This window comes from Streptomyces sp. NPDC094034 (assembly GCF_040303865.1).
Classification (GTDB): Bacteria; Actinomycetota; Actinomycetes; order Streptomycetales; family Streptomycetaceae; genus Streptomyces.
This window is the reverse complement of sequence record NZ_JBEOUD010000004.1, coordinates 1-55,996: the sequence shown is the minus strand read 5'-3', so window position 1 is coordinate 55,996 and position 55,996 is coordinate 1. Positions and strand designations below refer to the sequence as shown.

The following is a 55,996-nucleotide window of genomic DNA, read 5'->3' as shown; positions in this document are numbered from 1 at the left end:
GTACCGCGCACGCGCTGGGCGCGCGCCGAGGCGTAGAGACATACGGCCGCCGCCGTCGCGAGGTTCAAGCTCTCCGCCTTTCCGTGGATCGGCACCCGTACCACCGCGTCCGCGAGGGCGCGGGTCTCGGCGGGCAGCCCCCATGCCTCGTTGCCGAAGATCCAGGCGGTGGGCCCGCCCATGGTGCCCGCGTCCAGCTCGTCGTCCAGGTCGTGCGCGCCCGCGCCGTCGGCGGCGAGGATCCGTACGCCCACGTCCCGGAGCCCCTGGACGGCCTGCTCGACGGGGACGCCGACGGCGACCGGCAGATGGAAGAGCGAGCCGACGGACGCCCGGACCGATTTGGGGTTGTAGAGATCGACGGAGGCGTCGGTGAGGACGACGGCGTCCGCGCCCGCCGCGTCGGCGCAGCGCAGCACCGTACCCGCGTTCCCCGGGTCGCGGACATGTGCCAGTACCGCGACGAGCCGGGGCCTGGCGCGCAGGATCTCCTCGAAGGGCGAGTCGAGGAACCGGCACACCCCGAGCAGCCCCTGCGGGGTGACGGTCTGGGACACCTCGGCGAGCACGGCGTCGGGCGCGTAGTGCACCCGGGCCCCGGTGGCGCGGGCGGCGTCGACGATGTCGGCATACCGCTCGGCGGCCTCGACGGTGGTGAACAGCTCGATGAGCGTGGGCTCCCCGCCGTCACCGCGATGGGCCACGGCTTCCCGTACGGCCTGCGGCCCCTCGGCGATGAACCGGCGTTCCTTGCCGCGGAAGGCGCGCTTGGCGAGTCTCCTGGCGGCCGTGACGCGCGGGGAACGCGGGGAGATCAGCTCGGGGGTGCCCATGGACGGCGGTTCTCACTTCTCGTATGAGGACGTACGGATGCGGGTCACGCGGGGTGGGGGGAACACCCGCGGAACGCGCCGGACCCGCAGGCGCGATGCCTGCGGGTCCGGCGGGAAGTACGGCGGCCTGACGGGATCAGGCGGCGGCCTTCGGGGCGTTGACGTCGCTCGGCAGGGCCTTCTGCGCGACCTCGACGAGCGCGGCGAACGCGCTGGAGTCATTGACGGCCAGCTCGGCGAGGATCTTGCGGTCCACCTCGACGTTGGCGGCCTTCAGACCCTGGATGAAGCGGTTGTAGGTGATGCCGTTGGCGCGGGCAGCGGCGTTGATCCGCTGGATCCACAGCTGACGGAAGTCGCCCTTGCGCTTCTTGCGGTCGTTGTAGTTGTAAACGAGGGAGTGGGTGACCTGCTCCTTCGCCTTCCGGTACAGACGCGAGCGCTGGCCGCGGTAACCGCTGGCCGCCTCGAGGATTGCCCGGCGCTTCTTGTGGGCGTTGACTGCCCGCTTGACGCGTGCCACTTGTTAACTCCTTGTAGCTGGATCACGGGTGGTGACGTGACCCAAGAACGGCATGGTCCCTGTAGCTGTCCTGGTCCCGCGCCATGGCGGCGGGACGCGCGGACTACAGGCCGAGAAGCTTCTTCGCCTTGGCGGCGTCGCCCGGCGCGAGCTCGACGGTGCCGGCGAGGCGGCGCGTCAGCGTCGAGGGCTTGTGCTCCAGGTAGTGGCGACGGCCGGCGCGCTGCCGGAGCACCTTGCCCGAGCCGGTCACGCGGAAGCGCTTCTTTGCACCGCTGTGCGTCTTGTTCTTCGGCATGGCGCCGCTCTCTCCTCGTCAGTGGCGCTCCCAGCCGGCCGGTCGGCCGGCGCTCGGGAGCGTCATATCTCTGTATGTGGTTCGGGTCCGGACGGATCCGAGGCGCCGCCTCTCGGCGCCCCCCGGATCACGCTTCGGAAGATGCCTCGGCCGGAGCCTCGGCCGCGGTGCCCGCGGATTCCTCGGTCGCGTACCCCTGGCGCTCCGCCTTGCGGGCGGCCTGCGCCTCACGGGCCTCGGCCATGGCCTCGGTCTTCTTCTTGTGCGGGCCAAGAACCATGATCATGTTCCGGCCGTCCTGCTTCGGGTTCGACTCGATGAAGCCGAGTTCCTCGACATCGGAGGCGAGACGCTGGAGCAGTCGGAAGCCCAGCTCGGGGCGGGACTGCTCACGACCACGGAACATGATCGTGATCTTGACCTTGTCACCCTGCTTGAGGAACCGGACGACATGACCCTTCTTGGTGTCATAGTCGTGCGGGTCGATCTTCGGCCGGAGCTTCATCTCCTTGATGACCGTGTGCGCCTGGTTCTTGCGCGCCTCACGGGCCTTCATGGCCGACTCGTACTTGAACTTCCCGTAGTCCATGAGCTTGCACACGGGCGGACGGGCGTTCGCCGCGACCTCGACCAGGTCCAGGTCGTACTCCTGCGCAAGCTCTAGGGCCTTGGCGAGCGGGACAATGCCCACCTGCTCGCCACTGGGACCGACAAGTCGCACTTCGGGAACGCGAATCCGGTCGTTGATGCGGGGCTCGGCGCTGATGGATCCTCCTCGGTAGCACCACACGACTGCCTGGCAGACAGCCGCGTAACGTCTGTGTCATCAGACCAACCGCGGCGGAACATCAAAAATGCCCCGGACGGCACACAGGCAGGAGCTCCTCGAATACCGGAGCACCGCCGCGCGTATGCCACGGGGCGCATCGGGTGGTTCCATCGTCCGTACGGAACGATGGGCACCACCTGACCGGTGACCCGCCGCCCCTGAGGAGCGGCCAGGTGGGAGATCGGAGCCTCCACTTGTGGGCCGGGCACGCACGTGTCCGACCGGTCGTTACACAAGGTTAGCAGCTCCCCCGGGGTGGTGCGAACCCCGCGTACCGCACCGCTCCCGCGGCCGGGGCCACTCGGGCGTACGCCTATCGTGTGGGGCATGAGCGACGCGACCTCCCCCCAGGAAACCCCCGGCTATGACGCCATGGCCCGCGACATCGCGGAAGTCCCCGCCGTCGAGGTGATCGTCACGGTCGCCGTGAATCTGATGAGCGCGGCCGCCGTCAAGCTCGGTCTGACCGAGGAGGGCGACGAGCACAAGGACCTGGACGAGGCCCGCAAGCTGGTCCACGCGCTGGCCGGACTGATGGACGCGAGTGCGACGGAGATCAGCTCCTTCCACGCGGCTCCGCTGCGTGACGGGCTGAAGTCGCTCCAGCTGGCGTTCCGCGAGGCGTCGCTCGTACCGGACGAGCCGGGGAACGGTCCCGGCGAGAAGTACACGGGGCCGGTCTACGGCTGATCCGGCTCCGTCTGTCGCTCCAGGCACATACGAAACGCCAGGCGTACGAAACGTCAGGCATGTGCGAAACGTCAGGTGCGTACGAAAAGGGGCTCGCCCGGTGGTGTGGCCTCGACCGGCAGCAGAGCCAGGTCGAGTCCGCGTACCAGGCGGGCCCTCAGCACGTCATCGGCCGCGAGGGCCTCGGCGATCCTGCGTGCGGCCTCGGCCGGACGTGCCGCCGGGTCCAGCACGAGCGCGAGGGTGCCGTCCGCGCTGCCCGGGCCGAGATGCGCGCGGAGCACCGCCGGCTCCGCGGCGACGGCGGACCGTACCGCCGCGCCGACGGCGGGATCGTCGAGCGGATCGGTGCTGGTGCGGCCCTCGGCGAGAGCGAGCAGCGCGGGGCCGGTGAGCTGGTACGGGACAGGGCCCGCGAGATCGATCACGACCGTGTCCGCCCGCTCGTGCGCGGCTGCCTGGAGCGCCTGGTGCAGCGGTACGGCGACGGGCCGGGCCGCCGGATTCCAGCGGGCCAGCGCGGCGACGGAGGTGAAGGCGGGCAGCGCGCGGCGGTCGCCCGCCTGGAGGGTCGGTACGGCCATGTCGCTGGTCTTCTCGCGGCGCAGGCCGCTCTTCTCGTCCTCCTCCGTCTCACCGAGCACGGCGACCACGGGAACCAGCAGCCGGGCGTCCTTGAGCGCCGCCAGGACATGAGGTTCGGCCGACCGGTCCTCGGCCCAGGCGGCGAGGGCCGCCGTCAGCTCGGGAGCGGCGGTGCCGTCGTCGTCGGAGAAACCGGAGTCGGGGATGTTCTTGAGGGCCACGGGACGAGCGTAGAGGGCGCGGCGGGACGTACGGTCGTCGGGTGAATCTCTCGGTCGCGGTGTACGACCTGGCCGGCGGGGGCGAGTGGGCATCCGGCGAGGACCGGACGTATGTCACCGCCAGCGTGGTCAAGGTCGCGGTACTGGCCGCGCTGCTGCTGCGGGCGCGGGATTCGGGGCGGTGGCTGACGGCCGGCGAGGAAGGTCTCGCGGCGGCCATGATCGAGCGCAGCGACAACGAGGCGGCGACCGCGCTGCGGACGGCGGCCGGGGGCGTGGCGGGACTGGACGCGGCTCATGCGCGGCTCGGGATGACCCGGACGTCGGCGGCCACCGCCTGGGGGCTCACTCTGACCACCGCGCGCGATCAACTGACGCTGCTGAAGGCGGTGTTCGCCGACGCGGATGCCACGACGCGCCCTGTGAAGGTCCCGGCGGCGCCCGCCGCTCTCGACGAGAGGTCGCGCCGCTATCTGGCGGGGCTGATGGGGCGGGTGGTGCCCGGTCAGGACTGGGGGATCTCCGCGGCGGCGACGGACCGCGACTGGGCACTGAAGAACGGCTGGCTGCCGCGGGGTGACAGCGGTTCCTGGGTCATCCACTCGGTGGGGCGGGTACGGAACTGTCTGGTCGCCGTGTTGTCCGACGGCCATCCGACGAAGGACGCGGGGATCGCGCGGGTCGAGGAGGCGGCCGTCAGCGCCGTACGCCGGTTCGTCTGAGACCGCCGCGCCACAGCAGGACCGCACAGGCCAGCAGCAGCGCGCCGGCGCCGCCCACCGCGGGGGCGAGCCAGGCGGCGGGTTCCGAGTCCGCGCGCGGGGCGTCGGGGCCGGGGCCGAAGTACTGCTTGTCGTATGCGTCGGCGCCCGCGGCGTCGCGCTTCAGATCCATACGGGACAGCTTCGCCCCGGCCTTGATCGCGGCGGCGGGATCGACGAGGCCGTGCCCGCGGGCGTCGTCATGGCCATCCTTCGGCGCGTTGCGCGCGGTGTCCGAGAGGAGCTTCTTGATCTGCGCCGGGGTGAGATCGGGGTAGGCGGAGCGTACGAGCGCGACGGCGCCGGAGACGAACGCGGCGGCGGCGCTGGTGCCCCAGCCCTCGTAGTAGCGGCGGTCGGGGTCGGCGATGACCACATTGACGCCCGGCGCGCTGATGGTGGCGTACCAGCGGCGGGTGGAGAACGCGGCACGTGTCCCGTACTCGTCGACGGCCGTCACCGCGATCACCCCCGGATAGGCCGCGGGGTACGAGACGTGGTCGCCCTTCTCGCCGCCGTTGCCGGCCGAGGCGACCACGACGGAGCCCTTGGCAAGGGCGTACTGGACGGCCGCGTCCTCGCCGGGTTCCGGGTGGGCGGACTCGCTGTCGTCGCCGAGTGAGAGGTTGATGACGTCGGCGCCGTGGTCGGCGGCCCAGCGGATGCCTTCGGCGAGGGCGCCGCCCTTGGAGGAACGGGCCTTGGCACGGGCGGGGTCGGTGCCTTCGAGGATGACGCGGACCGGGAGGATCTTCGCCTCGGGCGCGACCCCGAGAACCCCGTCCCCACGGTTGGGGCCATGGCCGTGTCCGGCGATGATGCCGGCCATGGCCGTGCCGTGACGGGCCCAGGCGCGATCGCCGTCGCTCGCCCCGAAGCCGATCAGATCCCGGCCGGGCAGCACCTGGCCCTCCAGGTCGGGATGGGTGCCGTCGACGCCGGTGTCCAGGACGGCGACGGTGACGCCCCTGCCCTGAGTGGTGCGCCACGCCTCCTCGGTGTGCAGGGCGTCGAGGGCCCACTGCTGCGCCCGGATCGCGTCGGCGTGCGCCGGAGGGGCGGGGACGAGCAGGAGGACGGACGCGGCGGCGAAGGCGGCAACGAAGCGGTGGCGGCGCGCCGTCCGGCCGGAAGGCACGGGGGGCGTGGGGGCGCCGGGAGACATGAGGGAGCCGGGAGGCGTGGAGTGCATGGGGTGCACAGGGGGCGTGGGGGGCATGGAGTGCACGGAGAGGTTGGGGAGCTTGGGGGGCGTGGGGGGCATCAGTGCGCCGGGAAGGTTCGGGGTCATTGAGGAGTCGCCGTTCGGGCGCTGACGGTCTTGCGCAGGCCTCGCTCTATCCGGTCCGCGATGCCCTTGGCCTCGTGGCCGAGACCGGACTGCGCGGGCGCGGTCGTGGCGCCCTTGGCCATGGCCTTGTCGACGGGCTGGGGAGCGGTGACCGTCCGTCCGTCGGCGAAGCCGGAGACGGCGAACACGACGACGGGCGTCTCGGTGAGCACATTCACCGTCCAGCTCGCGCGCTGGGCGTCACCGAACCCACCCGCGACCGTGCCCTTGACGGGGAAGGCGCGGGGCATCAGATCGGCGCGTTCACCCAGCTTCTCGTCACGGAACCGGGTGCGCAGGGTCTCCATCGCGAGGGCGTCGGCCTGGGTGAAGACCAGCCCGACGGTGGTGACGCTGGTCGACGTGGCGTCAACGTAGGTGGCGCGCAGCACGCGCGCGCAGCCGACCGGGCGCAGCGTGCCGAGCAGCAGCGGATCGAGGGTGCCGGCACAGCCGCTGTCAGGTGCGACGCCGATCCTCGTCCACTCGCGGTCCGCTCCGCCGGGCCCGGCGCCGTCCCCGGCGAGGGTGCGGGGGAAGAGGGTGTCGACGGGCACGTTGTGCCAGAGGCCGCGCGTGATGGCGAAGGTGTCACGGGCGGCGGGTTCCGCGGCAGAGTCCCCGGTCAGCCAACTCCCGGTGGCGGCGCCGCCGATCAGCCCGAGCCCGAGCACGACGCAGGCCAAGGCGGACGCGACCCGGAGGGGCTGGTGCCGTGAGGGCACGGGACGCAGCCTGGTGGTGGTCTCCTGGGGCGTCTCGGGACGCTGCCCGGACCAGGGATACGGCGAGGGATACGGCGGCGGCGCCGACGGGAACGCGGGCGGGCTCTGGGGCGGCCTGGCGGGCAGGGGCGGCGCGGGTGGCGCGGAAGGCGGTGGCGGCACGCGTGGCACCGCTCCGGCCGGGGCCGGGGGCACCGGACGAAGGCGGGTGGTGATCTCCACGGGCGCCGGGGCCGGGGGCACCGGACGGAGGCGGGTGGTGATCTCCACGGGCGCCGGGGCCGCGCCGACGGGCGGGACCGGTTTCGTCGGGGCCGGGGCTTTCATCGAGGCTGGGGCCGGGGCTGTCGTCGGTGAAGAGGCTTTCGCCGGGGCCGGGGCTGGCGTGGACACCGGAGGTGTCGCCGGGGCTGGGGCGGTCGTGAACACCGGAGCTGTCGCCGCGGTCGGAGCCGTCATCGGGGCCGGGGGGACGGCCGTGCGCGGGGCCGGATTCGCTGCCGGGGGAAGGGACTTGGCAGCGGTCGCCGCCGGAGGTCCGGACGGCGGTGGTGGTATCCGCACCGGCTCGGGCGGGGGCAGCAGCGCGTCCGAGATGCGTGATCTCGGCGGGCGCGGAGTGTCGGCCGACGTGTCCTCGCCTGCCTTGGACGCCTCGGACTCGGCGCCGGGTGGTGGCACCGCCGGGCGGGGCGGTACAGGAGCGCGTCGCGCTTCGGTACTCATCCGTCCCCCTGTGCCACCTGTGCAGACCGGTCCCACCGCATACCGATTCGCCGTACGGAACAGGCCCGTTCGACTCGGCGTGTGCGTCACTCTACGGGGTGGAACGGGCCCGGCGGGAACGACCGCGAAGGCACGTGGTGATCTGCCCAGATCATCCCCCTACCGTGCGGTAATCCCGTCTGGCAAGCTCACTCCATGACTCCGCGCGCCACCGACCGGGCACGGTACGACCGCGCCACCGCTCATCTCGACGCCCCGCTCGCCCTCGTCGATCTCGAAGCGTTCGACGCGAACGCGGACGATCTCGTCCGGCGGGCGGAAGGCAAGCCGATCCGGGTGGCGAGCAAGTCGGTCCGCTGCCGCGCGCTGCTGGAACGTGTGCTGGGGCGCGACGGTTTCGCGGGGATCATGTCCTTCACGCTGGCCGAGTCCCTGTGGCTGGCGCGGGCCGGGTTCGAGGACGTACTGCTCGCCTATCCGTCGGCGGACCGCGCCGCGTACGGGGAGCTGGCCGCCGATCCCAAGCTCGCCGCGGCCGTCACCGTGATGATCGACGACCCGGCCCAGCTGGACCTCATCGACGCGGCGCGGAAGGGTGGACGTGAGGAATTCCGGATCTGTCTTGAACTGGACACGGCCTTGCGGCTGTTCGGCGGGCGGGTCAGGATTGGTGCACTGCGCTCCCCGCTGCGTGAGCCGGCCCAACTGGCCGAGCTCGCCAGATCGATAGCCCGACGCCCCGGATTCCGGCTGGTCGGGCTCATGGCATACGAAGGACATGTCGCCGGGGTAGGGGACGCCCTGGCAGGACGACCGCTGCGATCGCGTGCGATCCGGCTGATGCAGTCCGCCGCCCGCAAGGAGTTGGCGGAGCGGCGCGCGGCAGTGGTGCGCGCGGTGCGGGCCGTCGCTCCGGAGCTGGAATTCGTCAATGGCGGCGGCACGGGCAGCGTCCAGCACACGGCTGCCGAGGAAGCGGTGACGGAGATCGCCGCGGGCTCGGGGCTCTATGTTCCACGGCTCTTTGACAACTACACATCGTTCACGGGCCGTCCGGCGGCGCTCTTCGCCCAGCCCGTGGTGCGCAGGCCGGGTGTCGGAGTGGTGACCGTGCTCGGCGGCGGCTATCCGGCCTCGGGGGCGCCGGGGGCGGACCGGCTGCCCGTGCCGTATCTGCCCGAAGGACTGCGCTACGACGGGCAGGAGGGGGCCGGTGAGGTGCAGACCCCACTGCTCGGACCGGCCGCCGACGATCTGCTGATCGGCGACAAGGTGTGGTTCCGGCATGCCAAGGCGGGTGAACTGTGCGAGCGCTTCGACACCTTGTGTCTGATCGAGGGCGACCGGGTGGTGGCGGCCGTGCCGACGTACCGGGGTGAGGGCCGCACGTTCCTCTGAGGGTGTCGCGGTCCCGGTCCACGCGGTCCCGTCCCACCGGCGTCCGGTGGTAGGGGCACGCCTGGACCGGGATACCGGCCCGGCGGGGTCGTCACGCTCAGGCGCCCGCCCGCCCGCCCGCCTGCCTGCCCGTCCTGCCCGTCCTGCCCGTCCTGACAGACCCTAGACGGGCGTCACATACGCCCCCGAGATGCCACCGTCGACCAGGAAGTCCGTGGCGTTCACGAACGAGGAGTCGTCACTGGCGAGGAAGGCGACCGCCGCCGCGATCTCGTCGGCCTCGGCGAACCGGCCGACCGGAATGTGCACGAGTCGGCGCGCGGCGCGCTCGGGGTCCTTGGCGAACAGCTCCTGCAACAGAGGCGTGTTGACGGGCCCCGGGCACAGCGCGTTCACCCGGATCCCCTCGCGGGCGAACTGCACGCCCAGCTCACGGGACATCGCGAGCACGCCTCCCTTGGACGCGGTGTAGGAGATCTGGGAGGTCGCCGCGCCCATACGCGCCACGAAGGAGGCGGTGTTGATGATCGAGCCCCGGCCCTGCCGCCGCATATAGGGGATGGCCGCCTTGCAGCACAGATACACGGAGGTGAGGTTGACCTCCTGGACCTTGCGCCAGGCGTCCAGGCCGGTGGTGAGGATCGAGTCGTCCTCGGGGGGCGAGATGCCCGCGTTGTTGAAGGCGATGTCGACGCTGCCGTAGGTCTCGTGGGCGATCCTGAAGAGGGCGTCGACCTCGTCGGCGTTGGTGACATCGACACGTACGAAGGTGCCGTCGACCTGTTCGGCCGCGGCCTTGCCCGCGGTCTCGTCGATATCGCCGCAGACGACATGCGCGCCCTCGGCGGCGAGTCGGCGTGCGGTGGCCAGGCCGATGCCGCTGCCGGCTCCGGTGATCACGGCGGTACGGCCGACCAGTCGGCGGCAGATGACGTCGTTGGTGGGGGCGGTCATGATGGGTCAGGCCTCCGTGCTGATGAAGACGTTCTTGGTTTCGGTGAAGGCGGCCAGGGCGTCGGGGCCCAGTTCTCGGCCGAGTCCGGACTGTTTGTAGCCGCCGAACGGTGTGCCGTACCGGACGGCGCTGTGCGAATTGACGGAGAGATTGCCCGCGGCGACGGCGCGCGAGACGCGCAGGGCGCGGCCCACGTCGCGGGTCCAGATCGACCCGGCGAGCCCGTAGTCGGTGGCGTTGGCGAGCCGGACGGCGTCTTCCTCGTCCTCGAAGGGCACGACCACCGCGACCGGGCCGAAGACCTCCTCGGTGGCGACCGGTGAGTCGGCGGCGGCATCGGTGAGGACGGTCGGCGGGAACCAGAACCCGGGTCCCTCGGGCGCGGTGCCACGGATGCCCTTCGCGCCATCGGGGACGTACGACCGTACGCGCTCCAGCTGGATCGCCGAGATCAGCGGGCCCATCTGGGTCTTCTCGTCGGACGGGTCGCCGACGACGACCGACTCGATCGCGGGGGCGAGCAGTTCCAGGAACCGGTCGTGGACCTCGTGCTGGACGAGGATGCGGGTGCGGGCGCAGCAGTCCTGTCCTGAGTTGTCGAGGAAGGCCATCGGGGCGGTCGCGGCGGCCCGCTCCAGATCGGAGTCGGCGAAGACGATATTGGGGCTCTTGCCGCCGAGTTCGAGGGTCACGCGCTTCAGCAGCGCGCTGCCCTTCGCCATGATCTGTTTACCGACGCGGGTGGATCCGGTGAAGACGATCTTGGCGACGCCCGGGTGCTCGACCAGCGCGTCGCCCGCGACGTCACCCGCTCCGGGCAGGACCTGGAAGAGATGCTCGGGAAGCCCTGCCTCCAGGGCGAGTTCGGCCAGTCGCAGTGCGGTGAGGGGGGTGGTCTCGGCGGGTTTGAGGAGCACGGCGTTGCCCGCCGCGAGCGCGGGGGCGCTGCCCCAGGCGGCGATCGGCATGGGGAAGTTCCACGGGGCGATCACGCCGACGACGCCGAGCGGTTCCAGGAGGGTGATGTCGAGTCCGCCGGCGACCGGGATCTGCCGGCCGGTCAGTCGCTCCACTCCCCCGGCGCTGTAGTCCAGGAGATCGCGGACATTGGCCGCCTCCCAGCGCGCGTTGCCGAGGGTGTGCCCCGCCTCGCGGACCTCCAGCCGGGCCAGTTCCTCGTTGTGTTCGTCGACGACGACGGCGAAGCGGCGCAGCAGCCGTGCGCGGTCGGCGGGGGCGGTCGCCGCCCAGCCGCGTTGGGCCGCCGCGGCCCGGCGAACCGCCGTGTCGACCTCCGCCGCGGTGGTCGCGGCGACGGTGGCGATGGTCTCGCCGGTGGCGGGGTTGAGGATCTGATGTCCGGCGGCGTGGTGTTCGTGCACGTCGTTCCTCACAGACGTTCGAAGGAGCGGCGAAGCTCCCAGTCGGTCACCGCGGCGTCGAAGGCCTCGACCTCGACGCGCGCCATGTTGCGGTAGTGCGCCACGACCTCGTCACCGAAGGCCGCGCGCGCGATGGGGCTGTTCTCCCAGAGCTCGGCGGCTTCGCGCAGGGTGGTCGGGACCTGTTCATAGGTGGATGTGTAGGCGTTGCCCGCGCAGGGTTCGGGGAGTTCGAGCTCGTTCTCGATGCCGTACAGACCGGCGGCGACGAGGCCCGCGACGGCGAGGTGCGGATTGACGTCGCCGCCGGGGAGCCGGTTCTCGAAGCGCAAGGACCGGCCGTGGCCGACCACCCGCAGCGAACAAGTGCGGTTGTCATAGCCCCAGGCGACGGCGGTGGGGGCGAAGGATCCCGGCTGGAAGCGCTTGTAGGCGTTGATGGTGGGCGCGTACAGCAGGGAGAAGTCACGGAGCGCGGCGAGCTGGCCCGCCAGGAAGTGGCGCATCACGGGCGACATCCCGCCGGGTCCGTCCCCGGCCATGACATGGGTGCCGTGCTGGTCCTGGAGCGAGAGATGGATATGACAGGAGTTGCCCTCGCGCTCGTTGTACTTGGCCATGAAGGTGAGCGAGACGCCCTCCTGGGAGGCGATCTCCTTGGCGCCGTTCTTGTAGATGGCGTGCTGGTCGCAGGTGATGAGGGCTTCGTCGTAGGTGAAGGTGATCTCGTGCTGGCCGGGGTTGCACTCCCCCTTGGCGGATTCGACGGCGAGCCCGGCCTCGGCCATTTCCCTGCGGATCCGGCGCAGCAGCGGTTCGACGCGGCCGGTGCCGAGGACGGAGTAGTCGACGTTGTACTGATTGACAGGCGTCAGTCCGCGGTAGTGGCTGTCCCAGGCCTGCTCGTAGGTGTCCTTGAAGACGATGAACTCCAGCTCCGTACCGACGTGCGCGGTGTAGCCGTGTCCGGCCAGGCGCTCCAGCTGGCGGCGGAGGATCTGGCGGGGCGAGGCGACGACGGGTGTGCCGTCGTTCCAGGTGAGGTCGGCGATGACCATGGCCGTGCCCTCGTTCCAGGGGACGCGGCGCAGGGTGGAGAGGTCGGGGCGCATCGCGAAGTCGCCGTAGCCGCGGTCCCAGGAGGACATCGCGTATCCGTCGACGGTGTTCATCTCCGTGTCGACGGCGAGGAGATAGTTGCAGCCCTCGGTGCCGTGTTCCAGGACGTCGTCGAGGAAGAACCGTGCGGCGAACCGCTTTCCCTGAAGTCTGCCCTGCATATCGGGGAAGGCCAGGACGACCGTGTCGATCTCGCCGCCCTCCACGAGGACGCGCAGCTCCTCGACGCGGAGCGGGGGTGTGCGGTCTGCCACGGGATTACTCCTCCTTCGGTCAGCCGGAAGCCATAAGGTATTCCTGAAGACCTTTGGTTGGGAAGGGGAAACGGCCACGTGGCGAAGACGAACGAGCCGGTGGACCCGCCGGACGCGGACCCGCTGACGCCGGTGCTGCGGCCCGTGCGGGCGGGAAACGGTTTCGAGGAGGCGTTGGAGCAGATCCTCCAGGTGGTACGGCTCGGGCTGGTGGCGGGCGGTGAACGGCTGCCGGCCGAGCGGGAGCTGGCGGAGCGGCTGCGGATCAGCCGGGTCACGCTGCGCGATGTCCTCAAGGTCCTCCAGGACCAGGGGCTGCTGGAGAGCCGGCGCGGCAGATACGGCGGCACATTCGTACGGCCACGGCCCGACACGCCCGCCCGGGGGGCGGAGGAGGAGTTGCGGCGCCGGGTGGCGGGCGTGGACATCGAGGACGTCCTGCGCTTCCGCGAGGTACTTGAGGTCGGCGCGGCGGAGCTGTGCGCGGGGCACCCGCTCACCGGCGAGCAGCGGGAGCGGCTGGGCTCGGCGCTGGCGGCCACACAGGACGCGCCGCTGACGGAGTACCGAAGGCTGGACACGATGCTGCATCTCACGCTCGCCGAGCTGGCCGGCTCGGCGACGCTGACCGCGCAGTACGCCGCCGTGCGGGCGACGGTGAACGATCTGCTGGACTGCATCCCGCTGCTGGTGCGGAATCTGGAGCACTCGCAGCGCCAGCACACGGCATTGGCCGAGGCGGTGCTCGACGGCGACGTGGACGGGGCACGTGAGATCGCGCGCGAGCACTGCGGCGGCACGGCGGCACTCCTGCGCGGCTTCCTGGCCTGAGCCGGGGGCCGGTGAGCCCGAACCGGCGGCCGGCCGGGCGCAGCCGGGAGCTTTCCCGATCCGTAACAGCCGATTAACGCATGGGGCTTGCGCCGGGCCGCTCATGCGGCAATGGTATGGCCCCACACCATTACTCCGAGGCAGGAGCGGATCATGTCCGAAGGCACGGACTCGCGCGTCCCACCGGCCGCCACGGCCGACGGCGCCGAGCGGGACACGCCCCAGGGGGACGCCGAGTATCTGCGTCGGCGCACACTGCGCCGGGGCAGCGCGGGCTGGCTGCTGCTCACCGGCCTCGGGGTCGCCTATGTCGTCTCCGGGGACTTCTCGGGATGGAACATCGGTCTCTCCGAGGGGGGCTTCGGCGGTCTCGCGATCGCCACGCTGCTGATGGGGGTGATGTACGCCTGTCTGGTCTTCTCCCTCGCCGAGCTGTCCGCCATCCTGCCCACCGCGGGCGGCGGTTATGGCTTCGCCCGGCGCGCGCTCGGCACCTGGGGCGGCTTTCTGACCGGTACGGCCATCCTCATCGAGTACATCCTCGCGCCGGCCGCCATCTCCATCTTCATCGGCGAATATGTCGAGTCCCTCAATCTCTTCGGCCTGACGGCGGGCTGGCCCGTCTATCTCGCATGCTTTGTGATCTTCATCGGGATCCATCTCTGGGGTGTGGGCGAGGCCCTGCGCTTCAGCCTGGTGGTGACCGCGATCGCGGTGGCCGCGCTGCTGATCTTCGCGGTCGGGGCCTTCACCCAGTTCGACGCCAGTGGTCTCAATGACATCCCCGTCGACCAGGACGCGTTCGGCTCCGGCTCCTGGCTGCCCTACGGAGTCCTGGGCATCTGGGCGGCCTTCCCCTTCGGTATGTGGTTCTTCCTCGGTGTGGAAGGCGTACCCCTGGCCGCCGAGGAGGCCAAGGACCCCGTCCGGTCGATGCCGAAGGCGCTGTCGATCGCCATGGGCGTGCTCGTACTGCTCGCGCTGATCACCTTCCTCGCGGCGACGGGGGCGCGCGGTTCGGCCGCCGTCCAGGACGCGGGCAATCCGCTGGTGGTCGCGCTCCAGGGGGACGGGGAGCCGACCGCGCTGAGCCGGTTCGTGAACTACGCGGGTCTCGCGGGTCTCGTCGCCTCCTTCTTCTCCCTCATCTACGCCGGGTCCCGGCAGTTGTTCGCGCTCTCCCGCGCGGGCTATCTGCCCCGGTTCCTGTCCCTCACGAGCGGCCGCAAAGCCCCCTATCTGGGTCTGCTGATCCCGGGCGCGATCGGTTTCGCCCTCGCGGCGGGCACCGGCGACGGCGGCCGGATGCTCAATGTCGCGGTGTTCGGCGCGACGATCTCGTACGCGCTGATGGCGCTGTCGCATCTCGTGCTGCGCCGCCGCGAGCCGGAGCTGCCCCGCCCCTATCGCACGCCCGGCGGCATGCTCACCTCCGGCGTCGCGTTCGTACTCGCGCTGTCGGCGCTGGTCGCGACGTTCCTGGTGGACAAGGACGCGGCGTTCATCGCGCTGGGCGTCTATGTCGTCGCCCTCGCCTACTTCACCTTCTACAGTCGGCACCGGCTGGTCGCCGCGGCTCCGGAAGAGGAGTTCGCGGCGCTGGCCGCGGCCGAGGCCGAACTCGAACGAGGCTGACGCGGAACACGTACGCGCACACCACCGCGCAGGCGTACACCCACTCGCACACGCACACGCACTCGCACACGCGCGGGAACGACATACGACGAACGAACGACGGAGGCCCGGTCCATGAAGCCGCTCATCGGCGTCAGCACCTATCTGGAGGAGTCCGCCGCGTGGGGCGTCTGGAACCTGCCCGCGGCGCTGCTGCCGGCCGGTTATCCCCGGCTCGTCCAGCGCGCCGGCGGGCTGGCCGCGATGCTGCCGCCGGACGATGCGTCGGCCGCTTCCCGGATGGTGGCGCGGCTCGACGGGGTGGTGATCGCGGGCGGTCCTGATGTGGAGCCCGTACGGTACGGGGCCGAGCGGGACCCCAGGACCGGACCGCCCGCCCCGGAGCGGGACGTCTGGGAACTGGCCCTGATCGAGGCGGCGCTGGACTCCGGCACCCCCCTGCTGGGCATCTGCCGGGGGATGCAGCTGCTCAACGTGGCGCTCGGCGGGACGCTCCGTCAGCACGTGGACGGCCATACCTCACCGGTCGGTGGAACCTTCGGGGAGCATCCGGTGACACCGGTGACAGGCACCCGCTATGGGGCTCTGGTGCCGGAGGAGTTCGCCGTACCGACCCACCATCACCAGACGGTGGACCGGCTCGGGCAGGGGCTGACCGTCTCGGCTGTCGCGGCGGACGGCACGGTCGAGGCGGTCGAACTGCCCGGTCCCCGCTGGGCCCTGGGCGTCCAGTGGCATCCGGAGATGGCCGAGGACACCCGCGTCATGACCGCACTGGTCGCGGCGGCGGGTGCCTTCAGGGCGGCCTCCCGGGCGACGTCCAGGCCCTGACGGGGCATCCGGACCCGGCTGGTCGGCCCTGGAGGGACCGGCCGGTCAGTCCAGGGCTCCGCGCGTCAGCGACAGCAGGTCTCGGGCCGGGCCCGCGGGACGGTTGCCGACCGGCCAGACCGCGCGCAGATCGCGGCGGAGCCGGATGCCCTCGACCGGCACCCTGACGAGCCGCCGGGCCGCCAGTTCCTCGCCGACCGCGAGTTCGCTCAGCACACAGGGACCCGCGCCGCTCACGGCGGCGGCCTTCAGCGCGGTGGTGGAGGCGAGTTCGAGCAGCGGCTCGGCGAGGCCGCCGTACGCGCTGAGCCCGGCGTCCAGCACCTGACGGGTGCCGGAGCCGGGTTCGCGCAGGATCAGCGGGGTCGCGGCCAGCTCCGCCGGGTCGAGCGGGGTACGGCGCCGGGCCCAGGGATGGCCGGGGGCCGCGACCACCAGCAGCCGGTCATGGCCGATGACGGCGGAATCGAGACCCTCCGGCGCGGCCACGCCCTCGACGAAACCGAGGTCCGCCTCATGGCTGAGCAGCCGCTCGGCGACCGCGGCGGAGTTGCCCGCGTGCAGGGAGACGGCGGTGTCGGGCCGGGCCCGGCGCAGCGCTATCAGCCAGCCGGGCAGCAGATACTCGGCGATGGTCATGGAGGCGGCGACACGCAGGCGTGAGTCCCGGCGGTCGCGCAGCGCCTGCGCACCCGCGTCGAAAGCCTCGGCGGCCTCCACCACGCGCCGGGCCCAGTCGGTGACGAGAGTGCCGGCGTCGGTGAGCCGCGAGCCGCGCGGTGAGCGGTCGACCAGCGCGACCCCGAGCAGCCGCTCCATGGCCCGGATCCGACTGCTGGCGGCGGGCTGGGAGATCCCCGTCTCGCGGGCGGCCCGGCCCAGACTGCCGAGCCTGGCGACCGCGAGCAGCAGTTCCAGCGCACCGAGATCGGGCACCCGGTGCGCGAGCTGGACGGCAGGCTGGACGGCGGCAGGCTGGGCGGCGGCGGACTGGGCAGCGACGGACTGGGCGGCAGGCTGGGCGGCGGACGGATCCGCGGGGGACGGTCCGGTGGAGGAGGCGGCGGACGGTACATCGGCCATAAGCCCAGGTTATGGCCTCATAGAGAGAACGGGTCTGGTGGGGCCCGGGCGCTCGCGCGAGGGTGGCAGTCATGACCACCTTCGCGCACGTCGCCGCCCCCGCCCCGCGCTCCACCGCGCGGGTGCGGCTGCCGTCCCTCCGGTATCTCGGGCCGAATTGGTACGCGACGGTGATGGGCACCGCGATCGTGGCGAGCGCGGGTGCGGGCCTGCCGCTGGAGATACCGGGGCTGCGGGCCGCCTGGGTCGTGGTGTGGGCGCTGTCGGCGGTGCTGCTCGTCGTCGTCCTGGCCGCCCGCGCCGGGCACTGGCTGTACCACCGCGACCGGGCACGCGCCGATCTGCTCGATCCGGCCATGGCGCCGTTCTACGGCTGCGCGGCCATGGCGCTGCTGGCCGTCGGCGGAGCGACGCTGCTGGTGGGGCGGGATGTACTGGGCGAGCGGGCGGCGCTCGCGGTGGACGCGGTGCTGTTCGGCGCGGGGACGCTGCTCGGTCTCGTCGTCGCCGTGGCGATCCCGTATCTGATGGTCGTACGCCATCGCGTCGAGCCCGCCGACGCGTCGCCCGGCTGGCTGCTGCCGGTGGTGTCCCCCATGGTCTCGGCGGCGGTCGGCCCGCTGCTGGTGCCGCATCTGGCGGCGGGCCAGGCGCGGGCCGCGCTGCTGCTCGGCTGCTACGCGCTGTTCGGGGTGAGCCTGCTCGCCACGCTGATGATGCTGCCGCTGATCTTCGGCCGGCTGGTGGCGCACGGTCCGCTGCCGCTCGCGGGGACCCCGCTGCTCTTTCTGGTGCTCGGCCCGCTGGGGCAGTCGACCACCGCGGTCAACCAGCTGGCCGATGTGGCGCCCGGGGCGATCGGCGCTCCGTACGCGGCTGCGCTGGGCGCCTTCGCCGTGGTGTACGGCGTGCCGGTGATGGGGTTCGCCCTGCTGTGGCTGGCGCTGTCGGCGGCGCTGGTGGTACGGGCCGTCCGGCGCGGGATGCGGTTCACGATGACGTGGTGGGCCTTCACCTTCCCGCTCGGTACGTGTGTGACGGGCGCGGCCGGGCTGGGCCGGCACACCGGTCTGGTGGCCCTGGAGTGGCTGGCGGTGGGGCTGTTCGCGCTGCTGGTCGCGGCCTGGTCGGCGGCCGGGTGGTGCACGCTGCGCCGGGTGTTCAGCGGAGCGCTGCCCGCAGCGCCGCCGGTGCCCCAGCCAGCGACGGCCCGTACCAGGTGAGGAAGCGTCCGTCGACGAGTGCGGCGGGCAGCCCGGGAAAGGACTCGGGCCCGTCGGTCGCGGTGAAGCGGTACGGCTCGTCGGGCAGCACCACCAGATCGGCTCCGGCGGCCCGCAGTTCGTCGAGCGGGATGCGCGGATAGCGCTCGGGGTGGTTCGCGTACACATTGACCACACCCAGCCGGGCCAGCAGATCCCCGGCGAAGGTGTCGCGTCCGAGGACCATCCAGGGGCGGCGCCAGATCGGTACGACGGCCCCGCGTGGCCCGTACGACGAGGGCGGGGGCGCTTCCCAGGCGGCCCTGGCATCGGCCAGCCAGCGCGGCGCCCGTACTCCGCACCCCGTCACGAGCACCCGTTCCAGCTCGGTGAGCGCCTGGTCCAGGGTTCTGACCTCGGTGACCAGTACATCGAGCCCGGCGTTCCGTAGCGCGGCCAGGTCCGGGGCGCGGTTCTCCTCCTCGTTCGCGACGACCAGATCGGGCCGGAGCGCGGCGATCGCCATCACATCGGGGTTCTTCGTACCGCCGACGCGTACGACGTCGAGACCGGCCGGACGGACGCACCAGTCGGTGGCCCCCACCAGCAGACCCGGCGCGCTGACGGCGATCGCTTCCGTGAGCGAGGGGACGAGTGAGACGACGCGCGGCCCCCTCGCGGGCGCACCGGGCATGGGGCGCTCCCTCAGCGCGGCGGGTCGATGGTGGCGTCGATGTTCTCGGCGACGGCCACGACGAGGATGCGGGTGCCCGGCTCGGTGGCGCGCCAGCGGTGCCGTACGCCACCGGAGAGATACAGCGTGTCACCACGCTCCAGCCGGTAGGCCCGGCCCTCGGCCTCGACCTCGGCGGCGCCGTCGGCGATGTACATCACCTCGTCGTTGCGGTGCTGGTACTCCCTGCCGGTGTCCTGCTCACCGGTGAATTCCTTGGCGTTCAGCTGGTGACCGCCGCGCACCACGCGGCGGACCCCGGGCCCGGGGGCGGCTCGTACGACATCGACGGTACGGGCCGAGTCGGCGGCGGCGTGCAGCTGGGCGGGGGTCGTCTCCAGGGCGTCCGCCACCCGCTCCAATGAGCGGGTGCTCGGCCTGGCGCGCTCGTTCTCGATCTGGCTGAGGAACGGCACGGACAGTCCGCTACGGCCGGCGACCGCCGCCAGCGTCAGGCCCAGAGACCTGCGCCTCCTGCGGACGGCCGCGCCCACCCTGAGCGCTTCCTTGTCGTCCATGACTGGCTCCCTCCCGCCCGGATCGTCATCCTCTCAGAGTTGACGCCCGGACAAGAGCTGTCCTGCCTCACCCGGTGCCGGACCCGGCGAATCCGCCGTCCGTACGCACACACGAGCGAAAGGGACGTGTGGCCCCTGGAACAATGATGCGCGCGAGTGGGCCGAACCGGAATGCGGGAGGGGTGGGCTTCGCGCCTGGCGATGCCCACCCCTTTCGCTGCCGCGCCCCCGCTATGCCGGGGCCATGGTGTCCGCGATGCCCGGATTATCAGCCATCCAGGCCTTGACAGCCGCTTCCTCGTGTCCCGTGCCACGCTTCTGGATCTCGTTCTCCAGGCCGGCGAGCTGCTGCTCGGTCAGCTTGAAGTCCTTGAACCACTCGGTCAGCCGCGGGTAGTTCGTGGGGAAGTCCTTGTTGGTGACGGTGGTGAGCTGGTCGCCCTCGCCGAAGGCCTTCTTCGGGTCCTTCAGCTTGGTCAGTTCGTACTCGTTGTAGGCCCAGTGCGGGGTCCAGAGCATGACCGCGACCGGCTCCTTCTTCGCGTACGCCCGCTTCAGCTCGGCCAGCATGCTGGGCGTGGAGCTGTCGACGACCTGGTAGGACTTGTCAAGCCCGTACTGCGGCAGGACCTTGTCCTTGAGGATGTTCATCGTCTCCGTGCCGGCCTCGATCCCGACGATACGGCCCTTGAACTCGTCCTCACGGCCCTTGAGGTCGGCCAGGGAACCGACGCCCTTCACATATGAGGGGACGGCGATCTCCAGCGAGGTCGGGCCGTACCAGGACCCGAGGTTGTGCAGACTCTCGTGGTACTTGTCCCAGTACCTCTTCTGCGTATTGGGCAGCCAGCCGTCGAACTGGACATCGATCTGGCCTCGGGCCATCGCGGCGTACATCGGACCGACCTCGAACTGCTTGAGGTTCATCGTGTACCCGCGCTCCTCCAGGACCGCCTTCCACAGATACGTGGCGGCGATGTCCTCCTCCCACGGGAACCACGCGACCTGCAACGGCCGGTCGCGTTCGTCCTTGCCGCTCGCGGCCGTGACCGCCTTCCCCGCCTGGGCGACGGGGGTCCACTTGTCGGCGACGCCGGGGTTCTCCTTGAGCCAGGCGCGGACGGCCTCCTGCTCCTTGCCCTTGCCGGTCACCTGGATCTTGGCCTCAAGGCTGGTGAGCTGCTTCTCGGTCATCGAGAAGTCCTTCAGCCACGTGGCCACCCGCGGGTTGTCGTCCGAGAAGCCCTTGCGGGCCAGGGTGTGGACGCCGTCGCTCTCCGCGCCGAAGGCCTTCTTCGGGTCCGCCAGTTTGGTCAGTTCGTAGTCGTTGTACGCCCAGTGCGGGGACCAGAGCACGACCGCGATCGGCTCCTTCTTCGCGTACGCCCGCTTCAGCTCGGCCAGCATGCCGGAGGTGGAGCCGTCGATGAGCTGGTACTCGGTGTCGAGGCCGTACGCCTTGAGGACCTTGTCCTTGAGAAGGCCCATCTCGCCCGCGCTGGGCTCGATGCCGACGATCCGGCCCTTGAAGGTGGAGGACTTGCCCTTGAGGTCGGCCAGGGAGTTGATGCCCTTGACGTACGAGGGCACGGAGATCTCCAGGGACGTCTTGTCGTACCAGGCGCCCAGGTCCTCCAGCTTGTCCTGGTACTTGGCCCAGTAGGTGGCGTGCGTGACCGGCAGCCAGGAGTCGGTCTGGATGTCGATCTGACCGGCCGCCTGGCCGGTGTAGAGCGAGCCTGCCTCGTACTGCCGGGCGTCGACCTCGTAGCCGCGCTGCTCCAGCAGTTCCTTCCAGAGGAAGGTGGAGGCGATGCCCTCGTCCCAGGGGATGTACCCCATGCTGATCTTCTTGCCCTGGCCGACGTTCTTGGCATCGGCGGTGGTGGTGCCGGACGAGGAGCCGCCGAACAGGCCGATGCCGCCCGCGACGAGCGCGAGGACGACCACACCGGCGATCGCGACAACGGGCTGGGGGCGGTGGTTCCAGATCTTCGATCCGCCGGTCAGTTCCTTCGCCTTGGCCAGCACGCGGCGGCCGACCGGGGAGACCTGGAGGGAGAGCGAGCCGGTGATCCGGTCCAGGTACACGGCCAGGATGACGACGGAGAGACCCGCCTCGAAGCCGAGACCGATGTCGATGTTGCCGAGCGCGCGGTAGACCGCGCCACCGAGGCCACCGCCACCGACCATGCCCGCGATGACCACCATGGACAGGCCCAGCATGATGACCTGGTTGATACCCGCCATGATCGTCTGGAGGGCCAGTGGCAGCTGGACCCGCAGCAGGGTGTTACGGGGGCTGGTGCCGAACGCCTCGGCGGCCTCGACCAGTTCCCCGTCGACCTGCCGGATACCCAGCTCGGTCATCCGGACGCCGGGCGGCAGGGCGAAGATGATCGTGGCGATGATGCCGGGCACCACGCCGATCCCGAAGAAGACGACACCCGGGATCAGATAGACCATGGCGGGCATGGTCTGCATCAGGTCGAGCACCGGCCGGACGATGGAGCTGACCGTCTTGGAGCGCGCGGCCCAGATGCCCAGCGGTATCGAGATGACCAGCACCACGATGGTCGCCACGAGCACCAGCGAGAGAGTCTCCATCGACTCGTCCCACAGCTCGATCGAGTCGATCAGCGCGAAGCCGGCGAAGGTGAGGACACCCGCGACCAGGCTGCGCAGCCACCAGGCGAGCACGGCCAGGATGCCCGCGAGGAGCAGCGGCTCAGGGGCGGAGAGCACCGCGTTGATGCCGTCGTACATGCCCGAGACGACCGAACCGATCGCGTCGAACAGCCAGGAGAGGTGATTCTGGAGAAAGTCGACCGTGCTGTCGACCCAGTCACCGAGGGGGAGCCTAGGCACTGGCTACCGCCTTGTCGGTGGTGGCCTTCTGGACCGTGATCCCGGCGGGCGCGCCGACGGGCACCGTGGGCGTCATCGGCTCGCCGAGGACGGCGAGCAGCCGCGCGCGCGGTACGACACCGACGAGGGCGCCCGCGTCGTCGACGACGGCGACCGCGACCCCGCTGGTCGAGCACGGCGTGAACAGGTCGATGATCGGGGTGGACTCGGTGACGGTGGCGGGCGCCGCGGCGAGGACGTCCCGCGCGTCCCGCAGTTCCTTGCCCTCGTCCGTGACGGTACCCAAAGCGGTCTCCGGGTCGGCCATGATGGCGCCCGCGGTGAGCACCCGGGACCGGTCGACGTCCTGGGTGAAGGAGGCGACATAGTCGTTGGCCGGGGTGACGAGGATGTCCTCGGCGCTGCCGAGCTGGACGATCTCCCCATCGCGCATGACCGCGATCCGGTCACCGAGGCGCATTGCCTCGTTGAGGTCGTGGGTGATGAAGACGATGGTCTTCTTGAGCCGCTTCTGGAGCTGGAGCAGCTGATCCTGCATATCGCGCCGGATCAGCGGGTCGAGCGCGCTGAAGGACTCGTCCATCAGCAGCAGATCGGCGTCGGTGGCGAGGGCGCGGGCAAGGCCGACGCGCTGCTGCATACCGCCGGAGAGCTCATCGGGCCAGGACGCCTCCCAGCCGCCCAGGCCGGTGAGTTCCAGCGCCTCGGCGGCGCGCTTGGTGCGCTCGGCCCGGGGCACGCCCTGCACTTCGAGCCCGTACCCGGCGTTCTCCAGAACGCTGCGGTGCGGGAAGAGCGCGAAGTGCTGGAAGACCATACTGATCTTGGTGGAGCGGACCTGGCGCAGGTCCTGCGGGCTCAGGGCGGTCAGGTCCTGGCCGTCGAAGAGCACCCGTCCCGAGGTGGGTTCCAGCAGCCCGTTGAGCATGCGCAGCAGCGTGGACTTGCCGGAGCCCGACAGACCCATCACCACGAATATCTGGCCGGGCTCGACCGAGAACGAGGCGTCGATCACCGCTGCGGTCGTACCGTCGGAGCGCAGCTCATCACGGTCCGTACCGTTCTCAAGCTTCGTCACGGCTTCGTCTGGTCGTCTGCCGAATACCTTGTACAAGTGCTCGGCTTGCAGCCTGGACACATACACCTCACGCGTTGAACGGAAAACGGCCCGTCACCCCCGCGGCCGGGCCGTGGAGCGGGCGGATTCTGTCCGCGTACCCGACACGGTGTGTGAAATCGCGATCTGGTTCGCTCCAGTCGCGCGCCTGCCCGCACTTACACCGACCAAACAGAAAGGTGTCCCAGGTCACTCTCCTGAGCGAACACTTCGACGCGAAAGGCCCTTTCCGGGACCGCCCGATCACCGACGGTGACCACGCGCCCCGCCGCTCTCGCGGGGTCCGTCGGACGCCGCTCTCACGGAGTCCGACGGGGTGCGGTAGGCGGGCGTTGTCAGTGGGCTGGGGCATCATCGGGGTGTGACGCGACGCCTGATGCTCCTCGACACCGCCTCCCTCTACTACCGGGCCTACTTCGGGGTCCCCGACTCCGTGCGGGCCCCCGACGGCACCCCGGTCAACGCGGTGCGCGGGCTGCTGGACTTCATCGGCCGCCTGGTCCAGGACCACCGCCCGGACGAGTTGGTGGCGTGCATGGACGCGGACTGGCGGCCCGCGTGGCGGGTGGAGCTGATCCCCACCTACAAGGCCCACCGCGTGGCACGCCCCCATGAGGAGGGGCCCGACGAGGAGGACACCCCGGACACACTGGCGCCGCAGGTCCCGATCATCGAGGCGGTGCTCGACGCGCTGGGCATCGCCAGGGTCGGCGTCGCGGGATACGAGGCGGACGATGTGATCGGCACGCTCGCCGGCCGGGCGACGGGCCCGGTGGACATCGTCACCGGCGACCGCGATCTTTATCAGCTGATCGACGACACGCGTGGTGTGCGGGTGCTCTACCCCCTCAAGGGGGTGGGCTCGCTGCATCTCACCGACGAGGCGGCGCTGCGCGAGAAGTACGGCGTGGACGGCCCCGGCTATGTCGATCTGGCCCTGCTGCGCGGGGACCCGAGCGACGGACTGCCCGGGGTGCCGGGGATCGGCGAGAAGACCGCGGCCAAGCTGCTCGACGCCTTCGGTGATCTGGCCGGGATCATGGCGGCGGTCGACGACCCGCGCTCGAAGCTCACCCCGTCCCAGCGCAAGCGGCTGGACGAGGCCCGGGAGTATGTGGCGGTCGCGCCCACGGTGGTCCGGGTGGCGGGGGACGTACCGCTGCCGGACTTCGACCCGACGCTGCCCGCCGGGCCGCGCGATCCGGCCATGGTCGACGCGCTCGCCACCCGGTGGGGGCTGGGTGGCGCGCTACGACGACTGCTCGCCACCCTCCAGTCGTGAGTGTTAGCTTAGGTAAACCTAAGCAGCGCAACCGTCAGGGAGACCGCCGTGGCAGACAAGCCGGCCCGCACGTCACCGAAGGCCCATGAGGGGCAGGTCGTACGCACCGAGTGGCTCACCCCGCACATGGTGCGTGTGGTCCTGGGCGGTGAAGGGCTGGCCGCGGTGGAGTGCGGCGAGTTCAGCGATCACTACGTCAAGGTGCTGTTCGCCCCCGAAGGGGTCAGCTACCCCGAGCCGTTCGACCTGGAGCGCATCCGCGCGGAGTTCCCGCGCGACCAGTGGCCCACCAACCGCACGTACACGGTGCGCGGTTGGGACCCGGCGGCGCGGGAGATGGCCATCGACTTCGTCGTGCACGGCGACGAGGGGCTGGCGGGTCCGTGGGCCGCGCGCGTACAGCCGGGCGAGACGGTACGGTTCCTCGGCCCCGGCGGTCTCTACGCGCCGGACCCGGCGGCGGACTGGCATCTGCTGGTGGGGGACGAGAGCGCCCTGCCCGCGATCGCCGCGTCACTGGAGCGGGTACCGGCCGGCGCTCTCGTCCATGCCTTCGTCGAGATCTCGGGCGCCGAGGAGGAGCAGAAGATCACGGCACCCGACGGGACCGGGATCACCTGGCTGCACCGCGGCGGGCGTCCGGTGGGCGAAGCCCTGATCAGCGCCGTCCGCGGACTCGATTTCCCCGCCGGGGACGTCCACGCTTTCGTGCACGGCGAGGCGGGCTTCGTGAAGGAGCTACGCCGCCATCTGCGGCTGGAGCGCAATGTCCCGCGCGAGCGGATGTCCGTCTCGGGGTACTGGCGACTCGGCCAGACCGACGAGGCCTGGCGCAGCGTCAAGCGGGAGTGGAATGAGCAGGTGGAGCGCGAGCAGGAGGCCCCTGCCGCCTGAGCCGGCCCCAGCCCCCGTCCCATGACCCCGAGCCCTCGGCCCGTGCCGCGCTTGCGAGCCGGGTCCGAGCGCTCGGGGCCCGCCGTGGGGAGCGGGAGCCGGGGGACGCGCCCTGGAGCGTGTCTTCAAAGTCCCGCCCGCCCGGCGGGCGGACGGCGCTACGTCGAAGCCACGTCCTAGACGGACTTCTGGTACGAGCGGAACGTACGGGTCGACAGCCAGACCGCCGCCACCGCCAGGACCAGCAGCGCGCCGCCCCTGCTGAGGACATCGCCCCAGTCGGGCTCGGCCGCCAGCGCGGAACGCCCCGCGACCATCGCCCAGTTGACCGGGTTGAAGTCCGCGATCGTGGCCATCCAGGACGGCATCTGGGCGGGCGCCATGAAGGCGGAGGAGAGAAACGTCAGCGGCAGCAGCAGAAACGTATTGATGCCGATGATCGACTCGCGCTCGCGCACCAGCATGCCCAGCGCGTTGGAGAGCGCCCCGAAGACCGTGCCGAGCAGGATCGAGGCGGCGACCAGCACGATCAGCCCGCCCACCCCGCCGGGGTAGCGTGCCCCGCCGAGCAGACCGAGCAGCACGATGATCACGGACTGGCAGGCCGTGCTGATGCCGTTCTGTACGACATTGGCGTTCATGAGGGCGCTGCGGCTGACCGGGGTGGTCAGGAAGCGGTTGAGTGTGCCGCGTTCGATCTCCTCCAGCGTCCCCATCCCGGCCCACATGCTGGAGCCGAGCGCGCTCATCACCACGATGCCCGGGACCAGATAGTCCAGATAGGTCGTCGTGCCGAAGCCGCCCAGCTCGACCACTCTCTTGAAGAGATTGCCGAAGAGGAACAGCCAGATCACCGGCTGGATCAGCGAGATCAGCAGAAAGACGGGCTGGCGCACGATCGCCATCAGCTGGCGCTGCGTCATATACCAGGTGTGGGCGAGGGTTTCGGTACTCATCGGGCGCCTCCGGCGGTGGCCTGAACGGGAGCGTCGGGGGTGCTGGAGCTGTGGGGAGTGCCATGAGCGCCGTGAGCGCCGGCTCCCGCGGTGTCCGCCTGCGCCTCGGCCTCGGAGAACCGACGCCCCGCGTACCGCAGATAGACATCGTCCAGGGAGGGGCGCGCCACGGTGGCGGCGGCCACGGTCGCTCCGGCCCGCTCCAGCGCGGCGAGCAGGACGGGCACGGCGGCGGCGCCGTCATCGGCTCGGACGCTGATCCGGCGGCCGTCGACCGCCAGGTCGTGCAGTCCGCCCAGCCCGGTGAGTACGTCGGTGAGGGCCGCCCGGTCTCCGTCGGCGCGCAGCTCCAGATGGACGGCGTCGCCGCGCAGTTCACCCTTGAGCGCGTCGGGGGTGCCCTCGACCACGATCCGGCCGCGGTCGACGATCGCGATGCGCTCGGCGAGCCGGTCGGCCTCCTCCAGATAGTGCGTGGTGAGCAGGATCGTCAGGCCCTCGTCGCCGGCGAGCCGGGTGATCTCGTCCCACATGGCGGCACGTGCCTCCGGGTCGAGCCCGGTCGTCGGCTCGTCCAGGAAAAGCACTTCGGGCCGGTGGACCAGCCCGAGCGCCACATCGAGCCTGCGCCGCATACCGCCGGAGTACCCCTTGACCAGCCGCCGCGCGGCGTCGGTGAGAGCGAACCGCTCCAGCAACTCATCGACGCGCCGGTTCAGTTCCGCGCCCCGCAGGCCGTACAGCCTGCCCTGGAGGACGAGGTTCTCCCGGCCGGTGGCGGCGGGATCGGCGCCGGACTTCTGGGCGACGACGCCGATCGCGCGGCGTACCCGATCGGGATGGCGCAGCACATCGTGTCCGGCGACCGTGGCCGTACCACTGTCGGGGCGGGCGAGGGTGGTGAGGATCTTGACGGTGGTGGACTTCCCCGCGCCGTTGGGGCCGAGCAGTCCGAGGACGGTGCCCGCCTCGACGGTGAGGCCCAGGCCGTTCAGGGCGGTGACTCCGCCGGGATAGGTCTTGACCAGATCGTCCGCCCGTACGACGGGCGTTCCGGTACTCGTGGATCGGGTGCGTGTGGTTCCGGTACTCATGGTTGAGCTCTCCTGTGGTGAGCGGGTTGCTCGGGGGAGGCCGAGCCGGTCCACGTGAAGAGCGCCGGGCTATCCTTGGGCGTGCCGCGCCTCGATCGCCCGGGCGCCCTCACGGTGGCCCGGTCCGGGGTGAGAGACCCCGGCGGGCGCTGCTGCAACAGCGACCGCCGGGGTTGTTTCCGTGAAGGGCCGTAGTCGGCCGGGTCAGGGTTTCCGGGAGTGGTCCCCCTCCCTCACGGTGTCCGATACGGCGGTGTCGGACGCCCCCGCCGTATCGGACTCGACCGCCGTATCGGGCTCCCCCGCGGTGTCCAACGGCCGCTCCTGCCCCAGCTCCTGCCACTCCGGCGGCGGCCGGCCGGTCTCGTGCAGGGTCCGCCAGCCGTCGAGACCGGAGAGCGATCCCTCGCCGATCTCCTTGACGAAACCATGGATCCAGGCCTCCTCGGCCTCGATCATGCGCAGCCGGAACTCGGTCTCTATGACGAAGAGCCGTGGCAGCGTCTCGTAAAGCGCCTCCAGCACACCCCGCATGCCCGCCGCCTGGACGCGCAGCGCCGACATCCGCTCCTCCAGCAGCGAGGTCACCTCGTCCGGCGGCAGGACTCCCATCAGCGAGAGGGCGGTCTCGAACAGCGGGAACTCATGGGTGGGGACGGCCAGCAGATCCGCCATCCACTCCAGCATCTCCTCGTGCCCGGCGGAGGTGAGGCCGTACAGCGTCCGCTCGGGCCTGTTGCCCTGCCGCTGCACCTCGGCCACCTCCACGAAGCCGTGCTTCTCCAGGTTCTGGACGACGGTGTAGAGCGAGCCGAAGTTGATCTTGACGCTGCTCTCCTTGCCGCGCTGACGCAGCGTCTGCGCGATCTGGTACGGGTGCATCGGTCGCTCCGAGAGCAGCGCCATCACCGCGAGCGCCAGCGGATTGCTCAGCTTGCGTCGCTTCGCCCCCATCGCGACCACCCCACCCTTCCGTTACTCCACTCCAAATACTCGGCTGCGAACATATCTCGAAACCCCCGCGACCGTCAATCGCGATACATCGTAAATCTCGCACGAACGGTGAGGGAGACGAGCGGCGAGGGAGGGGTAAAGGTAAGGACCGAGTTTCCGGTAGAGGCAGCGAGGGGCTGGGACATGAGCGTTGCGGTGGTGCTCTTCACCTCCGATCTACGGGTGCACGACCAGCCGGTGCTGCGCGCCGCGCTGGACGGCGCCGAGCAGGTGGTTCCGCTCTTCGTCCGCGATCCGGGCATCGCGGCGGCGGGCTTCGACGCGCCCAACCGCCGCGCCTTCCTCGCCGACTGCCTGGCCTCACTGGACACCGCCCTGCGTGAGCGCGGCGGTCGGCTGGTCATTCGTTCGGGTGATCCCGTCGAGCAGGTCTGCCGGGTGGTACGCGAGAGCGGCGCCGAACAGGTCCATGTGGCGGGCGGGGTGAGCCGCTACGCGGCGCGCCGGGAGGAACGGCTGCGTACGGAGCTGACGGCCGCCGGAGCCGCCCTGACCGTGCACGACGCGGTGATCACGGCGACGGCGCCGGGACAGATCGCCCCGGCGGGCAAGGACCATTTCGCGGTCTTCACCCCGTACTTCCGCCGCTGGGAGGAGACGGGCCCGCGTGCGGTGACGGCCGCGCCCAGGAGCGTACGGGTGCCGCGGATCGGCGGTGAACCGCTGCCCGCGCGCGGTGCGGTCGAGGGGGTCTCGCCCGGTCTGGCCCAGGGCGGCGAGGAGGTGGCGCGCAAGCGGCTGATGGCCTGGCTGGCCAACGGGATCGAGTCGTACGAGGACCGCCACGACGACCTGGCAGGCGACGCGACCTCCCGGCTCTCGCCGTACCTCCATTTCGGCTGTCTCTCCCCGGCGGAGGTGGTGCACCGGGCGCGGCGCCGGCGCGGTGCGGGGGCGGCGGCGTTCGTACGGCAGTTGGCCTGGCGGGACTTCCACCACCAGGTACTGGCGGCGCGCCCCGCCTCCGCCTGGTCGGACTACCGGCCGCGCGGGGATCACTGGCGTACGGACGAGAAGGAGATCAGCGCCTGGCGGGAGGGGCGCACCGGCTTCCCGGTTGTCGACGCCGCCATGCGCCAACTGTCGTACGAGGGCTGGATGCACAACCGTGGGCGGCTGCTGGTGGCGAGCTTCCTGACCAAGACCCTGTACGCGGACTGGCGCGTGGGCGCGCGGCACTTCCTGGATCTGCTGGTGGACGGCGACCTCGCCAACAACCAGCTCAACTGGCAATGGACGGCGGGCACCGGCACGGACACCCGCCCCAACCGGGTCCTCAACCCGCTCACCCAGGCCGGACGGTTCGATCCGCGCGGCGACTACGTACGGCGCTGGGTGCCGGAGCTGGCGGAAGTGGCGAGGGCCGCCGTCCATCAACCGTGGCTGCTGGACGGCCGGGAGCGGGCCCGGCTCGACTATCCGGAGCCGATCGTGGATCTCGCGGAGGGCCGGGACCGCTTCCTCCGGGCCCGAGGTCTCGACTGACCAGGGCGCCGCGATGACGGCCATGACGCGAGGGATGGCGCGCCACGGTCCTGGAGTGGAGCAGGTGGTGGGGTCGCGAAGTCAGCGCCCGGTCGTGCCGTCGATCAGTTCGCGGAGGATGTCCGCGTGCCCGGCATGGCGGCCGGTCTCCTCGATCATGTGCGTGAGTGCCCAGCGGACGCTGGGAGCGGGACTTCCCGGCCGAGGCCGGGGAACCGGTGCGCCGAGATCGGCGCACCCGTCGAGAACGCCGTTCGCGCGCTCGGCCGTCTCCCGGTACCGGGCGACGACGTCGGCCACGCCGTCCGCCGGTGCGGCCCGGAACGTCGCCTGCCAGTCGGTGACTCTGTCCCCGAGGAACGTCGCGCGCTCGACGAACGTGAGGTGATTGAGGAGGCCGAGCAGGTTCGTTCCCGAGGGCACTCCCGCTGTTCGGACCTGCGGTTCGGGAGCGCCCTCGACCTTCGCGGCCATCGACATCCGCAGATAGTCGAGGAAGCCGCGCAGGACCTCGGTCTCGCTGCTTCCGGTCCGGGGTGGCGGGGTGTCGCCGCGCCGATCGCGGCGGGAGGTGGTGGGCATGGGTGGTTCCTTCGTGGGAGAGCCGTTCGTCGCGCCGGGTCAGGCGTGAGTCCGTGTCAGGCCGTACGGCGGACGAGCAGGACGTGGTCCGTGACCTCGGCGGTTCGCCCGTCAGGTCCGGTCGCGATCCGGCGGGGAGCGTCGGCCCGCTCCACGGTCCACGTCGCCGGGTCCAGATCGATACCCGCGGCGACTTCCCTCGGGGTCGGGAAACGGACGTCAGGATCCTGGTTCCACGACCATGGCGCGGTCGAGCCATGGTCGACGACCAGCAGCCGCCCGCCCACACTCAGCGCGTGCGCGGCCGAGCGCAGGACGGTCGCCCTGTCCAGGTCATAGGGGGTTTGCAGGTAGTGGGCGCAGATCAGGTCGAACTCGCCCCGCGGGAAGGACTCTTGAAGGTCATGCCGCTCGGCGACGACCCGGTCGGCCAGGCCGCGTGAGCGGGCGAGGCCGGCGAGCCGCTCGACCGCCATGGCCGAGATGTCGACGGCGGTGACCTGCCACCCCTGGCGGACGAGCCACAGCGCGTCGCCGCCGTCGCCGCATCCAAGGTCCAGCACGTCACCGGGCGGCAGGCCCGTCACCGTGTCCACGAGACGGTCGTTCGGCCGCGGGTCGGTGGCCGCCGGTCGGGCCGCGTAGACGTCTTCCCAGAACGTGGCCGCATCGTTGGTGCTCATCGGGGCTCCTTCTGTCGGGATGCGCTCAGTCTCGGCGGGCGCACCACGACCTGGCACGAAAACTTGCGGTTCTGGCAAGATGGGCCTGTGGACCGTGGAACGGAAGACGTGCTCGGTGCGGTGGGACCCCGGTTGCGTGCGCTGCGTCGCGACCGCGGCATCACCCTCGCCGACCTCGCGGCGATGACCGGGGTGTCCGAGAGCACCCTGTCCCGGCTGGAGAGCGGGCAGCGCCGGGCGACCCTGGAGTTGCTGCTGCCGCTGGCCCGTACGTACGACGTTCCGCTGGACGACCTCGTCGGTGCCCCGCGTACAGGCGACCCCCGGATCCATCTGAAGCCGATCCAGCGGCACGGGATGATCTTCGTTCCGCTGTCCCGACGACCGGGCGGGATGCACGCCTTCAAGATGATCATCCCGGCCCGGCCGCATCCGCTCGAACCGACCCCGCAGACTCACGAAGGCTTCGAATGGCTGTATGTGCTCAACGGCCGCCTGCGGCTGGTGCTCGGCGAGCGCGACGTGACATTGCCGCCCGGTGAGGCGGCCGAGTTCGACACGTCCCTGCCGCACTGGCTGGGCAGCGCGGACGGCGGCGTGGTCGAACTTCTCATCCTGTTCGGCCTACAGGGGATGCGTGCGCATATACGCGTCGGCCCCGATCGGTAGCGGGTAGCGAGCCCGCGTCCGTGCAGAACGCGCGGGCGCCCCGCCGGAACCCACCCGACGGGGCCTCACACCCACGGCTCTCAGCACACGGTCAGCCGACCGAGCTGTACGCCACCACCCCGCGCAGCACCGCCTCGACCGCCTTACGGGCGTTCTTCGCGACCGTACTGTTCTCGCGCGGTGCGGCGGCGGCGATCTGGCCGAGCACATCGATGACCTGCTTGCACCAGCGCACGAAGTCACCGGCCGGCATCTCGGCCTCGCGCAGCACCTCGTCCAGCCCCTTGCCCGAGGCCCACATATAGACCGCCCAGGCGAAGCCGAGATCGGGCTCGCGCTGTCCGACGCCCTCCGCCTGACTGATCTTCAAGTCCTCTTCCAGGGCGTCCAGTCGGCCCCAGATACGGACCATCTCGCCCAGCGCGGCCTTCGCCGCGCCCGACGGGACCTTGGGCGCCACCGCGTCGTCCGACTGCCTGGCCTCATACACCAGCGCCGAGACGCAGGCGGCCAGCTCGGCCGGGGAGAGTCCCTCCCACACCCGGTCCCGCAGGCACTCACTCGCCAGGAGGTCCAACTCGCCGTAGAGCCTGGCCAGCCGCCGTCCGTGCGCCGTGACCTCGTCCCCGCGCAGATAGTCCAGCTCGGTGAGGAGCGCGACGATCCGATCGAAGGTCCGGGCGATGGTGTTCGTCCGCCCCTCGATCCTGCGCTCCAGTTGCCGGGTGTCCCGCTGGAGCCGGTGGTAGCGCTCGGCCCAGCGGGCGTGGTCCTCCCGCTCGTCGCAGCCGTGGCACGGGTGGGCGCGCAGTTCCGTACGGAGCCGGACGATCTCCCGGTCGTCCGCCGCGGCGGCACGCTGCTTGCGGTGCCGCTCGGGCACGATGTGTCCGGCCTTCGTACGCAGCGCGGACGCCAGATCACGACGCGACTGCGGGGAGCGCGCGTTGAACGACTTGGGGATACGCATCCGTTCCAGCGCCTCCACCGGCACCGGGAAGTCCATCGAGGCCAGCCGCTTGACCTGGCGCTCGGCGGTCAGTACGAGCGGCCGTGGCCCGTCCTGGTACTCCAGCCCCCGGTGGCCATTGGCGCGGCCGGCCGGCAGTCCGGGGTCGAGCACCAGCGCCAGACCGGAGAACTTCCCGGTCGGCACATGAATGACATCGCCCGGCTTGAGCTTCTCCAGCGACGAGGCCGCGGCGGCCCGGCGCTGCGCCGCGCCCTGTTTGGCCAGCTCGGTCTCGCGGTCCTTCAGTTCGCGGCGCATGCGCGCGTACTCCCCGAAGTCCCCCAGATGGCAGGTCATCCCCTCCCGGTAGCCGTCGAGACCCTCCTCGTTGCGCTGGACCTGCCGGGAGATCCCGACGACCGACTTGTCGGCCTGGAACTGGGCGAAGGAGGTCTCCAGCAGCTCGCGCGAGCGGTGCCTGCCGAACTGCTGTACGAGATTGACGGCCATGTTGTACGAGGGCCGGAAGCTGGAGCGCAGTGGATAGGTCCGCGTCCCCGCGAGCCCGGCGAGCGCGCCCGGGTCCATACCGCGCTGCCAGAGCACCACGGCGTGGCCCTCGACGTCGATACCGCGCCGCCCGGCCCGCCCGGTCAGCTGCGTGTACTCGCCGGGGGTGATGTCGGCGTGCTGTTCGCCGTTCCACTTGACGAGCTTCTCCAGGACCACGGATCTGGCCGGCATGTTGATGCCGAGCGCCAGGGTCTCGGTCGCGAAGACCGCCTTGACCAGGCCGCGGACGAACAACTCCTCCACGACCTCCTTGAAGGTCGGCAGCATTCCTGCGTGGTGCGCGGCGATGCCGCGCTCCAGGCCCTCCAGCCACTCGTAGTAGCCGAGGACATGAAGGTCCTCACCGGGGATGGAGGCCGTGCGCTCCTCGACGATCTCACGGACCCGGCGGCGCGCCTCGTCGTTGTTGAGCCGCAGCCCCGCATACATGCACTGCTGTACGGCGGCCTCGCAGCCGGCCCGGCTGAAGATGAACGTGATCGCCGGCAGCAGTCCCTCGGCGTCGAGGCGCTCGATGACCTCGGGCCTGCCCGGCGTCCAGATCCGGGAGCGCTGGCGGCGCTCGCGCTCGCGGTCCGCCTCGCGGATCATCTTCCCGCGCCGGCGTTCGCGCGGGTTGTACGTGCGCTGGTTCTCCATCCGCGCCAGCCGGACGAGATCCGGGCTGACCTCGCGCTTGCCGGCCCCGCGCCCGCCGTGGTCGGTCTCCTCCTCGAAGAGGTCGTACATCCGGCGCCCGGCCATCACATGCTGCCAGAGCGGCACGGGCCGGTGCTCGGAGACGATCACTTCGGTGTCACCACGGACGGTGTCCAGCCAGTCACCGAACTCCTCGGCATTGGAGACCGTCGCCGAGAGTGAGACGAGTGTGACCGACTCGGGGAGATGGATGATCACCTCTTCCCAGACGGCGCCGCGGAAGCGGTCGGAGAGGTAGTGCACCTCGTCCATCACCACATAGCCGAGCCCGCTGAGCGCCTGGGATCCCGCGTAGAGCATGTTGCGCAGCACCTCGGTGGTCATGACGACCACCGGAGCGTCCGCGTTGACGCTGTTGTCCCCGGTCAACAGGCCGACCTTGGCGGCGCCGTAGCGCTTGGCCAGATCGGCGTACTTCTGGTTGGAGAGCGCCTTGATGGGCGTCGTGTAGAAGCACTTGCGGCCCTCGGCCAGGGCCAGGTGCACGGCGAACTCGCCGACGATCGTCTTGCCCGAGCCGGTGGGCGCGGCGACCAGCACGCCCTTCCCCGCCTCCAGGGCCTGGCATGCCTCGATCTGGAAGGGGTCCAGGCCGAAGTCGTACATCTCGCGGAAGGGAGCGAGCGCCGTGGCCTGGTCGGCGGCGCGGATCCGGGAAGCGGCGTAGCGCTCGGCTGGTGAGAGGTCCTCTGTCATCTTGAAGTCGAGCCTACCCGCCACCTCTGACAGTCAGCCCGATCTTTAATCGCCCTTGGAAAGCCCCCCTGCGGGGACTGGAAAGCCTCCCTACGGGGACCCGTGGGAGGCATGGACGAGCGTGGTGGTCCCACCGGTCTCCCGGCGGGACCACCACGGTCAGGTGACGTCGTCGTAACCGTTCAGCCGCTTCGTACCGCCGCTGTCCGGCCGCTCGGAAAGAGCGGGCGGCGCCGAGACGGGTTCGATCTCGCCGACGGCCTCCGGGGTCAGATCCAGGTCCGAGGCCTCGTCGTCGCCGGGCCCCATGGCCTCGCGCCGTCCCTTGCGGCGGTCGTTCAGGAGCGAGATCGCCGTGGCGACGAAGTACAGCACCCAGATCGGCACCGCCAGACCCATCATGGTGAGCGGGTCGGTGCTGGGCGTGGCCACCGCGGAGAACACGGTGATGCCCATGATCATGGCTCGCCACCAGCTGGCCATCCGCTTGCCGGTGATGACCCCGCCGAGGTTGAGCATCACCAGCAGCAGCGGCAGCTCGAAGGCCAGACCGAAGACCACGACCATGCGGGTGATCAGATCGAGCAGATCATCCAGCGGAAGCTGGTTGTCCAGGTTGGCGGGCGAGAAGTCCAGCAGGACGACCGCCATCGTCGGCAGCGTCGTGTACGCGAAGAAGCCACCGGCCAGGAAGAGCGGGAAGCCCGCCGCCACGAAGGCGAGCGAGTACTTCTTCTCCGCCTTGTGCAGCCCCGGGGCGACGAACGCCCACAGCTGGTAGAGCCAGATCGGTGAGGAGACCACGACACCGGCCGTCAGGGAGACCTTCAGCGCCAGGGTGAAGGGAGTCAGCAGACCATTCAGGACAATGCGGGCACAGGGGCCGCCGTCCTGCTTGGCCAGCTCCGTGAAGCTCGCTTCGCATCCGACCGACTTCAGGATGGGGTCGGTGAAGAACTCGATGATGTCCTTGTAGAAGAACGCGGAGACGAGCGTCACGACGACGATCGCCACCAGCGCCTTGGCGAGCCTGTTGCGCAGCTCACGCAGGTGCTCCACCAGGGGCATCCGCCCCTCGGGATCGGTCTCCTTTTTGCGGGCAGACTTAAGCAACCCACGTCCTCATCTCGTGCGGCGGGCGGCCGGCGACAACGCTACCCGCTTCGGCCCAGGTGTCAGCGCTTGGTGGTCGAGTCCGTCGGCTCGGTCACCGGGCGCGCGCTGGTCACATCTCCGGGCGCGGCCTGGATCGTACGCGGCACGACGTGGTCCTGAGCGGTCTCGTCGCCCTTCGGCTCCGCGGGGGCCGTCTGCTGGCCCTCCGACTTCATCGCCTTGGCCTCGCTCTTGAGGATACGGGCCGACTTGCCGAGCGAACGCGCCATGTCGGGAAGCTTCTTCGCGCCGAACAGCAGGACGATCACGACGAGGATGAGAATGATCTCGGTGGGACCGAGCCTTCCGAACATAAGCTTTTACCTTCTCACCGAGGCGGCATGGGAGGGGCCCGCACAGATTCGGCCGGACTCTTGTCCGACGTGGTTGCGCAGGGATCGTAACGCGCAGGGGTGAACACGGGGCAATCCCTGTGCGTACTTCCGTCGGCGGCCCGCGCCTCGCTCCCGGGGCCACGCTGTGCAGCGTACCCCGCAATTTGGCCGGTGAGCAGGGGGCGTCGCTACCTCAGCGTCTCGCCCGTGGTGGCGAGCCGGGTCGCCGCGCGCTCCAGGTCCTCGGCGGCCCGGTTGATCGTCTCGGTGGTGCTGGCGACCTGACGGCCGAGCCGCTGGGCTTCCACGAAGACGCGGACGGCCAAAACGCCGAGCACGGCGATACCACAGAACCCCAGGGCGATGGCGAGCATGGGCCAGAACATGGGCAGAGCCTAGACCGTTCGAGGAAGTGGGGTTTCGGGACGAGCTTCGGGGACGTCGTTCAGGGCGTGGAGTGGAGCCGCAGCGTGCGCACCCCGCCGCCGGTGAGGAGTTCGACGATCCGCTCCCCCGCGGGCTTGCGCACCATGGCCTCGCACTCGGGACAGGTGAAGGAGTAGAAGGTGGTCTTGGCGCTGGCGCCGATCGCCAGGCGCAGGGCGCCCGCGGAGAGTTCGAAGCGGGCCCGGCACTCGGGACAGGCCGCCTTGAAGAGCACCGGAGCGACGGTCGAAAGTCCGGACAGCCCAGCTATGGTCGACATTGCGCGTGGTTCTCCTCGTCCTCGGCCGTTCACCGGTGGTCGTCATAGGCCGCGAGCGCCTCGCCCGCCGCCAGCCGCGCGCTCTCGGCCAGCTCCGGCGGCGAGACGATGCGTCCGTCCCCGCCGAGCCGCAGAGCCAGCCGTCTGAGCGAGGCGGGCGCGGGGGTGCGCAGCGTGATCCGCAGCCCGCCGTCGGGGAGTTCGACCGCGCTGTCGTGCGGGTAGTACTCCGCCACCCACCGGCCGCCCGGACCCACCTCGATCACCACCTCGGGGTCCTCGGCCGAGGGCTGCACCAGCCCTTCCGACAGATCCCTCAGCTCCAGCTCCGGGGGCGCGGCCGGTGCGTCAAGCAGCCTGATCTCGGCGACCCGGTCGAGGCGGAACGTACGCCGCGCCTCGGAGAGCCGGCACCAGGCCTCCATATAGGTGTGCCCCACGGCGAACAGCCGGATCGGGTCGACCTCACGCTCCGTCAGCTCGTCACGCGCCGGTGAGTAGTAGCGCAGCCACAACCGCCGACGCTCCGAGATGGCGCGGTCGACCTCGGCGAACACCCCGCCCTCGGACTCGAAGGTCACCGAGAGCCGGGAGCTCGCGCCCGCGGCCTCCCCGGCCGCCGTCTCCAGCTTGGCGGTGGCGCGCAGCAGCGCCTGCCGGTCGCCCTCGCGCAACCCCGGCAGGGTGGCGACGGCGCGGGCGGCGACGAGCAGCGCCGTGGCCTCGTCGGCCGCGAGCCGCAGCGGCTCGGCGACATCGTCGGGGTTGTGCCACCAGATGCGGTCGCCGTCGGTGTCGATGTCGAGCAGATCGCCGCCGCGGAAGCTGGTCCCGCACATGGGCAGCACATCGAGATCGGAGATCAGCTCGTCCTCGCTGATGCCGAAGGCGCGGGCGACATCGCTGACATGAGCGCCCGGGCGCTCCCGCAGATAGGTCACCAGCGAGAGCATCCGCCGGGTCTGGTCGATGGCGTTGGCTGCCATAGTTGTACGCGTCCCCCTCAGCCCTTGGCCACGGCGCGCAGCCGGTCCAGGACATCGGCCCGCAGATCCGCGGGCTCCAGTACGACCGCGTCCGGGCCGAACTCCACCAGCCAGGCGTCCAGCCCATGTCCGTAAGGGACTTCCAGCTCGTCCCAGCCGTCGCCCAGCTCCCGTGACGACAGCGCCTTGGCCCGCAGCGGATAGCCGCACCCCGAGCGCAGCTTGATCAGCGCGGAGCGCGTCGCGGTCTCCCCCGCCCAGCTCTCCACCGTCTCCCGTACGGTGACGACATCGGGTACGGGCGCGCTGAAGACACCCGCGCGGGAGCGGACCCGGCCGGTGATCCGGGAGAGCCTGAAGACCCGCTCGGCGCCGCGGTCCCGGTCCCAGCCGGCCAGATACCAGTGGCCGCGCCAGCACTCCAGCGTCCAGGGCTCCACCTGTCGCTGCTCCGGGCGGGCGGCATTGGCCTTGCGGTAGTCGAAGGCGACGGGACGCCGGTCGCGGCAGGCGAGCATCAGCGGTTCGAAGGCGGCCTCATGGACGGGGATACGGGGTTCGAGCGCGCCGTGGTGCGCCTCGTACGTGTCCTCCGCCTCCGGCATCCCGGCGGCGCGCAGCTTCTGCAGGGCGCCGCTCGCCGCGCCCGCCAGCCGCGCCTGCTGCCACACCTTGGCGGCAAGACCGAGGGCGGCGGCCTCCTCGGCGTCGAGGGTGATGGCGGGCAGCCGGTTGCTGTCGCGCCGGGCGAGATAGCCGGTGTCGCCGTCGAGGTTCTCCACCGTCTCGATGACCAGTCCGAGTTCGCGCAGATCATCCTTGTCCCGCTCGAACATCCGGTTGAACGAGTCGTCGGTGCCGGCCTCCAGATAGGCCTCGATGGAGCCCCGCAGCTCACGCTTGCTGAGCGGACGCCGGGTCCCGAGCAGACACAGCGCCAGATTCATCAGCCGCTCGGCCTTGGCAATGGCCATCGACGCCTCGCACCCCTCTTGATCGTGCCGCGCTCCCCGCTGACCGTACCGCCCCGGGGTGTCGCCGTAAAAGCCGAGGGCCCATGCCGGACAGCATGGGCCCTCGGGTGTCCGGAAGTGATCAGACAGCGACCAGGTCGCAGACGAAGATCAGCGCCTCACCGGGGGCGATCCGGCCGCCACCGGCGCCGCGCTCGCCGTACGCCAGGTGCGAGGGGATGATCAGCTGGCGACGGCCGCCGACCTTCATGCCCTGCACGCCCTCGTCCCAGCCCTTGATGACCTGGCCGGCGCCGAGCTGGAACTGGAGGGGGGTACCGCGGTTCCACGAGGAGTCGAACTCCTCACCGGTGGAGAACGCGACGCCCACGTAGTGGACGGACACGGAGTCGCCGGCCTTGGCCTCCGGGCCGTCGCCGACGACGATGTCCTTGATCTCCAGATCGGCCGGCGGCTCGCCACCCGGGAAGTCGACCTCGGGCTTGTCGATGCTCACTGAACTGCTCCTCTAAATGATGAACGGGGCAACCGGGACAGTCTTACACCTTCGCCAGGATGTCCACCGCGAAGACCAGCGTGGAGTTCTTCGGGATGCCCTGCTGCTCCTGGTTGCCGAAGGCCTGGTCCGGCGGGATCACGATGAGGACCCGGCTGCCCACCTTCTTGCCGACGATGCCCGTCTTGAGGCCCTTCAGCGTGAGCTGCGCCAGCGGGAAGGTCTGTGTGCGGCCGGTCTTGTACGTGCTGTCGAACTGCTTGCGGTCCTTCCAGATGTACGCGGCGTAGTTCAGCACGACGGTGTCCGAGTCCTTGACGATCTCGCCGTCGCTCTCCAGCACATAGTTGGAGACGAGCTTCTTGGGCGGGTCGCTCTTCGGGACGGTGACGGTCGGCTCCTTGCCGTCGTCGTTCGTCCCGACCTTGGGCAGGTCGATGTTGTCCTGTGCGACCGCGGTCCCCTTGGCCGAGGCCGGGACCTGGGTGGACTTCAGAATGTCGACGACGAAGACGAGCGTGGAGTTGGGCTTGATGTCGCCCTGGCCCTGGGCGCCGTAGCCGAGCTCCGGCGGAATGCCCAGCTCGACGCGGCTGCCGACCTTCTGGCCTTCCAGACCCTGGTCCCAGCCCTTGATGACCATGCCGGCCCCGACGGTCAGATCGAATGGCTGCTTCCGGTCGAAGCTGTTGTCGAACGGCTTATCGGAGTCCCAGCTCTGGCCCAGATAGTTGACCTGGATCGCATCGCCCTTCTTGACCGTGGCTCCGTCACCCTTGCTGAGGACATCGACCTTCAGCTCCTTGGGCGGCGTGCCCTCCCCCTTGTCGAGGGTCGGCTTCTGACCGAACTTGGCACCCGAGCTGATCGTGGGAAGCCCGTTCTTGGACGAGGTGGAGTCGGAGCCTCCATCGCTGCCACAGGCCGCTGTCGACAACAGCAGCAAGGGGACGACGATGAGGCCGGCGAGTCGGCGCACGTGTTCCTCAGATCTCAGACGGCACAGTAGTTGCCCGCCACTCTAAGGCGTGCCGAGGGCCCCGTACGCGATACGTACGGGGCCCTCCTCACATTCCACCAATGCGTGTGTCCCCGGCGGCTCACATACCGGCGATCAGTTTCTCCACCCGCTCGTCCACCGAACGGAACGGGTCTTTGCAGAGCACCGTGCGCTGTGCCTGGTCATTGAGCTTGAGATGCACCCAGTCGACGGTGAAGTCCCTGCGCTGCTCCTGGGCCCGGCGGATGAAGTCGCCGCGCAGCCGGGCCCTGGTGGTCTGCGGGGGCACCGACTTGCCCTCGAAGATCTTCATGTCGTTGCAGATGCGCGCGGCCTGGCCCTTCTTCTCCAGTAGGTAGTAGAGACCCCGGCGGCGGTGGATGTCGTGATAGGCGAGGTCTATCTGAGCGACCCTCGGATGCGACATCGTCATATTGTGCTTGGCTCGGTACCGCTCGATGAGCTGGTACTTCATGACCCAGTCGATCTCGGTGCCGATACGGTCGAGATCCTCGGCCTCGATCGCGTCGAGCGTGCGGCCCCAGAGTTCCAGGACCTGGTCGACGGTGCCGGTGCGGATGCCCCGGCGCTCCACGAAGTCGACGGCCTTCTCGTAGTACTCGCGCTGGACCTCCAGGGCGGAGGCCTCGCGGCCGCTCGCCAGGCGCACCTTACGCTGGCCGGTGAGGTCATGGCTGACCTCGCGGATCGCCCGGATCGGGTTCTCCAGCGTGAGATCGCGCATCACCGTGCCCGCCTCGATCATGCGCAGGACGAGATCGGTGGCGCCGACCTTGAGCAGCATGGTCGTCTCGGACATGTTCGAGTCGCCGACGATGACATGGAGCCGGCGGTAGCGCTCCGCGTCCGCGTGGGGTTCGTCACGGGTGTTGATGATCGGACGGGAGCGGGTGGTGGCGGAGCTGACGCCTTCCCAGATGTGCTCCGCGCGCTGGCTGACGCAGTAGACCGCGCCCCGCGGGGTCTGGAGTACCTTGCCGGCGCCGCAGAGCAGCTGACGGGTGACGAGGAAGGGGATGAGGATGTCCGCGAGCCGGGAGAACTCCCCGTGCCGGGCGACGAGATAGTTCTCGTGGCAGCCGTAGGAGTTTCCCGCAGAATCGGTGTTGTTCTTGAAGAGATAGACGTCGCCCGCGATTCCCTCCTCGTGCAGGCGGCGTTCGGCGTCGACGAGCAGCCCCTCCAGAATGCGCTCGCCCGCCTTGTCGTGCGTGACCAGCTCGGAGATGTTGTCGCATTCGGGAGTTGCGTATTCCGGATGCGAACCCACGTCGAGGTAGAGACGGGCGCCGTTCCGCAGGAAGACATTGCTGCTGCGGCCCCATGAGACAACACGGCGGAAGAGGTAGCGCGCCACTTCGTCAGGTGACAGTCGGCGCTGTCCCCTGAACGTGCACGTGACGCCGTACTCGTTCTCCAGCCCGAAAATGCGGCGGTCCATGTCTGAACATTACGCCTGATGACCAGAGCTGAAACCGGGTTGGGCCGCACCGCTTCGATCATTTTCCGTCCGGATGGTGGCATCCGAAGGGCCGGTGGGAGCCTTGAGGACCCGCTGGGTGACCAGCAGTACCAGCAGCGCGGCGAAACCGCCGGCCCCCGCCACCGCGAAGCTCGCGGAGGTGCCGCTGTGCTCGACGGCCGGGCCCGCGACACCGGTGCCGAGCGCGGCTCCGACACCGAACGTGGTGACGAGCCAGGAGAACGCCTCGGTGACCGTGCCGCGCGGGGCGTGCCGGTCGACGACGATGAAGGCGCAGGCCAGCGCGGGTGCGAGAAAGACCCCGGCGAGGGCGGACAGCGCGGTCATGGCGACCACACCGGGGGTGAGCGTCAGCGGGAGGTAGCAGAGGGCCAGCAGGGCGACGATGCCTCGCAGACGGCGCTCGGGAACCCCGGTCCACTGCCGCGAACCGTAGACCGTGCCGCCGATCAGCGCGCCGAGTCCGAGGGCGGCCATCAGCCAGCCGTACACGGACTCGTCGCCGTGGTCGTCGGCGTAGGCGACGCCCGCGACGGTGATGGAGCCGAGGGCCATGCCGATGAAGAGGAACGCGCCGAGGAGGGCGAGCAGCCCCGGCGAGCGCAGGGCGCCGAGCCAGTGCGCCTGACGGGGCGCGGAGCGCCAGGCCCGGGAGGGCTTGGACACGACGACGGAGAGCGCGCCGAGTACACCGATCACGTTGATCACGAGCAGCGCGGCGGCCGGGGACCAGAGCGCGACCAGCAGGGTGACGAGGAGCGGGCCGACCGTGAACATGACCTCCTGGGCCACGGCGTCCATCGCGTACGCCCGGTGCACCCGGTCCTCCCGGCCCAGAACGCTCGGCCACAACGCGCGCAGTCCGCCCTCAAGCGGCGGGGTGAACAGGCCCGCGAGCGCCACGGCCGGGTACGCGAGGGCCGGCGTCCCCGTTCCGACCGCCGCGAAGAGCACCATGCCGAGGGCCGAGACCAGCGCCGCGGGGAGCTGCACGCGGGGCTGTCCGAACAGGTCCACGGCCCGGCCCAGCAGCGGCTGGCCGATGGCCGTGGTGATGCCGTAGAGCGCCGTGAGCACCCCGGCCAGCGTGTAGCTGCCGCCCTCGGCGCGGATGAACAGGACGATCGCGATATGGCCCGTGGCGCTCGGCAGCCTGCCCACCAGCGTGCCGGCGAGCAGCCGTGCGGCGCTCGGCGCCTTGAGTATGTCCAGGTACCCCGTGGCCATGTCGCCCCCTGTTTCCGTCGGCTCGTCCCGGGGCCAGCCCTCCGGCCCCGTCCGAGGTTTTACGTATAACGTCCAGCGCCATACGTACCATGTGCGCAGTCCGCGGGTCCACCGCGATTCGCACCGCGCGACGGAGAACGGCAGTCATGACAGAGCAGTCCGCCAGGCCCACCAGCAAGGACGTGGCGCGCGCCGCGGGCGTGTCCCAGGCCACGGTCTCGCTCGTCCTCGGCGACAAGTGGCGGGGCAGGGTCTCGGAGCGGACCGCCGCGCTGGTGCGGGACGCGGCGCGCGCCCTGGGCTACCGGCCCAATCTCGCGGCCCGCAATCTGCGGCTCGGCACCACCAGAACGGCGCTCCTGGTCGTGCCCGCGCTCACCAACGAGTTCTTCGCCCGCGTCTACACGGGAGCGGCCGAGGTCGCCGCGGAGCATGGCTTCGGGGTCGTCCTCTACCCCTCACCGGCCGGGGTGGGCCCCGCCAAGGACCCCTTCGCCTCGGCGCGGGCCGCGCTGGACGGGGTGATCGCCTCCTCGATGGCGACCGGCGCGCTCGACGCGATCCGCGGCGCGGACGGCGCGGATCTGCCGCTGGTGATGCTCGACAGCGATCCGGCGGCGCCCGGAGCCGCCGCCCGGGTGAATCTGGACATCGCCGACGGCATGCGGCAGATCGCCGGACACCTGCTGGGTCTCGGCCACCGGCGGCTGCTCCATCTCTCCTCCGCCGTGGCCTCGTGGACCTTCGACGTACGGGCGGCGGCACTGGCCCAGACGGTACGGGGGGTGCCGGACGCGACCGTGCGCACGGTCCCCGCGCCGCTGGAGGTGAATGCCGGGCGGGAGGCGGTCGAGCGCGCCCTCAGCGCCCCCGGGGCCCGGCCGACGGCGCTGGTGTGCGACGACGACATCCTGGCCGCGGGCGCCTGCAAGGCCGTACGGCGGCTCGGGCTGCGGGTGCCGGAGGACATCTCGGTGAGCGGCTTCGACGATCTGGCGCTCGCGACGGCGGTCGAGCCGGAGCTGACGACGGTACGGCTGCCCGCCGAGCTGGTGGGCGAGCGCGGGATGTCGGCCCTGCTGGCGGTCCTGGACGGCCGTCGGCCTCAGACCGGCGACCTGCCGGTCTCGCTGGTGGTCCGGGACTCCACGGCGCCCCCGCCGCCCGCACGGCCCCTCCCGTGACGCGTCCGGCGCCCGTCCGGTGACACCGCCGGCGCCATGACGAGGCCCCGGCGCGCGCGAGCGCGTCGGGGCCTGCCGAGACGTTTCCGCCGGGGCTACTCGTCGGTGTCCTCTCCGTCCGGCTTGCCGCTGCCCTTGCCCTCGGACGCCTTGGGCTCGGGCTTCTCGGTGGTCTCCGGCGCCTCCGGCGGTTCCGAGGGCGTCTTGGCCGGGGCGGGGGTGGCGCCGCCGTCCGGCTCCTCGGTGTCCGACGGCGCGTCCGTCGGCGTGGACGCCGCGCCGTCAGCCTCCAGCAGCCGGGAGAGCTGACGGCCCACGATCCGCTTGAACTTGCGCTGCTGCGGTCGCGTACGGTCCAGGACCGCCACCTCAAGCCGCTCGGCGGGGATCTCCCGCTCGCCGCCGTTGGTGTCCCTGGAGAGCGCCTGGACGGCCAGCTTCAGGGCCTCGGCGAGCGACATGCCATCGCGGTGCCGCTGGTCCAGATAGGAGCTGATCTGCTCCGAACTGCCCCCGACCGCGACCGAGCCGTGCTCATCCACGATCGAGCCGTCGTGGGGCAGCCGGTAGATCTGGTCGCCGTCCGGTGTGGCGCCCACCTCGGCGACCACCAGCTCCACCTCGTACGGCTTCTCACCCGCGCTGGAGAAGATCGTGCCGAGCGTCTGGGCGTAGACATTGGCGAGACCGCGGGCGGTCACATCGTCGCGGTCGTAGGTGAAGCCGCGCAGATCCGCGTAGCGCACCCCGCCGATGCGCAGATTCTCGTACTCGTTGTACTTGCCGGCGGCCGCGAACCCGATCCGGTCGTAGATCTCGCTGAACTTGTGAAGTGCTCGGGACGGGTTCTCGCCGACGAAGACAATGCCGTCGGCGTACTGCAGCACGACGAGGCTGCGGCCGCGAGCGATGCCCTTGCGGGCGTATTCCGCCCGGTCGGCCATGGCCTGCTGGGGTGAGACATAGAACGGCGTCGACACCGGCTATCCGTCCCTTTCTGTCAGAGGCATGTTTATTCAGAAGAGAGCGGCATCAGAGCAGCGCGGCGCGCGGGCCGTCGGGCTGCTCCAGCCGGCGCTCCAGGATCGAGCGGGCGGTCTCGGCGGATTCCGTGTCGGTCAGCTTCCGGAAGCCGTCCTCGGTGATGACGGTGACGATCGGAAAGATCCGGCGGGCCACATCGGGACCCCCCGTCGCCGAGTCGTCGTCCGCGGCGTCGTAGAGCGCCTGGACGACCAGGGTGATGGCCTGCTCCTCGGTCAGATCCTCGCGGTAGAGCTTCTTCATCGCGCCACGGGCGAAGATCGAGCCGGATCCGGTGGACGCGAAGCCCACCTCCTCGGAACGGCCGCCCGTCACGTCGTACGAGAAGATGCGGCCCTTCGCGCGGTCGACGTCCCAGCCCGCGAAGAGAGGGACGACGGCCAGACCCTGCATGGCCATGGCCAGATTGCTGCGGATCATCGTGGAGAGCCGGTTGGCCTTGCCCTCCAGGGAGAGCTGGGCTCCTTCGACCTTCTCGAAGTGCTCCAGCTCCAGTTGGAAGAGCTTGACCATCTCCACGGCGAGACCCGCGGTGCCCGCGATGCCGACGGCCGAGTACTCGTCGGCCGGGAACACCTTCTCGATGTCGCGCTGGGCGATCATGTTGCCCATCGTCGCGCGCCGGTCACCGGCGAGCACCACGCCCCCGGGGAAGCTGACCGCGACGATCGTCGTCCCGTGCGGCGCCTCGATGGCGCCTTGGAGCGGCGGCAGCGAGCGCTTGCCGGGCAGCAAGTCCGGCGAGTGGTGGGACAGGAAGTCCATGAACGAGGACGAGCCGGGCGTCAGGAAGGGTGCCGGCAGACGCCCGGTGTTACGAGGGTTGGCTTCCACACGTTTCCTTCCGGGTGGGCGGCGGCCCGCCGCTCGCGCCGGGCCGATCTTAAGAACTGTGCACGGACCTTACCCGCGCCGCCGCGTGTCATCCGTCCCGGTGCGACCGGCTTTCACCGGCGCACCGGAACGGACAACCGCTGCTACTGGCCGCCCTTTTGGACGAAGGAGCGCACGAAGTCCTCGGCGTTCTCCTCAAGGACGTCGTCGATCTCGTCCAGGACGGAGTCCACGTCGTCGGACAATTTCTCCTGGCGCTCCTTGAGGTCCTCGGATGCCTGCGCCTCCTGCGCCTGCTCCTCGGTCTCCTCGGTGGAACGCGTCGCCTTCTGCTGTCCGCCGCCGGTGTCCTTGGTCGCCATAACCCTCACCCCGCTCGGTTCGCCCCGCTCGATGTGACCTACATGATCAGACCCTACAAGGAGGGTCCGACATCGGCCCCGCACTTCTGACAACGTCCGGGTACCACCTCGATCATTCCCGGACGGGGACCATTTCAGCCTCCGGACAGCACCCGGACCAGCTCCTCCGCCGTACGGCAGCGGTCGAGCAGCTCCTTGACGTGGTTCCGGGTGCCCCGCAGCGGCTCCAGAGTGGGCACACGCTGAAGCGAGTCACGGCCGGGCAGATCGAAGATGACCGAATCCCACGAGGCGGCCGCCACATCGTCCGCGTACTGCTCCAGGCACCGTCCCCGGAAATACGCCCTGGTGTCCTCCGGAGGCTTCGTCCTGGCCCGCTCGACGTCCTGGTCGTCTAGGAGCCGCCGCATCTTGCCACGGGCCACCAGACGGTTGTAGAGGCCCTTGGCGGGGCGTACGTCGGCGTACTGGAGGTCCACCAGGTGCAGCCGGGCCGCGTCCCAGTCCAGGTTGTCCCGGCGCCGGTAGCCCTCCAGGATCTCCCGCTTGGTGATCCAGTCGAGCTCGCCCGACAGACTCATCGGATCGTTCTCCAGCCGGTTGAGGGTGTCCTCCCAGCGGCCCAGGACGTCCTTGGTCTGCTCGTCGGCATCGACGCCGTACCGCTCCTCCACATACTTTCTGGCCAGCTCGTAGTACTCCATCTGGAGCTGGACAGCGGTGAGTGTCCGTCCGCTGCGGAGCGTGACCAGCCGGCCGAGTTCGGGGTCGTGCGAGACCTGGTGGAGCGTGCGGACCGGCTGGTCGACCGCGAGATCGACGTTGATGAAGCCGTCCTCGATCATCGAGAGGACGAGCGATGTCGTGCCGAGCTTGAGATAGGTCGAGATCTCCGACAGATTCGCGTCGCCGATGATCACATGCAGCCGGCGGTATTTCTCCGCGTCGGAATGCGGCTCGTCACGTGTATTGATGATGGGGCGCTTGAGCGTGGTCTCCAGGCCGACCTCGACCTCGAAATAGTCCGCGCGCTGGCTGATCTGGAAGCCGTGCTCATGTCCGTCCTGGCCGATACCGACCCGGCCCGCGCCGGTGACGACCTGCCGGGAGACGAAGAACGGCGTCAGATGGCGCACGATGTCCGAGAAGGGGGTTTCCCGCTTCATCAGATAGTTCTCGTGCGTGCCGTAGGACGCGCCCTTGTTGTCGGTGTTGTTCTTGTACAGATGGATCGGCTGGGCGCCCGGAAGCTGGGCCGCGCGTTCGGCGGCCTCGGCCATGATGCGCTCGCCCGCCTTGTCCCAGAGGACGGCGTCGCGCGGATTGGTGATCTCGGGAGAGCTGTATTCCGGGTGGGCGTGGTCCACGTACAGCCGCGCGCCATTCGTGAGAATCACATTCGCCAGGCCGATGTCCTCGTCGGTGAGCTGACTGGAATCGGCCGTCTCGCGGGCGAGGTCGAAGCCACGGGCATCCCGCAGCGGATTCTCTTCCTCGAAATCCCAGCGGGCACGTCGCGCCCGGTGCATCGCCGCCGCGTAGGCGTTGACGATCTGGGACGAGGTGAGCATGGCATTGGCGTTCGGGTGACCCGGAACGGAGATGCCGTACTCCGTCTCGATGCCCATTACTCGCCGTACGGTCATGCGGCCCTCCTTGCCCGGCGGCGCTCCCCTCCGGAAGCGCGGCTCAAGTACCGCTGTCTCTCCGTCGCGTATGCGTGTGCGGTGCCCGACCCCGCACTGCGCGACGCGGCGGTAGGAAAGAGCCTAGAACGCCTCTGCGCCGGTGGGGAGATCATTTCCGTCATTGGCCTGGTGTGGTGGAAGGTACGTGGAAAGCAACCGGCTGCGGATGCCCTTCCGGACATCCGCAGCCGGTCCGCGCTCTACAGGTACTGACCGGTGTTCGCCACCGTGTCGATGGAGCGTCCGGTGTCCGCGCCCTGCTTTCCGGTCACCAGGGTACGGATGAAGACAATCCGCTCGCCCTTCTTACCGGAGATACGGGCCCAGTCGTCCGGGTTCGTGGTGTTCGGCAGGTCCTCGTTCTCCTTGAACTCATCCACGCAAGCCTGGAGGAGATGGGAGACCCTGAGGCCCTTCTGGTCGTGGTCGAGGAATGCCTTGATGGCCATCTTCTTGGCCCGGTCGACAATGTTCTGGATCATCGCACCGGAGTTGAAGTCCTTGAAATACAGGACTTCCTTGTCGCCGTTCGCGTACGTGACCTCAAGGAAGCGGTTCTCCTCGGATTCCGCGTACATCTGCTCCACGACGGACTGGATCATCCCGTGAGCCGCGGACTCCTTGGAGCCGTTGTGCTCGGAGACGTCGTCCGCGTGCAGCGGCAGCGAGGACGTCAGATACTTCGCGAAGATGTCCTTCGCCGCCTCCGCGTCCGGACGCTCGATCTTGATCTTCACATCGAGCCGGCCGGGCCGCAGGATCGCGGGGTCGATCATGTCCTCGCGGTTGGAGGCGCCGATGACGATGACGTTCTCCAGGCCCTCCACACCGTCGATCTCGGCGAGCAGCTGGGGGACGATGGTGTTCTCCACGTCCGAGCTGACCCCGGATCCGCGGGTGCGGAAGAGGGACTCCATCTCGTCGAAGAAGACGATGACGGGCGTGCCCTCGCTCGCCTTCTCCCGGGCACGCTGGAAGACCAGGCGGATATGGCGCTCGGTCTCACCGACGTACTTGTTGAGGAGCTCGGGACCCTTGATGTTGAGGAAGTAGCTCTTCCCCGCCGGCCGGCCGGTCACCTCGGCGACCTTCTTGGCGAGGGAGTTCGCGACGGCCTTGGCGATCAGGGTCTTGCCGCAGCCGGGCGGGCCGTAGAGCAGGATGCCCTTCGGCGGTCGCAGTTCGTGCTCCTTGAAGAGGTCCGGGTGGAGGTACGGAAGCTCGACCGCGTCGCGGATCATCTCGATCTGGCCGCCCAGACCGCCGATCTTGTCGTAATCGACGTCCGGAACCTCTTCGAGGACAAGCTCCTCGACCTCGCTCTTGGGAACCACTTCATAGACATAGCCGGAGCGCGGTTCGAGCAGGAGGGCGTCGCCGGGACGGACGGTGATGTCCAGCAGCGGCTCGGCGAGCCGCACCACCCGTTCCTCGTCGGTGTGCCCGATCACCAGGGCGCGCTCGCCGTCCTCAAGGATCTCCTTGAGGGTGACGATGTCCCCGGCGCGCTCGAACTCCATGGCCTCGACCACATTGAGCGCCTCGTTGAGCATGACTTCCTGGCCGCGCCTGAGCTCGTCGAGCTCGACGCCGGGGCTGACATTCACCCGGAGCTTGCGGCCCCCGGTGAAGATATCGGCCGTGCCGTCCTCATTGGCCTGCAGAAAGACACCGAAGCCGGCCGGCGGCTGAGCGAGCCGGTCGACCTCCTCCTTGAGGGCCACGATCTGATCGCGGGCCTCACGCAGAGTATTGGCGAGCCGCTCGTTCTGTGCGGACACTCCGGCGAGATTCGTCTGCAACTCGACGATCCGCTCTTCGAGAATCCTCGTGTGCCGCGGAGAGTCGGCGAGCTTACGTCGCAGGACGGCGATTTCCTGCTCGAGATAGGCAACCTGGCCGGCTGGGTCTTCGGACCCCCGCCCGGGCCGGATGCCGCGGTTGATGTCGTCGTCGTGGGCTGCCACGGTCCTCACCTCCTCCAAGGGGAGCTGGACGCTTCCTGACCCTACCTGGGTGGGTGATGATTGAAACCCCTAGATCACAAAGACTGTCGGGGTAGGTCCGATCTTCACCCTTGCGCCCTCCCTCACGCCAGGGGAATACCCACCCAGGAACATCGGAAAGCTGTCGGTTGTATCGTCGAGGCGTTCAACACCCGTCAGGGCCGCCGCGACTTACTCCATAATGCGCTGCCCGGCGCGGTAAACGGCAGGAGAGATGACCGTGCAGCAGGAGGCTCCCACCGAAGGCGTCACCGACAACGGTGAGCCGCTGGAGGTCTGGATCGACCAGGACCTCTGCACCGGGGACGGGATCTGTGCGCAGTACGCCCCTGATGTGTTCGAGCTGGACATCGACGGGCTGGCCTATGTGAAGAGCCCGGACGACGAACTGCTCCAGGACCCGGGCGCGACCACACGCGTACCCCTGCCGCTGCTGCGCGACGTGGTGGACTCCGCCAGGGAGTGCCCCGGTGACTGCATTCATGTACGCCGGGTGACGGACCAGGTCGAGGTGTACGGCCCCGACGCGGCGTAACTCCCTGTCACGGCCCGTCTCATGGCGCCACCCGCGGTGATCTTTCACACACTCCGCGCGACGGGCCGCTCGCCGCGCACGAACGCGCCGTTCTGCCACCGCCAGGAGACACGCTGTTCCTCGTCGGGACAGCAGCTGGGCACCGTGGGGCCCGAGTAGCCGAGCAGCGTCGCGACGATCTCCCCGTCGCGTACCGCGAAGTCGGGGCCGACGGTGAGCTTGTCCTTCGGGTCCACCAGGGTCGCCACGATCCTGGCCGGCTCGCCCTCGTCGCCTGTCCTGGTCAGCACGTACACGCCGTTGGGCGGGGTGCCGGAGCCGGCCGCGCAGTGCACGACCGCCACGGTCTCCGGGTTGCCGTCCCCGTCGAGGTCGCCCGAGGCCTTCTTGGCCAGGGTCGTGCCGACGCCCCCGCACTCCAGCGGGAAGTCCACGCCGGAGGGGTCGGGGGCGGGCAGTGGGGCGCGGCCGGGGGCCGCGGTCTTCGGGGATCCCGAGCCCGACTGGGACGCCGTGGCGGCCCCGGGCTGGAGCAGACCGGCCAGGGCCACGACAGCGGCCATCGCGGTGGCCGTCGCGAGCCAGTGCACGGGGCGGGGCCGGGTGTGCGCGAGGTCCGGAACGTCGGAGAGCTGCACGCGGAGTGTCTCCTGTGAAGGCGGTACCGGCGGATAACCAACGGTGGGGGGAGGGAGACAGCATCGTGCCACACGTCACAACGCGGCGGAACAGCGGGGTCCGTAAGGCCAACGTAAAGAAAGCGCCGCCGAGTTCGTCCGTCGCGGACGGGAACTCGGCAGCGCTGTGGGCGGGTTCGGTCAGCCGCGCGTGCCTCCGCCGCTGGCGCTGCCCGGGCCGTCGTAGTCCTCGCCGTACGCGCCCTTGGCGGGACGGCGGCGGCGCAGCGGCGGCTCGACGCCGTCCGCGAGGCGGCGGGCGGTCACCAGGAATCCGGTGTGGCCGATCATCCGGTGGTCCGGGCGTACGGCGAGGCCCTCCACATGCCAGTTGCGGATCATCGACTCCCAGGCGGCAGGCTCGTTGAACGTGCCGAATTCCCTGATCGTCTCGACGGTGCGGGCGAGTTGTGTGGTCGTCGCGACATACGCGCAGAGGATGCCGCCGGGCACCAGCGCCTTGGAGACGGCCTCGACGCACTCCCAGGGGGCGAGCATGTCCAGGATCACGCGGTCGACGTCCGTGTCGGACAGATTGTCCTGAAGGTCACCGACCGTCAGCTGCCAGGCGGGGTGCGGCTCGCCGAAGTAGCGCTCCACGTTCTGCCGTGCGATGTCGGCGAAGTCCTGGCGGCGCTCGTAGGAGTGCAGCATGCCCTGGTCCCCGATGACGCGCAGCAGGAAGCTGCTGAGCGAGCCGGAGCCCACGCCCGCCTCGACGACGCGTGCGCCGGGAAAGATGTCGGCGAAGGCCAGGATCTGGCCGGCGTCCTTCGGATAGACCACCGCGGCGCCGCGGGGCATGGACAGGACATAGTCGGGGAGCAGGGGGCGCAGCGCGAGATAGGCGACGTTTCCCGTGGTACGGACAACACTGCCCTCGGGAGCACCGATCAGCTCATCGTGCGGGAAGGACCCTTTGTGGGTGTGGAAATTCTTCCCGGCTTCGAGCGTGAAGGTGTAGTGGCGTCCCTTGGGGTCGGTGAGCTGAACCTGGTCCCCGACCTTGAAGGGGCCGCGACGACGGGCGGCACCGGTCGGTTCGGACATGTTTGAAGCTTAGCCGCTTTTTCCGGGGTCCCGGTTCGCCCGGACGAGCGGCCCGCTGGTCCTCACTTCCCCTGCGGGCGGGCCATCGCGGCCACGAAGGCGCGCTCGACATCGGCGGTCGACAGGACGCCGTAGATCTCGCCCGTCTCCTCCAGCACCAGATACTCCGTCGCGGGGCTGGCCCTGAGCCGTTCGAGCAGGGCCTCCCCCGCCAGGTCCGCGGGGACCTTCATGCCGTCCGTGAGGTCCTGGGCGAGACCGCTGACGGCGACCCAGGGCCGACGGTGCTGGGGTACGCCGACGATCGCGGACTCCCGGACCAGGGCCGTCGGGTCGCCCTGGCCGTCGACGACGACCAGGGCCCGGGCGCCCGCCTCGTTGGCCCGGCGCAGCGCCTCGGAGAGCGGAGTGGAGGACTCGACCGGCACCGCGCGCCGGGTGAGGGCGCGGGCCTGGAGTTCGGGGAGGTGTTCGCGGAGCCTGGCCATCCGCAGGCTGTTGCCCGCGCCGGTCCAGATGATCGCCGCGAGGATGGCGGCGAGCAGCGCGTCGGTGACGGTCTCCATACCGCCGGCGTTCCTGGCGGAGGTGCCCAGGGCACCCGTACGGGTGAGGAGCGGCAGACCGATCAGCACGGCGACGGCGAGCGCCCGGCCGACCCAGGCGGCGGCGACGGTGCCGCTCATCGGCTTGCCCGTGATCTTCCAGACGACGGCGCGCAGCATCCGGCCGCCGTCCAGCGGAAGGCCGGGGAGCAGATTGAAGGCGGCGACGATCAGATTGGAGACCATGAGCCCCGCGAGCAGGACGCCGGGGACCGTACCGGGCTCGACGGCCAGCAGGCCGAGGTAGAAGATCCCCGAGAGCACCAGCGAGAGCAGCGGTCCGACGAACGCCAGGATGAATTCACGCCCCGGGGTCTCGGACTCCTTCTCGATCTCGGAGACGCCGCCGAAGAACTGGAGCTGGATCCGGCGCACCGGCAGCTTGAAGCGCAGCGCGGCGACCGTATGGGCCAGTTCATGGACGAGTACGGAGGCGTAGAAGGCGACGGCGAAGAAGAGCGCCAGCAGATAGCGGAGGCCGCCCAGCTGCGGGAGGATCCGTTCGAGCTGGCCACCGAAGATCCAGGTGATGAGCGCGGCCACCAGGAACCAGCTCGGGGCGACGTACACCGGCACGCCGAAGGGGCGGCCCATGAGAATGCCGCCGCCCGGGTCCTCACGGCGGGGTGGCTTGTCGTCGGGGCCCGTATCCCCCTTGCCGGGCGGCGACGGCTTGCTCTCGTCGCGCTCGTCGTCCTCTTTCACGGGTTCCCTTCGTCAGCAGCGTCGCTCGCTCGGTCATGCGGTGCGAGTGGCTCTGTGGTCGATGGTATTCGGATCGCTGTCGGTGTCGGGTCATAGGGTCTGCGTCATGAGTACGAGCCTGCCGCCCACTTCGCCCAGCACGCCGCCCACTTCGCCGCGGGACCGGGCGCCGATGTCGCTGTCGCCTTCGCGTGCGAGCGACTTCATGCAGTGTCCGCTGCTGTACCGCTTCCGCGTGATCGACAAGCTGCCGGAGAAGCCGAGCGAGGCGGCGACCCGTGGCACGCTCGTCCACGCCGTGCTGGAGCGGCTCTTCGACGCGCCGGCCGTGGAGCGTACGGCGCCGCGGGCCAAGGCGCTGATCCCCGGCCAGTGGGACCGGCTGCTGGAGTCCCGGCCCGAGCTGGCCGAGCTGTTCGCGGAGGACTCGGAGGGCGAGCGGCTGGCGGGCTGGCTGGCGGAGGCGGAGCGGCTGGTCGAGCGGTGGTTCTCGCTGGAGGACCCGACCCGGCTGGAGCCGGCCGAGCGGGAGCTCTTCGTCGAGACGGAGCTGGAGTCGGGGCTGCGGCTGCGCGGGGTGATCGACCGCGTCGATGTGGCACCTACGGGCGAGGTACGGATCGTCGACTACAAGACGGGCAAGGCCCCTCGTCCGGAGTACGCGGACGGGGCGCGGTTCCAGATGTCGTTCTACGCGCTGGTGATCTGGCGGCTGAAGCGGGTGGTGCCGCGCCGGCTCCAGCTGGTGTATCTGGGCAGCGGGGAGGTTGTCACGTACGACCCGGTGGAGGCCGATCTGGAGCGGGTGGAGCGCAAGCTGCTCGCGCTCTGGGAGGCGATCAGGCTGGCCACCGAGACGGGTGACTGGCGGCCGCGTCCCACGAAGCTGTGCGGCTGGTGCGACCACCAGGCGGTCTGTCCGGAATTCGGTGGTACGCCCCCCGTCTATCCGCTGACGATCGGCGTGCCGGGGTCCGCGTAGCCGCGCGCGGGCGCCCGTAGCGCCCGGCGGAGTCGTGGTGGGGCGGCCAGGGCAGAATGGGACCGGTCTAGTGAAGGAGTTCCCTGTGACTGTCCGCGTCCTACTGGTCGATGACCAGCCGCTGCTGCGCACCGGCTTCCGGATGATTCTGGAGGCCGAGCAGGACATCGCGGTCGTCGGCGAGGCCGGGGACGGCCTCCAGGCCATCGACCAGGTCCGCGCGCTACAGCCCGATGTGGTGCTGATGGACATCCGGATGCCCAGGATGGACGGGGTGGAGGCGACCCGCCAGATCACCGGCCCGGGCCGGGACGGTCCGGCGAAGGTGCTGGTGCTGACGACCTTCGATCTCGACGAGTACGTGGTGGAGGCGCTGCGCGCGGGGGCCAGCGGCTTTCTGCTCAAGGACGCGCCCGCCCATGAGCTGGTCCAGGCGATCCGGGTGGTCGCGGCGGGTGAGGCGATGCTGGCGCCCAGCATCACGCGCCGGCTGCTCGACAAGTACGCGGATCATCTGCCGTCCGGCGAGGAGCCGGTGCCCGACACGCTCCACACGCTGACCGAGCGCGAGGTCGAGGTGCTCAAGCTGGTCGCCCGGGGGCTGTCCAACGCGGAGATCGCCGCGGACCTCTTCGTCAGCGAGACCACGGTCAAGACGCATGTGGGTCATGTGCTGACCAAGCTGGGACTGCGCGACCGGGTGCAGGCCGCGGTGTACGCGTACGAGAGCGGGCTGGTGCGCCCCGGCGCGCAGTGACTACGGCGGCTCCCGGCCGCTGACCGCCGCCTCCCGAACAGCGGACCCGTCGCCTCCTGAACAGCGGACCGGCCGCGTGGGCGCCCCGCCGCGAACCGTGCTCAGCTCGCCTTCAGCCACGGCATCCACCACTGTCTCGGCGCACCGCTCGCCAGGCT

The 55,996-nt window shown here is 70.2% G+C and carries 54 protein-coding genes (1 of these 54 cut by a window edge); 15 read left to right on the top strand and 39 right to left on the bottom strand.

Annotation, left to right across the window (positions count from 1 at the left end; genetic code table 11):
- The 4 genes from ABTZ59_RS05700 to infC all read right to left on the bottom strand — a co-directional run.
- Nucleotides 1-833, bottom strand: partial view of a TrmH family RNA methyltransferase gene (locus ABTZ59_RS05700; RefSeq protein ID WP_351391207.1) — the 5' portion only. The gene continues 7 nt to the left of window position 1, outside the view; 833 of the gene's 840 nt are visible here — the first part of the coding sequence; it begins with the start codon at nt 831-833; its stop codon lies beyond the left edge, outside the window.
- Nucleotides 834-969: 136 nt separating this feature from the next.
- A complete protein-coding gene (gene rplT / locus ABTZ59_RS05695) occupies nt 970-1,356 on the bottom strand; it encodes a 50S ribosomal protein L20 (protein WP_030355332.1) in 387 nt (128 codons plus the stop codon).
- 103 nt (nt 1,357-1,459) lie between these two features.
- Entirely contained in the window at nt 1,460-1,654 is a 195-nt protein-coding gene (gene rpmI, locus ABTZ59_RS05690) for a 50S ribosomal protein L35 (protein ID WP_030355333.1), read from the bottom strand.
- 127 nt (nt 1,655-1,781) lie between these two features.
- A complete protein-coding gene (gene infC / locus ABTZ59_RS05685; protein WP_249951120.1) occupies nt 1,782-2,444 on the bottom strand; it encodes a translation initiation factor IF-3 in 663 nt (220 codons plus the stop codon).
- Nucleotides 2,445-2,810: 366 nt separating this feature from the next.
- Here infC and ABTZ59_RS05680 point away from each other — a divergent pair, with 366 nt between their 5' ends.
- Nucleotides 2,811-3,173 (top strand): DUF1844 domain-containing protein, encoded by a 363-nt coding sequence (locus ABTZ59_RS05680; RefSeq protein ID WP_249951121.1) that lies wholly within the window; start codon nt 2,811-2,813, stop codon nt 3,171-3,173.
- A 71-nt stretch (nt 3,174-3,244) separates the two neighbouring features.
- Here the strand turns inward: ABTZ59_RS05680 and ABTZ59_RS05675 are convergent, their stop codons facing one another.
- Nucleotides 3,245-3,979, bottom strand: coding sequence for an SseB family protein (locus tag ABTZ59_RS05675; RefSeq protein WP_351391201.1), 735 nt, complete (start codon nt 3,977-3,979; stop codon nt 3,245-3,247).
- A gap of 41 nt (nt 3,980-4,020) precedes the next feature.
- Here ABTZ59_RS05675 and ABTZ59_RS05670 point away from each other — a divergent pair, with 41 nt between their 5' ends.
- Nucleotides 4,021-4,701 (top strand): serine hydrolase, encoded by a 681-nt coding sequence (locus tag ABTZ59_RS05670; RefSeq protein ID WP_351391198.1) that lies wholly within the window; start codon nt 4,021-4,023, stop codon nt 4,699-4,701.
- Here the strand turns inward: ABTZ59_RS05670 and mycP are convergent.
- Both mycP and ABTZ59_RS05660 read right to left on the bottom strand, forming a co-directional pair.
- Entirely contained in the window at nt 4,676-5,932 is a 1,257-nt protein-coding gene (mycP, locus tag ABTZ59_RS05665; RefSeq protein ID WP_351391195.1) for a type VII secretion-associated serine protease mycosin, read from the bottom strand. The genes ABTZ59_RS05670 and mycP overlap by 26 nt on opposite strands.
- Before the next feature lie 95 nt (nt 5,933-6,027).
- Nucleotides 6,028-6,957, bottom strand: a complete 930-nt coding sequence (locus ABTZ59_RS05660; RefSeq protein WP_351391191.1) for a hypothetical protein — start codon at nt 6,955-6,957, stop codon at nt 6,028-6,030.
- A 759-nt stretch (nt 6,958-7,716) separates the two neighbouring features.
- Between ABTZ59_RS05660 and ABTZ59_RS05655 the strand changes: the two genes are divergently transcribed.
- Nucleotides 7,717-8,919: an amino acid deaminase/aldolase gene (locus ABTZ59_RS05655; protein WP_351391188.1), complete on the top strand. Its 1,203-nt coding sequence runs from the start codon at nt 7,717-7,719 to the stop codon at nt 8,917-8,919.
- Between the two features lie 162 nt (nt 8,920-9,081).
- Here the strand turns inward: ABTZ59_RS05655 and ABTZ59_RS05650 are convergent, their stop codons facing one another.
- Genes ABTZ59_RS05650 through ABTZ59_RS05640 form a run of 3 tightly spaced genes read right to left on the bottom strand, consistent with a single transcriptional unit; the run spans nt 9,082 to nt 12,629 of the window.
- The gene (locus ABTZ59_RS05650; protein WP_351391185.1) at nt 9,082-9,873 is read right to left on the bottom strand and encodes a 3-oxoacyl-ACP reductase; all 792 of its coding nucleotides are present in this window, start codon (nt 9,871-9,873) and stop codon (nt 9,082-9,084) included.
- A gap of 6 nt (nt 9,874-9,879) precedes the next feature.
- Nucleotides 9,880-11,256: an aldehyde dehydrogenase family protein gene (locus tag ABTZ59_RS05645; RefSeq protein WP_351391182.1), complete on the bottom strand. Its 1,377-nt coding sequence runs from the start codon at nt 11,254-11,256 to the stop codon at nt 9,880-9,882.
- An 8-nt stretch (nt 11,257-11,264) separates the two neighbouring features.
- A complete protein-coding gene (locus ABTZ59_RS05640) occupies nt 11,265-12,629 on the bottom strand; it encodes a glutamine synthetase family protein (RefSeq protein WP_351391178.1) in 1,365 nt (454 codons plus the stop codon).
- Between the two features lie 78 nt (nt 12,630-12,707).
- Between ABTZ59_RS05640 and ABTZ59_RS05635 the strand changes: the two genes are divergently transcribed.
- From ABTZ59_RS05635 to ABTZ59_RS05625, 3 genes are all read left to right on the top strand, one after another.
- On the top strand, nt 12,708-13,460 hold the full coding sequence (locus ABTZ59_RS05635) for a FadR/GntR family transcriptional regulator (RefSeq protein WP_351391175.1): 753 nt from the start codon (nt 12,708-12,710) through the stop codon (nt 13,458-13,460).
- Between the two features lie 153 nt (nt 13,461-13,613).
- The gene (eat, locus tag ABTZ59_RS05630) at nt 13,614-15,095 is read left to right on the top strand and encodes an ethanolamine permease (RefSeq protein WP_351391172.1); all 1,482 of its coding nucleotides are present in this window, start codon (nt 13,614-13,616) and stop codon (nt 15,093-15,095) included.
- 114 nt (nt 15,096-15,209) lie between these two features.
- Nucleotides 15,210-15,926 (top strand): gamma-glutamyl-gamma-aminobutyrate hydrolase family protein, encoded by a 717-nt coding sequence (locus tag ABTZ59_RS05625; RefSeq protein WP_351391168.1) that lies wholly within the window; start codon nt 15,210-15,212, stop codon nt 15,924-15,926.
- A gap of 45 nt (nt 15,927-15,971) precedes the next feature.
- On the opposite strand, the gene ABTZ59_RS05620 is transcribed toward ABTZ59_RS05625, so the two are convergent.
- Complete coding sequence (locus ABTZ59_RS05620; RefSeq protein WP_351391166.1) at nt 15,972-17,009, bottom strand: LysR family transcriptional regulator; 1,038 nt, start codon at nt 17,007-17,009, stop codon at nt 15,972-15,974.
- Nucleotides 17,010-17,080: 71 nt separating this feature from the next.
- On the opposite strand from ABTZ59_RS05620, the gene ABTZ59_RS05615 reads away from it, so the two are divergent.
- A complete protein-coding gene (locus ABTZ59_RS05615; RefSeq protein WP_351391162.1) occupies nt 17,081-18,232 on the top strand; it encodes a TDT family transporter in 1,152 nt (383 codons plus the stop codon).
- Here ABTZ59_RS05615 and ABTZ59_RS05610 read toward each other — a convergent pair.
- The 4 genes from ABTZ59_RS05610 to ABTZ59_RS05595 form a co-directional block, all read right to left on the bottom strand.
- Nucleotides 18,171-18,905, bottom strand: coding sequence for a helical backbone metal receptor (locus tag ABTZ59_RS05610; protein ID WP_351391159.1), 735 nt, complete (start codon nt 18,903-18,905; stop codon nt 18,171-18,173). The two genes, ABTZ59_RS05615 and ABTZ59_RS05610, sit on opposite strands and share 62 nt — an antisense overlap.
- A gap of 11 nt (nt 18,906-18,916) precedes the next feature.
- Nucleotides 18,917-19,462, bottom strand: a complete 546-nt coding sequence (locus tag ABTZ59_RS05605) for a helix-turn-helix domain-containing protein (RefSeq protein WP_249951135.1) — start codon at nt 19,460-19,462, stop codon at nt 18,917-18,919.
- A gap of 231 nt (nt 19,463-19,693) precedes the next feature.
- Nucleotides 19,694-22,330 (bottom strand): ABC transporter permease/substrate binding protein, encoded by a 2,637-nt coding sequence (locus ABTZ59_RS05600; RefSeq protein WP_351391156.1) that lies wholly within the window; start codon nt 22,328-22,330, stop codon nt 19,694-19,696.
- Nucleotides 22,323-23,408: a quaternary amine ABC transporter ATP-binding protein gene (locus ABTZ59_RS05595; protein ID WP_351391152.1), complete on the bottom strand. Its 1,086-nt coding sequence runs from the start codon at nt 23,406-23,408 to the stop codon at nt 22,323-22,325. The genes ABTZ59_RS05600 and ABTZ59_RS05595 overlap by 8 nt, the downstream gene beginning before the upstream one ends.
- Nucleotides 23,409-23,823: 415 nt before the next feature.
- On the opposite strand from ABTZ59_RS05595, the gene ABTZ59_RS05590 reads away from it, so the two are divergent.
- Together ABTZ59_RS05590 and ABTZ59_RS05585 are read left to right on the top strand one after the other, a co-directional pair.
- On the top strand, nt 23,824-24,729 hold the full coding sequence (locus ABTZ59_RS05590; RefSeq protein WP_351391707.1) for a 5'-3' exonuclease: 906 nt from the start codon (nt 23,824-23,826) through the stop codon (nt 24,727-24,729).
- A gap of 48 nt (nt 24,730-24,777) precedes the next feature.
- Nucleotides 24,778-25,623, top strand: a complete 846-nt coding sequence (locus tag ABTZ59_RS05585; RefSeq protein WP_351391149.1) for a siderophore-interacting protein — start codon at nt 24,778-24,780, stop codon at nt 25,621-25,623.
- Between the two features lie 176 nt (nt 25,624-25,799).
- On the opposite strand, the gene ABTZ59_RS05580 is transcribed toward ABTZ59_RS05585, so the two are convergent.
- The 3 genes from ABTZ59_RS05580 to ABTZ59_RS05570 all read right to left on the bottom strand — a co-directional run bounded on the left by ABTZ59_RS05580 (nt 25,800) and on the right by ABTZ59_RS05570 (nt 28,627).
- Complete coding sequence (locus ABTZ59_RS05580; protein ID WP_351391144.1) at nt 25,800-26,579, bottom strand: ABC transporter permease; 780 nt, start codon at nt 26,577-26,579, stop codon at nt 25,800-25,802.
- Nucleotides 26,576-27,673 carry an ATP-binding cassette domain-containing protein gene (locus tag ABTZ59_RS05575; RefSeq protein WP_351391140.1) on the bottom strand — a complete coding sequence of 366 codons (1,098 nt, stop codon included), beginning with the start codon at nt 27,671-27,673 and terminating at the stop codon, nt 26,576-26,578. Before ABTZ59_RS05575 ends, ABTZ59_RS05580 begins: the two co-directional genes overlap by 4 nt.
- 204 nt (nt 27,674-27,877) lie before the next feature.
- Nucleotides 27,878-28,627 (bottom strand): PadR family transcriptional regulator, encoded by a 750-nt coding sequence (locus ABTZ59_RS05570; RefSeq protein ID WP_351391137.1) that lies wholly within the window; start codon nt 28,625-28,627, stop codon nt 27,878-27,880.
- Between the two features lie 183 nt (nt 28,628-28,810).
- On the opposite strand from ABTZ59_RS05570, the gene ABTZ59_RS05565 reads away from it, so the two are divergent.
- Nucleotides 28,811-30,172, top strand: coding sequence for a cryptochrome/photolyase family protein (locus ABTZ59_RS05565; protein WP_351391134.1), 1,362 nt, complete (start codon nt 28,811-28,813; stop codon nt 30,170-30,172).
- Between the two features lie 81 nt (nt 30,173-30,253).
- On the opposite strand, the gene ABTZ59_RS05560 is transcribed toward ABTZ59_RS05565, so the two are convergent.
- Nucleotides 30,254-30,754: a DinB family protein gene (locus ABTZ59_RS05560; protein WP_351391131.1), complete on the bottom strand. Its 501-nt coding sequence runs from the start codon at nt 30,752-30,754 to the stop codon at nt 30,254-30,256.
- A 56-nt stretch (nt 30,755-30,810) separates the two neighbouring features.
- A complete protein-coding gene (locus ABTZ59_RS05555; protein ID WP_351391128.1) occupies nt 30,811-31,437 on the bottom strand; it encodes an SAM-dependent methyltransferase in 627 nt (208 codons plus the stop codon).
- Nucleotides 31,438-31,524: 87 nt separating this feature from the next.
- Between ABTZ59_RS05555 and ABTZ59_RS05550 the strand changes: the two genes are divergently transcribed.
- Nucleotides 31,525-32,106, top strand: coding sequence for a helix-turn-helix domain-containing protein (locus tag ABTZ59_RS05550; RefSeq protein WP_351391124.1), 582 nt, complete (start codon nt 31,525-31,527; stop codon nt 32,104-32,106).
- A gap of 91 nt (nt 32,107-32,197) precedes the next feature.
- Here the strand turns inward: ABTZ59_RS05550 and ABTZ59_RS05545 are convergent, their stop codons facing one another.
- From ABTZ59_RS05545 to ABTZ59_RS05495, 11 genes are all read right to left on the bottom strand, one after another.
- A complete protein-coding gene (locus tag ABTZ59_RS05545) occupies nt 32,198-35,026 on the bottom strand; it encodes a DEAD/DEAH box helicase (protein WP_351391121.1) in 2,829 nt (942 codons plus the stop codon).
- A gap of 159 nt (nt 35,027-35,185) precedes the next feature.
- The gene (tatC, locus tag ABTZ59_RS05540; protein WP_351391116.1) at nt 35,186-36,139 is read right to left on the bottom strand and encodes a twin-arginine translocase subunit TatC; all 954 of its coding nucleotides are present in this window, start codon (nt 36,137-36,139) and stop codon (nt 35,186-35,188) included.
- 62 nt (nt 36,140-36,201) lie between these two features.
- Nucleotides 36,202-36,495 (bottom strand): Sec-independent protein translocase subunit TatA, encoded by a 294-nt coding sequence (gene tatA, locus ABTZ59_RS05535; protein WP_129772623.1) that lies wholly within the window; start codon nt 36,493-36,495, stop codon nt 36,202-36,204.
- 209 nt (nt 36,496-36,704) lie between these two features.
- Complete coding sequence (locus ABTZ59_RS05530) at nt 36,705-36,902, bottom strand: hypothetical protein (RefSeq protein WP_351391112.1); 198 nt, start codon at nt 36,900-36,902, stop codon at nt 36,705-36,707.
- 59 nt (nt 36,903-36,961) lie between these two features.
- Nucleotides 36,962-37,222, bottom strand: a complete 261-nt coding sequence (locus ABTZ59_RS05525; protein WP_351391109.1) for a hypothetical protein — start codon at nt 37,220-37,222, stop codon at nt 36,962-36,964.
- Nucleotides 37,223-37,251: 29 nt separating this feature from the next.
- Complete coding sequence (locus tag ABTZ59_RS05520) at nt 37,252-38,208, bottom strand: helix-turn-helix transcriptional regulator (protein ID WP_351391106.1); 957 nt, start codon at nt 38,206-38,208, stop codon at nt 37,252-37,254.
- A 17-nt stretch (nt 38,209-38,225) separates the two neighbouring features.
- The gene (locus ABTZ59_RS05515) at nt 38,226-39,182 is read right to left on the bottom strand and encodes a helix-turn-helix transcriptional regulator (protein ID WP_351391103.1); all 957 of its coding nucleotides are present in this window, start codon (nt 39,180-39,182) and stop codon (nt 38,226-38,228) included.
- Nucleotides 39,183-39,303: 121 nt separating this feature from the next.
- Nucleotides 39,304-39,678 (bottom strand): FKBP-type peptidyl-prolyl cis-trans isomerase, encoded by a 375-nt coding sequence (locus tag ABTZ59_RS05510; protein WP_351391100.1) that lies wholly within the window; start codon nt 39,676-39,678, stop codon nt 39,304-39,306.
- Between the two features lie 43 nt (nt 39,679-39,721).
- The gene (locus ABTZ59_RS05505; protein WP_351391097.1) at nt 39,722-40,657 is read right to left on the bottom strand and encodes an FKBP-type peptidyl-prolyl cis-trans isomerase; all 936 of its coding nucleotides are present in this window, start codon (nt 40,655-40,657) and stop codon (nt 39,722-39,724) included.
- 121 nt (nt 40,658-40,778) lie between these two features.
- A complete protein-coding gene (pafA, locus tag ABTZ59_RS05500) occupies nt 40,779-42,140 on the bottom strand; it encodes a Pup--protein ligase (RefSeq protein ID WP_030354603.1) in 1,362 nt (453 codons plus the stop codon).
- A 9-nt stretch (nt 42,141-42,149) separates the two neighbouring features.
- The gene (locus ABTZ59_RS05495) at nt 42,150-43,409 is read right to left on the bottom strand and encodes an MFS transporter (RefSeq protein WP_351391093.1); all 1,260 of its coding nucleotides are present in this window, start codon (nt 43,407-43,409) and stop codon (nt 42,150-42,152) included.
- A 146-nt stretch (nt 43,410-43,555) separates the two neighbouring features.
- Between ABTZ59_RS05495 and ABTZ59_RS05490 the strand changes: the two genes are divergently transcribed.
- On the top strand, nt 43,556-44,593 hold the full coding sequence (locus tag ABTZ59_RS05490) for a LacI family DNA-binding transcriptional regulator (RefSeq protein WP_351391089.1): 1,038 nt from the start codon (nt 43,556-43,558) through the stop codon (nt 44,591-44,593).
- A 95-nt stretch (nt 44,594-44,688) separates the two neighbouring features.
- On the opposite strand, the gene prcA is transcribed toward ABTZ59_RS05490, so the two are convergent.
- The 5 genes from prcA to arc form a co-directional block, all read right to left on the bottom strand.
- Entirely contained in the window at nt 44,689-45,573 is an 885-nt protein-coding gene (gene prcA, locus ABTZ59_RS05485; protein ID WP_351391086.1) for a proteasome subunit alpha, read from the bottom strand.
- A gap of 52 nt (nt 45,574-45,625) precedes the next feature.
- On the bottom strand, nt 45,626-46,471 hold the full coding sequence (gene prcB, locus ABTZ59_RS05480; protein ID WP_351391083.1) for a proteasome subunit beta: 846 nt from the start codon (nt 46,469-46,471) through the stop codon (nt 45,626-45,628).
- Nucleotides 46,472-46,614: 143 nt separating this feature from the next.
- Complete coding sequence (locus tag ABTZ59_RS05475; protein ID WP_030754525.1) at nt 46,615-46,833, bottom strand: ubiquitin-like protein Pup; 219 nt, start codon at nt 46,831-46,833, stop codon at nt 46,615-46,617.
- A 134-nt stretch (nt 46,834-46,967) separates the two neighbouring features.
- Nucleotides 46,968-48,479, bottom strand: a complete 1,512-nt coding sequence (gene dop / locus ABTZ59_RS05470; RefSeq protein WP_351391079.1) for a depupylase/deamidase Dop — start codon at nt 48,477-48,479, stop codon at nt 46,968-46,970.
- A gap of 242 nt (nt 48,480-48,721) precedes the next feature.
- Nucleotides 48,722-50,488: a proteasome ATPase gene (gene arc / locus ABTZ59_RS05465; RefSeq protein ID WP_351391074.1), complete on the bottom strand. Its 1,767-nt coding sequence runs from the start codon at nt 50,486-50,488 to the stop codon at nt 48,722-48,724.
- A gap of 253 nt (nt 50,489-50,741) precedes the next feature.
- Between arc and ABTZ59_RS05460 the strand changes: the two genes are divergently transcribed.
- Nucleotides 50,742-51,062 (top strand): ferredoxin, encoded by a 321-nt coding sequence (locus ABTZ59_RS05460; protein ID WP_351391071.1) that lies wholly within the window; start codon nt 50,742-50,744, stop codon nt 51,060-51,062.
- A 44-nt stretch (nt 51,063-51,106) separates the two neighbouring features.
- On the opposite strand, the gene ABTZ59_RS05455 is transcribed toward ABTZ59_RS05460, so the two are convergent.
- The 3 genes from ABTZ59_RS05455 to ABTZ59_RS05445 all read right to left on the bottom strand — a co-directional run bounded on the left by ABTZ59_RS05455 (nt 51,107) and on the right by ABTZ59_RS05445 (nt 54,099).
- Nucleotides 51,107-51,700: a hypothetical protein gene (locus ABTZ59_RS05455; RefSeq protein ID WP_351391069.1), complete on the bottom strand. Its 594-nt coding sequence runs from the start codon at nt 51,698-51,700 to the stop codon at nt 51,107-51,109.
- Between the two features lie 180 nt (nt 51,701-51,880).
- Nucleotides 51,881-52,789, bottom strand: a complete 909-nt coding sequence (locus tag ABTZ59_RS05450) for a tRNA (adenine-N1)-methyltransferase (protein ID WP_351391066.1) — start codon at nt 52,787-52,789, stop codon at nt 51,881-51,883.
- A 62-nt stretch (nt 52,790-52,851) separates the two neighbouring features.
- Nucleotides 52,852-54,099, bottom strand: coding sequence for a site-2 protease family protein (locus tag ABTZ59_RS05445; RefSeq protein ID WP_351391063.1), 1,248 nt, complete (start codon nt 54,097-54,099; stop codon nt 52,852-52,854).
- A gap of 106 nt (nt 54,100-54,205) precedes the next feature.
- Between ABTZ59_RS05445 and ABTZ59_RS05440 the strand changes: the two genes are divergently transcribed.
- Both ABTZ59_RS05440 and ABTZ59_RS05435 read left to right on the top strand, forming a co-directional pair.
- On the top strand, nt 54,206-55,081 hold the full coding sequence (locus ABTZ59_RS05440) for a RecB family exonuclease (RefSeq protein WP_351391060.1): 876 nt from the start codon (nt 54,206-54,208) through the stop codon (nt 55,079-55,081).
- A gap of 85 nt (nt 55,082-55,166) precedes the next feature.
- Nucleotides 55,167-55,838, top strand: coding sequence for a response regulator (locus ABTZ59_RS05435; RefSeq protein ID WP_351391057.1), 672 nt, complete (start codon nt 55,167-55,169; stop codon nt 55,836-55,838).
- Nucleotides 55,839-55,996 lie beyond the last annotated feature (158 nt).

Excerpts from the sequence above, each read along its gene's own strand:
- ABTZ59_RS05615 (WP_351391162.1), top strand. The coding sequence starts at position 17,081 with ATGACCACCTTCGCGCACGTCGCCGCCCCCGCCCCGCGCTCCACCGCG.
- ABTZ59_RS05655 (WP_351391188.1), top strand. The coding sequence starts at position 7,717 with ATGACTCCGCGCGCCACCGACCGGGCACGGTACGACCGCGCCACCGCT.
- ABTZ59_RS05590 (WP_351391707.1), top strand. The coding sequence starts at position 23,824 with ATGCTCCTCGACACCGCCTCCCTCTACTACCGGGCCTACTTCGGGGTC.
- ABTZ59_RS05650 (WP_351391185.1), bottom strand. The coding sequence starts at position 9,873 with ATGACCGCCCCCACCAACGACGTCATCTGCCGCCGACTGGTCGGCCGT.
- ABTZ59_RS05610 (WP_351391159.1), bottom strand. The coding sequence starts at position 18,905 with ATGCCCGGTGCGCCCGCGAGGGGGCCGCGCGTCGTCTCACTCGTCCCC.
- ABTZ59_RS05475 (WP_030754525.1), bottom strand. The coding sequence starts at position 46,833 with ATGGCGACCAAGGACACCGGCGGCGGACAGCAGAAGGCGACGCGTTCC.
- ABTZ59_RS05565 (WP_351391134.1), top strand. The coding sequence starts at position 28,811 with ATGAGCGTTGCGGTGGTGCTCTTCACCTCCGATCTACGGGTGCACGAC.
- ABTZ59_RS05680 (WP_249951121.1), top strand. The coding sequence starts at position 2,811 with ATGAGCGACGCGACCTCCCCCCAGGAAACCCCCGGCTATGACGCCATG.
- rpmI (WP_030355333.1), bottom strand. The coding sequence starts at position 1,654 with ATGCCGAAGAACAAGACGCACAGCGGTGCAAAGAAGCGCTTCCGCGTG.
- eat (WP_351391172.1), top strand. The coding sequence starts at position 13,614 with ATGTCCGAAGGCACGGACTCGCGCGTCCCACCGGCCGCCACGGCCGAC.
- ABTZ59_RS05555 (WP_351391128.1), bottom strand. The coding sequence starts at position 31,437 with ATGAGCACCAACGATGCGGCCACGTTCTGGGAAGACGTCTACGCGGCC.
- ABTZ59_RS05440 (WP_351391060.1), top strand. The coding sequence starts at position 54,206 with ATGAGTACGAGCCTGCCGCCCACTTCGCCCAGCACGCCGCCCACTTCG.
- ABTZ59_RS05490 (WP_351391089.1), top strand. The coding sequence starts at position 43,556 with ATGACAGAGCAGTCCGCCAGGCCCACCAGCAAGGACGTGGCGCGCGCC.
- ABTZ59_RS05450 (WP_351391066.1), bottom strand. The coding sequence starts at position 52,789 with ATGTCCGAACCGACCGGTGCCGCCCGTCGTCGCGGCCCCTTCAAGGTC.
- ABTZ59_RS05560 (WP_351391131.1), bottom strand. The coding sequence starts at position 30,754 with ATGCCCACCACCTCCCGCCGCGATCGGCGCGGCGACACCCCGCCACCC.
- ABTZ59_RS05620 (WP_351391166.1), bottom strand. The coding sequence starts at position 17,009 with ATGGCCGATGTACCGTCCGCCGCCTCCTCCACCGGACCGTCCCCCGCG.
- ABTZ59_RS05575 (WP_351391140.1), bottom strand. The coding sequence starts at position 27,673 with ATGAGTACCGGAACCACACGCACCCGATCCACGAGTACCGGAACGCCC.
- ABTZ59_RS05605 (WP_249951135.1), bottom strand. The coding sequence starts at position 19,462 with ATGGACGACAAGGAAGCGCTCAGGGTGGGCGCGGCCGTCCGCAGGAGG.
- mycP (WP_351391195.1), bottom strand. The coding sequence starts at position 5,932 with ATGCACTCCACGCCTCCCGGCTCCCTCATGTCTCCCGGCGCCCCCACG.
- dop (WP_351391079.1), bottom strand. The coding sequence starts at position 48,479 with ATGACCGTACGGCGAGTAATGGGCATCGAGACGGAGTACGGCATCTCC.
- ABTZ59_RS05520 (WP_351391106.1), bottom strand. The coding sequence starts at position 38,208 with ATGGCAGCCAACGCCATCGACCAGACCCGGCGGATGCTCTCGCTGGTG.
- ABTZ59_RS05525 (WP_351391109.1), bottom strand. The coding sequence starts at position 37,222 with ATGTCGACCATAGCTGGGCTGTCCGGACTTTCGACCGTCGCTCCGGTG.
- ABTZ59_RS05545 (WP_351391121.1), bottom strand. The coding sequence starts at position 35,026 with ATGACAGAGGACCTCTCACCAGCCGAGCGCTACGCCGCTTCCCGGATC.
- ABTZ59_RS05460 (WP_351391071.1), top strand. The coding sequence starts at position 50,742 with ATGACCGTGCAGCAGGAGGCTCCCACCGAAGGCGTCACCGACAACGGT.
- ABTZ59_RS05625 (WP_351391168.1), top strand. The coding sequence starts at position 15,210 with ATGAAGCCGCTCATCGGCGTCAGCACCTATCTGGAGGAGTCCGCCGCG.
- ABTZ59_RS05530 (WP_351391112.1), bottom strand. The coding sequence starts at position 36,902 with ATGTTCTGGCCCATGCTCGCCATCGCCCTGGGGTTCTGTGGTATCGCC.
- tatA (WP_129772623.1), bottom strand. The coding sequence starts at position 36,495 with ATGTTCGGAAGGCTCGGTCCCACCGAGATCATTCTCATCCTCGTCGTG.
- ABTZ59_RS05580 (WP_351391144.1), bottom strand. The coding sequence starts at position 26,579 with ATGAGTACCGAAACCCTCGCCCACACCTGGTATATGACGCAGCGCCAG.
- ABTZ59_RS05515 (WP_351391103.1), bottom strand. The coding sequence starts at position 39,182 with ATGGCCATTGCCAAGGCCGAGCGGCTGATGAATCTGGCGCTGTGTCTG.
- ABTZ59_RS05570 (WP_351391137.1), bottom strand. The coding sequence starts at position 28,627 with ATGGGGGCGAAGCGACGCAAGCTGAGCAATCCGCTGGCGCTCGCGGTG.
- ABTZ59_RS05495 (WP_351391093.1), bottom strand. The coding sequence starts at position 43,409 with ATGGCCACGGGGTACCTGGACATACTCAAGGCGCCGAGCGCCGCACGG.
- pafA (WP_030354603.1), bottom strand. The coding sequence starts at position 42,140 with ATGGACCGCCGCATTTTCGGGCTGGAGAACGAGTACGGCGTCACGTGC.